This window comes from Georgenia sp. 311 (assembly GCF_006151955.1).
Lineage (GTDB): Bacteria > Actinomycetota > Actinomycetes > Actinomycetales > Actinomycetaceae > Oceanitalea > Oceanitalea wutianyii.
Window position 1 is genome coordinate 188,155 of the sequence record NZ_VDFS01000038.1, and the last position, 49,329, is coordinate 237,483.

General features: G+C 72.9%; 47 protein-coding genes. 30 read left to right on the forward strand and 17 right to left on the reverse strand.

Annotated elements, in window-relative coordinates:
* A partial coding sequence (locus FHE66_RS15465; protein WP_218013653.1) for a hypothetical protein occupies window positions 1-509 on the reverse strand: 509 nt, incomplete at its 3' end.
* A 171-nt stretch (window positions 510-680) separates the two neighbouring features.
* Between FHE66_RS15465 and FHE66_RS07785 the strand changes: the two genes are divergently transcribed.
* Window positions 681-1,202 (forward strand): dihydrofolate reductase family protein, encoded by a 522-nt coding sequence (locus tag FHE66_RS07785; protein WP_139072379.1) that lies wholly within the window; start codon window positions 681-683, stop codon window positions 1,200-1,202.
* A gap of 114 nt (window positions 1,203-1,316) precedes the next feature.
* The gene (locus FHE66_RS07790) at window positions 1,317-1,766 is read left to right on the forward strand and encodes a hypothetical protein (protein WP_139072380.1); all 450 of its coding nucleotides are present in this window, start codon (window positions 1,317-1,319) and stop codon (window positions 1,764-1,766) included.
* Here the strand turns inward: FHE66_RS07790 and FHE66_RS07795 are convergent.
* The gene (locus tag FHE66_RS07795) at window positions 1,741-2,538 is read right to left on the reverse strand and encodes an SDR family NAD(P)-dependent oxidoreductase (RefSeq protein ID WP_139072381.1); all 798 of its coding nucleotides are present in this window, start codon (window positions 2,536-2,538) and stop codon (window positions 1,741-1,743) included. The two genes, FHE66_RS07790 and FHE66_RS07795, sit on opposite strands and share 26 nt — an antisense overlap.
* A gap of 149 nt (window positions 2,539-2,687) precedes the next feature.
* On the opposite strand from FHE66_RS07795, the gene FHE66_RS07800 reads away from it, so the two are divergent.
* A complete protein-coding gene (locus FHE66_RS07800) occupies window positions 2,688-3,191 on the forward strand; it encodes a pyridoxamine 5'-phosphate oxidase family protein (protein ID WP_139072382.1) in 504 nt (167 codons plus the stop codon).
* Here FHE66_RS07800 and FHE66_RS07805 read toward each other — a convergent pair.
* Both FHE66_RS07805 and FHE66_RS07810 read right to left on the reverse strand, forming a co-directional pair.
* Window positions 3,179-4,435 (reverse strand): RNA polymerase sigma factor, encoded by a 1,257-nt coding sequence (locus FHE66_RS07805; RefSeq protein ID WP_139072383.1) that lies wholly within the window; start codon window positions 4,433-4,435, stop codon window positions 3,179-3,181. The genes FHE66_RS07800 and FHE66_RS07805 overlap by 13 nt on opposite strands.
* Entirely contained in the window at window positions 4,432-4,770 is a 339-nt protein-coding gene (locus tag FHE66_RS07810; protein WP_139072384.1) for a YciI family protein, read from the reverse strand. The genes FHE66_RS07805 and FHE66_RS07810 overlap by 4 nt, the downstream gene beginning before the upstream one ends.
* A gap of 138 nt (window positions 4,771-4,908) precedes the next feature.
* Here FHE66_RS07810 and FHE66_RS07815 point away from each other — a divergent pair, with 138 nt between their 5' ends.
* Window positions 4,909-5,217 carry a ClpP family protease gene (locus FHE66_RS07815; RefSeq protein WP_139072385.1) on the forward strand — a complete coding sequence of 103 codons (309 nt, stop codon included), beginning with the start codon at window positions 4,909-4,911 and terminating at the stop codon, window positions 5,215-5,217.
* Here the strand turns inward: FHE66_RS07815 and FHE66_RS07820 are convergent.
* A complete protein-coding gene (locus tag FHE66_RS07820; protein ID WP_176554697.1) occupies window positions 5,192-6,688 on the reverse strand; it encodes an HNH endonuclease signature motif containing protein in 1,497 nt (498 codons plus the stop codon). The two genes, FHE66_RS07815 and FHE66_RS07820, sit on opposite strands and share 26 nt — an antisense overlap.
* Window positions 6,689-6,989: 301 nt before the next feature.
* Here FHE66_RS07820 and FHE66_RS07825 point away from each other — a divergent pair, with 301 nt between their 5' ends.
* On the forward strand, window positions 6,990-7,856 hold the full coding sequence (locus FHE66_RS07825; RefSeq protein ID WP_139072387.1) for a maleylpyruvate isomerase family mycothiol-dependent enzyme: 867 nt from the start codon (window positions 6,990-6,992) through the stop codon (window positions 7,854-7,856).
* A gap of 57 nt (window positions 7,857-7,913) precedes the next feature.
* Here the strand turns inward: FHE66_RS07825 and FHE66_RS07830 are convergent, their stop codons facing one another.
* The 4 genes from FHE66_RS07830 to FHE66_RS07845 are packed head-to-tail and all read right to left on the reverse strand — an operon-like array spanning window position 7,914 to window position 11,007.
* Complete coding sequence (locus FHE66_RS07830) at window positions 7,914-8,273, reverse strand: VOC family protein (protein WP_139072388.1); 360 nt, start codon at window positions 8,271-8,273, stop codon at window positions 7,914-7,916.
* A 30-nt stretch (window positions 8,274-8,303) separates the two neighbouring features.
* Window positions 8,304-9,140: an ABC transporter permease gene (locus tag FHE66_RS07835; protein WP_139072389.1), complete on the reverse strand. Its 837-nt coding sequence runs from the start codon at window positions 9,138-9,140 to the stop codon at window positions 8,304-8,306.
* Window positions 9,140-10,180: an aliphatic sulfonate ABC transporter substrate-binding protein gene (locus FHE66_RS07840; protein WP_139072390.1), complete on the reverse strand. Its 1,041-nt coding sequence runs from the start codon at window positions 10,178-10,180 to the stop codon at window positions 9,140-9,142. The genes FHE66_RS07835 and FHE66_RS07840 overlap by 1 nt, the downstream gene beginning before the upstream one ends.
* Before the next feature lie 11 nt (window positions 10,181-10,191).
* Window positions 10,192-11,007 carry an ABC transporter ATP-binding protein gene (locus tag FHE66_RS07845; RefSeq protein WP_176554698.1) on the reverse strand — a complete coding sequence of 272 codons (816 nt, stop codon included), beginning with the start codon at window positions 11,005-11,007 and terminating at the stop codon, window positions 10,192-10,194.
* Window positions 11,008-11,202: 195 nt separating this feature from the next.
* Between FHE66_RS07845 and FHE66_RS07850 the strand changes: the two genes are divergently transcribed.
* Window positions 11,203-12,840, forward strand: coding sequence for a DHA2 family efflux MFS transporter permease subunit (locus FHE66_RS07850; protein ID WP_139072391.1), 1,638 nt, complete (start codon window positions 11,203-11,205; stop codon window positions 12,838-12,840).
* Between the two features lie 3 nt (window positions 12,841-12,843).
* Here FHE66_RS07850 and FHE66_RS07855 read toward each other — a convergent pair whose 3' ends face one another.
* A complete protein-coding gene (locus FHE66_RS07855; RefSeq protein WP_255303650.1) occupies window positions 12,844-14,250 on the reverse strand; it encodes an APC family permease in 1,407 nt (468 codons plus the stop codon).
* 220 nt (window positions 14,251-14,470) lie between these two features.
* Here FHE66_RS07855 and FHE66_RS07860 point away from each other — a divergent pair, with 220 nt between their 5' ends.
* The 7 genes from FHE66_RS07860 (at window position 14,471) to FHE66_RS07890 (ending at window position 20,065) form a co-directional block, all read left to right on the forward strand.
* Window positions 14,471-15,391, forward strand: coding sequence for an ABC transporter ATP-binding protein (locus FHE66_RS07860; protein ID WP_139072392.1), 921 nt, complete (start codon window positions 14,471-14,473; stop codon window positions 15,389-15,391).
* Complete coding sequence (locus FHE66_RS07865; protein WP_139072393.1) at window positions 15,388-16,209, forward strand: hypothetical protein; 822 nt, start codon at window positions 15,388-15,390, stop codon at window positions 16,207-16,209. Before FHE66_RS07860 ends, FHE66_RS07865 begins: the two co-directional genes overlap by 4 nt.
* Window positions 16,202-17,032, forward strand: a complete 831-nt coding sequence (locus FHE66_RS07870) for a hypothetical protein (protein ID WP_139072394.1) — start codon at window positions 16,202-16,204, stop codon at window positions 17,030-17,032. Before FHE66_RS07865 ends, FHE66_RS07870 begins: the two co-directional genes overlap by 8 nt.
* 195 nt (window positions 17,033-17,227) lie before the next feature.
* A complete protein-coding gene (locus FHE66_RS07875; RefSeq protein WP_176554699.1) occupies window positions 17,228-18,472 on the forward strand; it encodes a histidine kinase in 1,245 nt (414 codons plus the stop codon).
* Entirely contained in the window at window positions 18,469-19,131 is a 663-nt protein-coding gene (locus FHE66_RS07880) for a response regulator transcription factor (protein ID WP_139072396.1), read from the forward strand. The genes FHE66_RS07875 and FHE66_RS07880 overlap by 4 nt, the downstream gene beginning before the upstream one ends.
* Complete coding sequence (locus FHE66_RS07885) at window positions 19,128-19,721, forward strand: NUDIX hydrolase (RefSeq protein WP_139072397.1); 594 nt, start codon at window positions 19,128-19,130, stop codon at window positions 19,719-19,721. The genes FHE66_RS07880 and FHE66_RS07885 overlap by 4 nt, the downstream gene beginning before the upstream one ends.
* Before the next feature lie 134 nt (window positions 19,722-19,855).
* Window positions 19,856-20,065 (forward strand): hypothetical protein, encoded by a 210-nt coding sequence (locus FHE66_RS07890; RefSeq protein ID WP_139072398.1) that lies wholly within the window; start codon window positions 19,856-19,858, stop codon window positions 20,063-20,065.
* A 413-nt stretch (window positions 20,066-20,478) separates the two neighbouring features.
* Here the strand turns inward: FHE66_RS07890 and FHE66_RS07895 are convergent, their stop codons facing one another.
* The 4 genes from FHE66_RS07895 to FHE66_RS07910 are packed head-to-tail and all read right to left on the reverse strand — an operon-like array spanning window position 20,479 to window position 28,328.
* Entirely contained in the window at window positions 20,479-23,652 is a 3,174-nt protein-coding gene (locus tag FHE66_RS07895; RefSeq protein WP_139072399.1) for a type I restriction endonuclease subunit R, read from the reverse strand.
* Complete coding sequence (locus tag FHE66_RS07900) at window positions 23,653-24,780, reverse strand: restriction endonuclease subunit S (protein WP_139072400.1); 1,128 nt, start codon at window positions 24,778-24,780, stop codon at window positions 23,653-23,655.
* Window positions 24,777-26,345, reverse strand: a complete 1,569-nt coding sequence (locus FHE66_RS07905; RefSeq protein ID WP_139072401.1) for a class I SAM-dependent DNA methyltransferase — start codon at window positions 26,343-26,345, stop codon at window positions 24,777-24,779. Before FHE66_RS07905 ends, FHE66_RS07900 begins: the two co-directional genes overlap by 4 nt.
* A 48-nt stretch (window positions 26,346-26,393) precedes the next feature.
* Window positions 26,394-28,328, reverse strand: a complete 1,935-nt coding sequence (locus tag FHE66_RS07910) for a hypothetical protein (RefSeq protein ID WP_139072402.1) — start codon at window positions 28,326-28,328, stop codon at window positions 26,394-26,396.
* A 176-nt stretch (window positions 28,329-28,504) separates the two neighbouring features.
* Between FHE66_RS07910 and FHE66_RS07915 the strand changes: the two genes are divergently transcribed.
* From FHE66_RS07915 to FHE66_RS15470, 7 genes are all read left to right on the forward strand, one after another.
* Window positions 28,505-29,161 carry a hypothetical protein gene (locus FHE66_RS07915; RefSeq protein ID WP_139072403.1) on the forward strand — a complete coding sequence of 219 codons (657 nt, stop codon included), beginning with the start codon at window positions 28,505-28,507 and terminating at the stop codon, window positions 29,159-29,161.
* A complete protein-coding gene (locus tag FHE66_RS07920; protein ID WP_139072404.1) occupies window positions 29,158-29,712 on the forward strand; it encodes a hypothetical protein in 555 nt (184 codons plus the stop codon). The genes FHE66_RS07915 and FHE66_RS07920 overlap by 4 nt, the downstream gene beginning before the upstream one ends.
* Window positions 29,713-30,030: 318 nt before the next feature.
* On the forward strand, window positions 30,031-31,887 hold the full coding sequence (dnaK, locus tag FHE66_RS07925; RefSeq protein ID WP_139072405.1) for a molecular chaperone DnaK: 1,857 nt from the start codon (window positions 30,031-30,033) through the stop codon (window positions 31,885-31,887).
* Window positions 31,884-32,513 (forward strand): nucleotide exchange factor GrpE, encoded by a 630-nt coding sequence (locus FHE66_RS07930; RefSeq protein ID WP_139072406.1) that lies wholly within the window; start codon window positions 31,884-31,886, stop codon window positions 32,511-32,513. Before dnaK ends, FHE66_RS07930 begins: the two co-directional genes overlap by 4 nt.
* Window positions 32,514-32,591: 78 nt before the next feature.
* The gene (locus FHE66_RS07935; RefSeq protein ID WP_139072407.1) at window positions 32,592-33,584 is read left to right on the forward strand and encodes a DnaJ C-terminal domain-containing protein; all 993 of its coding nucleotides are present in this window, start codon (window positions 32,592-32,594) and stop codon (window positions 33,582-33,584) included.
* An 18-nt stretch (window positions 33,585-33,602) separates the two neighbouring features.
* A complete protein-coding gene (locus FHE66_RS07940; RefSeq protein ID WP_139072408.1) occupies window positions 33,603-34,004 on the forward strand; it encodes a heat shock protein transcriptional repressor HspR in 402 nt (133 codons plus the stop codon).
* A gap of 55 nt (window positions 34,005-34,059) precedes the next feature.
* Window positions 34,060-34,914: a hypothetical protein gene (locus FHE66_RS15470; protein WP_176554700.1), complete on the forward strand. Its 855-nt coding sequence runs from the start codon at window positions 34,060-34,062 to the stop codon at window positions 34,912-34,914.
* 3 nt (window positions 34,915-34,917) lie between these two features.
* Here the strand turns inward: FHE66_RS15470 and FHE66_RS07950 are convergent, their stop codons facing one another.
* Window positions 34,918-36,999 carry a prolyl oligopeptidase family protein gene (locus FHE66_RS07950; protein ID WP_139072409.1) on the reverse strand — a complete coding sequence of 694 codons (2,082 nt, stop codon included), beginning with the start codon at window positions 36,997-36,999 and terminating at the stop codon, window positions 34,918-34,920.
* A 60-nt stretch (window positions 37,000-37,059) separates the two neighbouring features.
* Entirely contained in the window at window positions 37,060-37,233 is a 174-nt protein-coding gene (locus FHE66_RS07955; RefSeq protein WP_139072410.1) for an antitoxin, read from the reverse strand.
* Window positions 37,234-37,374: 141 nt separating this feature from the next.
* Here FHE66_RS07955 and FHE66_RS07960 point away from each other — a divergent pair, with 141 nt between their 5' ends.
* The 6 genes from FHE66_RS07960 to FHE66_RS15475 all read left to right on the forward strand — a co-directional run bounded on the left by FHE66_RS07960 (window position 37,375) and on the right by FHE66_RS15475 (window position 45,475).
* Window positions 37,375-38,055 (forward strand): acetoacetate decarboxylase family protein, encoded by a 681-nt coding sequence (locus FHE66_RS07960; protein ID WP_139072411.1) that lies wholly within the window; start codon window positions 37,375-37,377, stop codon window positions 38,053-38,055.
* Entirely contained in the window at window positions 38,052-38,864 is an 813-nt protein-coding gene (locus FHE66_RS07965; protein ID WP_176554701.1) for an SDR family NAD(P)-dependent oxidoreductase, read from the forward strand. The genes FHE66_RS07960 and FHE66_RS07965 overlap by 4 nt, the downstream gene beginning before the upstream one ends.
* 9 nt (window positions 38,865-38,873) lie before the next feature.
* Window positions 38,874-40,301 carry an amidase gene (locus FHE66_RS07970; RefSeq protein ID WP_139072413.1) on the forward strand — a complete coding sequence of 476 codons (1,428 nt, stop codon included), beginning with the start codon at window positions 38,874-38,876 and terminating at the stop codon, window positions 40,299-40,301.
* Between the two features lie 89 nt (window positions 40,302-40,390).
* Window positions 40,391-43,021, forward strand: a complete 2,631-nt coding sequence (gene clpB, locus FHE66_RS07975) for an ATP-dependent chaperone ClpB (protein ID WP_139072414.1) — start codon at window positions 40,391-40,393, stop codon at window positions 43,019-43,021.
* Window positions 43,022-43,133: 112 nt separating this feature from the next.
* Entirely contained in the window at window positions 43,134-43,940 is an 807-nt protein-coding gene (locus tag FHE66_RS07980; protein ID WP_139072415.1) for a serine hydrolase, read from the forward strand.
* Window positions 43,941-43,966: 26 nt separating this feature from the next.
* On the forward strand, window positions 43,967-45,475 hold the full coding sequence (locus FHE66_RS15475) for a patatin-like phospholipase family protein (protein ID WP_176554702.1): 1,509 nt from the start codon (window positions 43,967-43,969) through the stop codon (window positions 45,473-45,475).
* A gap of 10 nt (window positions 45,476-45,485) precedes the next feature.
* Here FHE66_RS15475 and FHE66_RS07990 read toward each other — a convergent pair whose 3' ends face one another.
* Window positions 45,486-46,268 carry an exodeoxyribonuclease III gene (locus tag FHE66_RS07990; RefSeq protein ID WP_139072416.1) on the reverse strand — a complete coding sequence of 261 codons (783 nt, stop codon included), beginning with the start codon at window positions 46,266-46,268 and terminating at the stop codon, window positions 45,486-45,488.
* Between the two features lie 44 nt (window positions 46,269-46,312).
* On the opposite strand from FHE66_RS07990, the gene pyrE reads away from it, so the two are divergent.
* Genes pyrE through fbaA form a run of 4 tightly spaced genes read left to right on the forward strand, consistent with a single transcriptional unit; the run spans window position 46,313 to window position 49,313 of the window.
* Window positions 46,313-46,894 carry an orotate phosphoribosyltransferase gene (gene pyrE / locus FHE66_RS07995; protein ID WP_139072417.1) on the forward strand — a complete coding sequence of 194 codons (582 nt, stop codon included), beginning with the start codon at window positions 46,313-46,315 and terminating at the stop codon, window positions 46,892-46,894.
* A gap of 47 nt (window positions 46,895-46,941) precedes the next feature.
* Window positions 46,942-47,580, forward strand: a complete 639-nt coding sequence (locus FHE66_RS08000; protein ID WP_139072448.1) for a LemA family protein — start codon at window positions 46,942-46,944, stop codon at window positions 47,578-47,580.
* Window positions 47,577-48,257, forward strand: a complete 681-nt coding sequence (locus tag FHE66_RS08005) for an RNA methyltransferase (protein WP_139072418.1) — start codon at window positions 47,577-47,579, stop codon at window positions 48,255-48,257. Before FHE66_RS08000 ends, FHE66_RS08005 begins: the two co-directional genes overlap by 4 nt.
* A 33-nt stretch (window positions 48,258-48,290) precedes the next feature.
* Window positions 48,291-49,313 carry a class II fructose-bisphosphate aldolase gene (gene fbaA / locus FHE66_RS08010; RefSeq protein WP_139072419.1) on the forward strand — a complete coding sequence of 341 codons (1,023 nt, stop codon included), beginning with the start codon at window positions 48,291-48,293 and terminating at the stop codon, window positions 49,311-49,313.
* Window positions 49,314-49,329 lie beyond the last annotated feature (16 nt).

Below are 49,329 nucleotides of genomic sequence, written 5' to 3' on the forward strand. Positions count from 1 at the left end.
GTCGTCCCGGTCACGTGGTGCGAGCGGTTCGCGGACGTGATGTGCAGGTGGTCGCTGCCGCACAGCCGCAGACCTCGCGCGAGGAACCCGTTCGACGGGCACCGGTAGCCGGGCACGATGACCTGGACCCAGCGGCCGGTGGCGTCACGCACGGTGAGGTGGTCCGGCACGTGTTCCGCGGCGGGAGCCCGGAACCCCAGAGGGCCCAGGCAGAGCAGCTCCTCGACGGCGCCGAGGACGTCGTCAGGCCGGAGTCCGTCGGTCAGCCGGGTGAGGTCGAGCAGACCGGTGAGTCGCGCCGGTGTCGTCGTCACGCTCCCCACCTGTCCCGGCGGACGGCCCTTGAGCCGGTTCGCCGCACGGACGGTCGGCTCGTCGGCCCGGGTCGTCAGCGCGTAGAGGTTCGCGAACGCGTGGACGACGAAGGCGCCGGCGGCCAGCGCGGAGGCGGCGCTCTCGACGTCGGCCCTCTCGCCGATCCGCAGGTGTCCTGCCGCAGCGACGGCCATCGTGCCCTCCCCTGCCGGTCAGAACCAGTATCCGGCCGTCCGGGTGCCCCGAACAGGTCCTTGGCGTTCCTCCGCGGCGCCTCACTCCTCACGGGTGACGGACGGCGTTCGTCGTGGTGCAGGGCCCGCCCCCGGCACCGGACGCGCCCAGGCTTCGACGACAGGACCGACATGACCCGCACCCACTACTTCACCGCGAGCAGTCTCGACGGCTTCATCGCGACGGAGGACCACTCCCTCGACTGGCTGCTGTCCCAGGAGAACGATCCCGACGGCCCGATGGGTTACCGCGCCTTCGAGGCGCGCGTCGGCGCGATCGCCATGGGCGCCACCACCTACCAGTGGGTCCTCGACCACGACGACGGGTGGGCCTACGACATGCCGGCCTGGGTCTTCACCCACCGCGACTTCCCGCCGCCCCCCGGGGACGTGCGGTTCACCAGCGGCGACGTCGCCGAGGTCCACGCACAGATGGTCGCGGCCGCGGCGGGGCGCGACGTGTGGATCGTCGGGGGAGGGGAGCTCGTCGGGCAGTTCACCGACCGCGGGCTGGTCGACGAGGTGTGGGTGCAGTACGCGCCGGTGACCCTCGGGTCCGGGGCGCCGCTGCTGCCGCGCCGCCTCGACCTCGAGCTGCTCGAGACGGCGCGCAACGGCGCCTTCGTCTGCGCCCGGTACGCCGTCGTCCGCTGACCGGGGAGGACGGCCGGCGTCCCCGGGAGGAGACCGGCGTCGTCCGTCGCAGGCGACCTCGCTGCCGCCTCCCGCCCGACGCCCGGCCGGACCGGCGTTCCTAGCGTTGTCGGCATGGCATCCACCGACCGAACCGTCCTCCGTCAATGGCCCGCCCGACGCGTCGGGCTCGCCCTCGTCCTCGCGCTGCTCCCCCTCACCCTCGCCCTGCCCCGCACGCTCGGGGACGCCGGTGACCGCACCGACGGCACGGCACGTCTCGTGCTCGCCGTCGTCGTCACCGCCCTGTGGGTCTACGTCGTGGGCGGCCGTGGCCGCGAGGAGCGCCCCGTCGCCACCCTCGTCCTCACCGGGGTGTTCGCCGGCTGCTACACGTTCCTCGTCGCGGCCGTCGCGGCGCTCTCCTCCGCCGGGGCGGCCGGACTCATCGCCCTGCCGTTCCTGCTGCTGGTGATGGTCGCCGTCGGTGCGCTGTGGGGGCTGGCGGCCGGCGGGCTCGCCCGAGGGCTCCAGCTGCTGCGCGGGCGGTCGGCCCGAGTCATCCGAGCACCGCGCCGCCGCTGAGGTTGAGGGTCGTCGCGGTGAGGCCGCCGGCCCTGTCGGAGGCGAGGAACGCCGCGGCGTCCGCGACGTCCTGGATGCGCACCGGCCCGGGCAGCAGGCCGTTCGGGGCGCCGGGTGACTCGAGCAGCTCGGCGAGGGTCATCCCCGCGCGTTCGGCCATCCGTGCCCACACCCTGGCGACGTGGGAGCCGTGACGTGCTGTCTCCGGGATCCCGTCGGGGCGCAGTGCGACGACACGGACGCCCCGCGGCCCGACCTCCCCCGCGAGCTGGACGGCGAGCGCCTCGACCGCCGCGTTCGCCGGGCCGAAGCCGTCGGTCGCCATCGCGACGCGCGCGGCGGTCGTCGACAGCAGGAGGACGACCCCGCTGCCGCGCCGTCCCATGTGACGCGCCACCGTCGTCGCGGTGAGGAAGTTCGTGCGCGTGTACGTGCGGACCGGCAGCTCGAAGTCGGCGAGACGCAGCTCGGTGAGGGGCACGCCCTGGACGTGGTCGACCCCGACGGCGTTGAGACTGACGTCGATGCCTCCCGACTCCGCGATGACGGCGGCCGCGTGCCGTGCCACCGAGCCGCCGTCCAGTGCGTCGACGACGGCTGCGTGCGCCTGCCCGCCGGCGGCGCGGATCTCCCCCGCGACCTCCTCCAGGGTGGCCAGGGTGCGCCCGGCGAGGTGCACGACGGCACCCTCGGCGGCGAAGGTGCGCGCTACGGCGGAGCCGATCGCACCCGCTCCGCCGTAGACGACGGCCGTCTTGTCGGTGAGCAGCATCGTGGTTCCCCTCCCGATACGGGCTCCGCTGTCCGGAGCTCTCACCCGACCGACGAACGGCACCTGCCGGGACCGACATCGCCGGGCAGATGACTTCGAGCCGTCCCGCCGGTCTGCCCCGGTGTCGGCCCTGCACCTCGAGGAGCACCATGCGCACGCCGGACACCTCCCTCGACCCACGCTTCAGCGACCCCGATGCCGTGCCGACACCGTGGTCGACGGCCGTCGACGCCCTCGCGACGGCCCAGCTGTGCTGGCTCACGACGGTGCGGCGGGACGGACGGCCGCACGTCACCCCGCTCGTGGCCGTCGCGCTCGACGACGCGGTGCACTTCTGCTCGGGCCCTGCCGAGCAGAAGACCCTCAACCTCAGGCACGACCCGCACGTCGCGCTCCTCACCGGCTCGACGGAGTGGGACCGCGGGCTGGACGTCGTGCTCGAGGGGCGGGCGGTCCGCACGACGGAGCAGCAGGTGTTGCGCCGACTCGCCGGGGCGTGGGGCGAGAAGTGGGACGGCCAGTGGCAGTTCGACGTGAGGGACGGGGCCTTCCGGCATGCCGACGGCGGTGAGGCGCTGGTCTTCACGGTGACGCCGGACCGCGCGTTCGCCTTCGCCAAGAACCCGTTCGGACAGACTCGCTACGTGTTCTGACCCGGCCCGCCCACCTCGGCGAGCCGGGAGGCGAGGTACCCGCGCTCGGCGTCCGTGCGGGCCAGCTCGAGCGCCTTGCGGTAGGCGGCCCGCGCCTCCGGGTCGCGCCCGAGCCGGCGCAGCAGGTCGGCACGCGTCGCGGGAAGCAGGTGGTAGCCGTCGAGCGCGCCGGAGGTTCCGAGCTCCTCGACGATCCGCAGACCGGCGGAAGGCCCCTGCGCCATGGCGACGGCGACGGCGCGGTTGAGCTCGACGACCGGTGAGGGGGACAGGTCGGCGAGCATCCCGTACAGCGCGGCGACCTGCGGCCAGTCGGTGCTCTCCGCGTCGGGGGCCGAGGCGTGGCAGGCCGCGATCGCCGCCTGCACCTGGTACGTCCCGGGCCGCCCGGCCGCCAGCGCCTCCTCGAGGAGCGCCGTGCCCTCGACGACGAGGTCCCTGTCCCAGCGGGTACGGTCCTGGCGCTCGAGCGGGACCAGCGCGCCGGCGGCGTCGGTGCGCGCCGGCCGGCGCGACTCGTGGAGGAGCATGAGTGCGAGCAGGCCGCGGACCTCGGGGTCGGTCGGGAGCAACCCGAGGAGGAGCCGACCCAGGCGCACGGCCTCGGCCGTGAGGTCCTTGCGGAGGAGGCTCGTGCCCGAGCTCGCGGCGTGCCCCTCGGTGAAGAGGAGGTAGACGACGGCGAGGACCCCGGCGGTCCGCTCCGCCAGCCGCTCGGGGGGAGGGACACGGTAGGGGATGCCCGCCTGGCGGATCTTCCGCTTGGCGCGGACGAGGCGCTGGGACATCGTCGCCTCGGGGACGAGGAAGGCGCGGGCCACCTCCGCCGTCGTCAGCCCTGCCACGGCGCGCAGGGTGAGAGCGACCCGTGCGTCGAGGGCGAGCGCCGGGTGGCAGCAGGTGAAGACCAGCCGCAGCCGGTCGTCCTCCGGGCCCTCGACCGTCGGCGCGCGCTGCCCGGCGAGCCGGCCCACCTCCGCGTGCTTCGCGGCGCCGACCGCCTCGCGCCGCAGCCGGTCCACCGCCCGGTGGTACGCCGTCGTCGTCAGCCATGCGCCGGGGTTTCGCGGCACACCCTCACGTCGCCACCGGTCCACGGCGATGGTGAACGCTTCCTGGGCTGCGTCCTCCGCGAGGTCCCAGTCGCCCGTGCGGAGGATGAGCGTCGCGACCACCTGCGACCACTCGGCGTGGAACGCCTCGGTGACCGCGTCCGAGACGGCGTCGTGCCCGTCGGAGGTCATGGCTCCCACACCGGCCGGACCTCGACGGTGCCGCGGCGGGCGAACGGGTGGGCGGCGGCGATCTCGAGCGCCTCGTCGAGGTCGGCGCACTCGAGGAGGACGTAGCCGCCGACGAACTCCTTCGTCTCGGCGAACGGGCCGTCGGTGACGAGCGTGCGTCCGTCACGCACGCGGACGCTCGTCGCGGTCTCCGCCGGGCGCAGCCGGTCGCCGCCGAGGAACGCGCCGCGCCCGGTGACGTCGGCGAGCCACCGCTGGTGGTCCGGATCGGCGGCGAGCTCCTCCTGGCCGGGGTGGACCTCGGCGTCGTGGCAGATGAGCATGAGATACCGCATGTCGGCCTCCCGGGGGTGGTGCGGGCGCCTCGCCGTGGGACCACGGTAGCTGCCCGCCCTCGGCGTGTCCGCCGGGGGCGGATCCGCTCGGGGCAGCGTGAGTGCCGCGGGCGCGGGCAGCCACGATGGGATGCCGTCATGAGCACCCAGACCACGGGCCTGGTCCCGTGCGACCAGGAGATCGCCCACCGGCTCATGGCCCAGCGCATCATCGTGCTCGGCACCGAGCTCGACCAGGAGGCAGGCAACCGTCTGTGCTCCCAGCTCCTGCTGCTCTCCGCGGAGGACGGCAGGGAGGACATCAGCTTCTGGATCAGCTCGCCCGGCGGGTCGGTCCCGGCGATGCTCGCGATCCGCGACGTCATGCGGCTGGTGCCCAACGACGTCAGCCTCCTCGAGGGCGCACCTGTCCCCTCTCCGGTCAGGGGCCAGGTCCGGGAGCGGTGACTTGCCGGCCGTTGCGGTCGTGGAACCACCACCGGCCGGAGGACCGGGTGATGGTGACCTGGCGGGCGTGGACCCAGTCGTGGTGGTGCCAGCACAGGAGCACCCCGTGCTCGACGTCGGTGCGGCCCCGGTGCAGCGCCCACCACAGCGAGTGGTGGACCTCGCCGAAACCGGGCGGCTCGTCGCAGCCGGGCCACTGGCAGTGCCTGTCGCGGGCGATGATCGCCCGTACCTGGTTGGCGGGGAAGATGCGCTTGTCGCGCCCCGCGTCCAGCACCGTGGAGTCCGGCCCGAACACCACCCGCGAGAGCTGTGACTCGCACGCCAGGCGGGCCAGCAGCGCCGGTGCGACGGGGGTGCCGTCCTCGAGGGTGGCGGGAGCGAGCCCGCGCAGCGAGGCGGGGTCCAGGGCGGTGGAGATGACGTGGTCGTCCCCCGTCCGCCAGCGCTCCACCCACGAGCTCGCCTCGGGACCGACCTCCACCGGCCCACCGGCCGCGACCGACCCGGGCGCCTGGGGACGGGCGGGGTCCTGCGGACCGCCCGGCGCGCTCAGCGCGAGCTGGGCGGGCAGCCCGAGCGGGCCTGCCGACAGACCGGGACCGTGCGCGGGGACTGCGGACCCGGTGGCCGCGGCCAGCGCCCGGAGCAGCTCGAGGGACACGGTGACGGTGAGGTGCGGGCGGATGCGGGCGGCCGTCCGCTGCGCGCCGGCGTCGAGCGACTGGTGGGCCAGCGAGACGAGGGCAGCGGCGCGCCGCTGGGCGGGGGTGCGCTCGTCCTCGGCGCCCTTGCGTCCGGCGTGGGCGCCGAGCGCGGTGGAGACGACCTGGCCGGAGACGTCGTCGAGCCAGCCGCGCACCTGCCACCCGCCGGTGGTGGGGGAGAGGGTGAGCTCCTCCTTGCCGTCGGCCTCGCGCCACGCGCGGTCCGCGCCCTCCGGGTCGGCCGCGACCGCCCAGGCCTGGACGAGCGAGGTGAACGTCCCGGCGTCCATCTCCTGCGCCTGCTCGACGAGGAACCGCTCCCCGACCTCGGGGTCGGCCAGCTGGGACCGGAGCCGGGCCGTGCGGGTGGTCTCCCGCACGAGAACGGTGGTGTGCTGGGCACCGAGTCGTCCCGCACCCAGCGCCGCCCGCGTCACCGGCAGGTGGTCACGCAGCGCCCGCGCCTCGCGGACCTGGCGTGCGGCCGCCGCGGCCGTCGAGCCCGTGCGAGCACGCAGCCAGGCGGCGAACGTCCGCGAGCCGTGCAGGGCCCACAGCCCGTTCGCCTCCGCGGCGGTGAGGACGGCTGAGCGGGCCGCCTCCAGACGCCGCGCGGACTGCTCGAGGAGGTCGAGCGCGTCGTGGACGGCCTGGCCGGGCAGCCCGTGCCACTCGGTCCCCGCGAGGGTGGACAGGGTGGCAGCCACCTCGGCGAGCGCCGCGAGCGGGTCGTCCGGGCCAGGCGGGGTGGACGGTCCGGTCACGAGGGGTGCCGCCCCAGGGGACCGGTGGACCCGCCGGCTCCCCTGGCCGGGGTGGGTCGCACGGCGCGGCCCGCGGGGCGCGGCGGCGAGACCCTGGGCCTCCAGCTCGACCGGTCCTGCCACTGCGCTCACCTCCCGCGTCGTTGCTCTGACGCTATCGGCGACCACCGACATCGCTGTGGCCTGGCTCACACGCCGTCTCGGTTCGGGAGGCGCCGTCCGGCTCGCCGGCCGACCGGACCGGTAAACCCTCGACCGGCCGCGTCACGCGAGCGATGATGCCCCGAGGGAGGGTGACGACGTGGAGGGCTCGGGCAGCGGTCACTGGGGCGACGCGTTCGGCGTGCCGCTCGACGTGCGGCCCCTCTTCCCGGAGCAGCGCGCGTCCTTCCTCGACCTGCTCGAGGGTCTCACCGCCGAGGAGTGGGCCGCGCCGGCGCTGCCGGGCTGGAGCGTCCAGGACGTCGTCGCGCACGTGCTCCACGACCACGTCCGCCGGCTGGCCGCCACGCGTGACGGCCACCGGGTGGCGCTGCCGCCGGGAGGCTCGCTGCCCGAGCGGCTCGACGCCGCCAACGAGGCGTTCGTCGCCGTCGCGCGGCAGGTGAGCCCTCGCCTGCTCATCGACCTCCTCGTCCATCTCGGGCCCCAGCTCGACGCGCTGTGGGCCGGTCAGGACCTCCACGCCCGCGCCGACGCCGACGTCTCCTGGGCGAGCGCCGGAGCCTGCCCGCGCTGGCTCGACCTGGCCCGGGAGCTCACCGAGCTGTGGGTCCACGAGCAGCAGGTCCGCGACGCCGTCAGGCGCCCTGGCGGCGACCGGCCACACCTCCTGGCGCCCGTCGTCGACACCTTCGCGCGTGCCCTCCCGTTCAGCCTGCGGCAGGTCGAGCGACCGGTCGGCACCCGTGCCCGCCTCAGCATCACCGGGCCCGCCGGCGGCACCTGGGACGCCGTCCGGAAGGAGGGCCGGTGGACCTCCGGACCGGTTCAGGGTCTTCCGGACGCCGAGGTCGTCCTCGACCCCGACACCTTCTGGCGGCTGGCGGCGCGCAGGCTCGGCCCGGCCGACGCGCGGGACCGGGCCGAGGTCCGCGGCGACGGCGCCCTCACCGCCGCCATGACCTCACTCCTCGGTGTCGTGCGGGCACCCGACGAGCCCCCGTGACGCTCGCGGGGTCCGAGGTCCCCCCGCGCCCACCCGTCCGGGCGCGGGAGCCCCAGCTCAGGAGTGCCCGGACTCCTCGGCCACGCAGAAGACGTTGCCGTGCGGGTCGGCGAGGGTGACCCACCGGAAGCTCTCGTCCCCGCGGCGCTCGACGAGCGTGGCGCCGGCGTCGAGCAGGCGGTCGACCTCGGCGTCCAGGTCCTGGCACGAGAGGTCGAGGTGCACCCGGTTCTTGCCCGGCGTGGGGTCGGCGACCTTCTGGAACGCCAGCCGCACCGGCAGCGACGGGACGGCCACCATGGCGAACCAGCCATCGTTGCGCTCGACCACCTCACCGCCCGTCTGCTCCGCCCACCATTCGGCGAGACGGTTCGCGTCGGTCGTGTCGAAGGTCACCATGCCCAGGGTCATCACCATGCCGTCACGCTAGTGGCGCCGGCCGACACGTCACCAGCGTTTGGCGAGCCGTCGCTCGGCCACCCCGAGCAGCCCGTCGGTCGCCTTGCCGAGGACGGCGAGGGCGAGGATGGCGAGGAGGATCCGGTCGACCCGGCCGTTGTTCTGGGAGTCGGTGAGGAGGAAGCCCAGTCCCATCGACGAGGCGATGAGCTCGGCCGCGACGAGGAACAGCCAGCTCTGCGCGAGGGCGAGGCGCAGCCCGGCGGCGACGGCCGGGGTGACGGCCGGGAGCTGGACGCGCGCGAGCAGCCCGACCCCCCGGTACCCGTAGGCCCGGCCGACCTCGACGAGGTGCGGGTCGACGTGCCGCAGCGCGGACGCCACCGTCGTGTAGACGGGGAAGAAGGCGCCGATGGCGATGAGCGTGACCTTGGAGTCCTCGTTGATGCCGATCCACAGGATGAGCAGCGGCACCCAGGCGAGGGACGGGACTGCGCGCAGCGCCCCGACCGTCCCGGCGAGCAGGGTGTCGGCCCACCGCGACAGGCCGACGAGCGCTCCCACCGCCAGGCCCGCCGCCGCGCCGACCGCGAAGCCGAGCAGCACGCGCTGGGTGGAGATGGCCACGTGCGTCCACAGGGTGCCGTCGGCGGCGAGCTCGGTGCCGGCGGCCCACACCGCCGCCGGTGAGGGCAGCTGGTAGGGCGCGAAGGTGCCGGTGACGGCGGTGAGGAGGTGCCACAGCCCGAGCAGCGCGAGCGGGACGACGACGGCCGCCAGCCGGTGCCACCGGTGAACGCGCGTGGGGCCGGGGGCCGGCACCGCTCGCTCCTCGCCCACCGGGACGAGGACGGGGCGGGCAGCGCCCTCGACGGTCGCGGCCATCAGCCCGCGCCGCCCGCGCCGGCCGGGTCGGCCCGGCGGGCGTAGGTGTCCACGATGAGGGTGTCGAGTGCCTCGTCGATCTGCTCCTGGGAGCGGACGTCGCCGGTCTCGACGAAGATCGGCCCGACGACCTCGAGGACGGCCCGCTGCGCCTCCCCGGGCACCGCGTCGATCCCGAGGTTGGTCCGCTCGAGGACGACCTTCTCCGCGACGTCGGGCTCGATCCCGGCCACCTCGGCGAGGATCGCGACCGTCTCCTCCGGGTTGTCCGCCACCCACCCGCGCGCCCGCTCGTAGGCGTCGACGACGACCTGCGCGAGGTCCGGGGACTCCGCGAGGAAGTCCGCGCGGGCGTTGAGGAAGCCGTAGGTGTTGAAGTCGACGTTGCGGTAGACGAGCCGGGAGCCGGCGTTGAGCTCGGTGTCCGCCATGATCGGGTCCAGCCCCGCCCACGCGTCGACGGCGCCGTTCTCCAGCGCCACCCGCCCGTCGGCGTGCTGGAGGTTCTGCACCTCGACGTCCGCGAGGTCCACGCCGTGCTCCTCCAGGCTCTGCAGGAGGAAGAAGTACGGGTCGGTGCCGCGGGTCGCGGCGACCGACCGGCCGGCGAGGTCGGTGACGGAGGTGACGTCCGAGCCCTCCGGCACGACGATGGCCGACCACTCCGGCTGGTCGAAGAGCGCGATGGTGTGGATGGGCGAGCCGTTGGCCCGCGCGAGGAGCGCGGCGGAGCCGGCGGTCGAGGCGATGTCGGCCGCCCCCGAGCGGAGCAGCTCGTTGGCCTTGTTCGAGCCGGCGGACTGGACCCACTCGACCGTGACGTCCGGTCCCAGGGTCTCCTCCAGCCAGCCCTGCTCGCGGACGACCAGGCTCAGCGGGTTGTAGGTGGCGAAGTCGACGGTGAGGGTGTCGGCGCTCCAGGTGTCGCCGGCGTCGTCGTCACGGGCGACGGCGGAGCCCTCGCCGGCCACGCAGCCGCTGAGCACGAGGCCGCCGGCGGCGACGAGGAGAACCGCGGTGGTCACGGTACGGATGGTCATGGGTGGGCCCTTCAGGCGTGGTGGGTGGGGACGCCGAGGCCGTCGAGCAGCTCGGCGCGCAGGTGGGTGAGCCGGGCGCTGCCCCGGTCGCGGGGACGGGCGCCCGGCACGGTGACGACGGTGCGCACGGTGCTCGGGCCGCCGGGGACGGCGGGTCCGAGAAGGACGACGCGGTCGGCGAGGTACAGGGCCTCCTCGACGTCGTGGGTGACGAGGAGGACGGTCGTGGGCTGTGCGGCGTGAAGGTCGAGCAGCAGGTCCTGCATCCGCAGCCGGGTGAGGGCGTCGAGCGCGCCGAACGGCTCGTCGAGCAGCAGCACGCCGGGGTCGCGGGCGAGCGCGCGGGCGAGCGAGGCCCGCTGGGCCATCCCGCCGGACACCTGCCGCGGGCGGTCCTCTGCGCGGTCGGCGAGGCCGACGAGCGCGAGCAGCTCCTCCGCCCGGGCGGCCCCGGTCGCGCGGGGCGTACCCGGCGGGAGGCCGAGGGCGACGTTGCGCCGCAGGCTGCGCCACGGCAGCAGCCGCGGCTCCTGGAAGGCGACGGCGCAGCGGGGGTCGGCACCGGTCACCGGCTCCCCGTCGATGTGCAGCTCCCCGCTCGTCGGGACGTCCAGGCCGCACACCTGACGCAGCAGGGTCGACTTCCCGCAGCCGGAGGCGCCGAGCAGCGCGAGGATCTCACCGGGCTCGACCGTGAGGTCGACGCCGGTGAGCACGGTCCGCGGCCGGCCGGCGGGGGTGCGGGGGGCGAAGGTCCGCCCCACGCCACGCAGCTCGACACGGGCCGCAGCCCGGCCCGCCGTCACGGGCGGTGTCGTCGTGAGCATCGCGTCCCCCTCGGCCGGTGACGCCCTGACGACGTCGTGGACCAGACGCTAGGAACGTCGCAGGAGGCTGGACAACGGTCGGGACGGCCCGTCTCACCGTCCGGTATGTCCGGCTCGGATCGTCTCGTCCCTCGACACGAGATCCGTGCGGGTCAGGCGTAGATTGACCGCGGGCGCACACCCCGGAGGAGTCGGATGGCGAACACCGGTACGCAGGGTCCGGCACTGCCTGACCGTTTCGTGCGCTTCCGATGGTGGGGGCTGCTCGCGATCAGCTTCGGCGTCGCGCTCATCATCATGGACTCCACGATCGTCTCGGTCGCGATCCCCTCGATCGTCGCGGACCTCGGCATCTCGAGCACGGAGATCCAGTGGGTCCAGGAGATCTACACCCTGCTGTTCGCCGCCCTGCTGCTCACCTGGGGCCGCGTCGCCGACCGCTTCGGCCGGCGGCGCATCATGTTCATCGGCGTCGCGGTCTTCATCGCCTCGAGCGTGCTGTGCGTCGTCGCCTCCAGCGGCGCGCACCTCATCATCGGCCGCGCCTTCCAGGGCCTCGGCGGGTCGATGATCCTGCCGACCACACTGGCCCTCCTCAACGCGAACTTCCACGGCCGGGAGCGGGCCATCGCCTTCGCCGTGTGGGGCTCGACGATCGGCGGCATGGCCGCCTTCGGCCCGCTCGCCGGGGGCTGGCTCATCGAGTACGCGAGCTGGCGGTGGGCCTTCGGCATCAACGTCCCCATCGGCCTGTTCATCCTCGCCGGTCTGCTCCTGTTCGTCGCCGAGTCGCGGGAGACCCGGCGGGTGCCGGGGACCGACGTGATCGGCGCGCTGCTGTCCATCGTCGGCTTCGGCGCGCTCGTCTTCGGCCTCATCGAGGGGCGGAGCTACGGGTGGTGGCGGGCCGAGGAGCGTGCCTCCTTCGACATCGGCGGGATGTCGCCCGTCCCGTTCGCGTTCGGGATCGCGGTCGTCGCGCTGGTCGGTTTCGTCCTGTGGGAGCGGGCCCGGGACCGGGCCGGCAGGGGCGTCATCCTCGACCTGTCGCTCTTCCGCATCCCCTCCTTCGCCAACGGCAACGTCACCGCCCTCATCGTGAGCTTCGGGGAGTTCGGCCTCATCCTCACCCTGCCGCTGTGGTTCCAGAACGTGCTCGGGTTCCGCGCGTTCGAGGCCGGCCTCGCCCTCGTCCCCCTCGCCGTCGGCTCGTTCGTCGCGAGCGGCGGCGTGGCGGCGCTCTCGCGCATGCTCTCCCCGGTCGTCGTCGTGCGGATCGGACTCAGCCTGGAGGTCCTCGCCGTCCTCACCCTCGCCGTGCTCATCCGCCCCGACAGCACCCCGTGGCTCACCTCCCCGGTCCTGTTCGTCTACGGGATCGGCGTCGGCCTGGCGACCGCCCAGCTCACCAGCGTCGTGCTCGCCGACGTGCCCGTCGAGCGCAGCGGGCAGGGCTCGGCGACGCAGAGCACCGCCCGGCAGACCGGCTCGGCCCTCGGCATCGCCGTGCTCGGCACCGCCTTCTTCACCACGTTCCGGACGGGGACGGAGAGCCGGCTCGCCGACGCCGTCGCCGCCGACCCGAGCGTCGGGCAGCTCGTCGACGCGGTGATCGCCAGCTCGGGTGGCACGATCTCGGCGCTCGCGGCCGACCCGCGGACGGCGGACGTCGCGCAGGCAGCGCGCGACGCGATGACCGACGGCGCCTCGCGCGCGGCGTACGTGGGCGCCGCCGCCCTCCTCCTCGGGCTGCTCTCCAGCCTCCGGATCCGCCCGGGCGTGGGCGCCGACCAGCGGACGGTCGAGCCCGACGAGCCGGCCACGGCCGGCTGACGCTTACCGCACGGGGGCGTCCGCCTCGCCGGGCTCGAGCGGTGCGCGGCCGCGGCGGTAGAACACCCAGGTGAGGACCCACAGGACGAGCCCGATGGCGATGAGCCCGCCGGCGATCTGGTACTCGATGGGGTCCTGGGCCCACGGGCCGACGAGGAAGGCGCAGGTGAGCGCCCCGACGTAGGGCAGCACCGCCGGGGCCCGGAAGTGCTCCCGGTCCACCGGGTGGCGGCGCAGCACGATCGTCGCGACGTTGACGACGGCGAAGACGGCCAGGAGGAGCAGCGCGGTGGTGCCGCCGAGCGCGGTGACCGTCTCCTCCCCGGCCACCTGGGTGACCCCCCAGATGAGCCCGAAGGCGAGGAGGGTGGTGAAGAGGATCGCCACCCACGGGCAGCGGCGTCCCGGCAGCACCTTGCCGAGCAGCGGCGGCACGACCTCGTGCTTGGCCATCCCGTAGACGAGGCGGCTCGCCATCATCATGTTGATGAGGGCCGTGTTCGCCACCGCGAACATCGACAGGAACGGGTAGATCGTGTCGACGGGAGCGTCGGGCGCGCCGCGCCGGACCACCTCGAGGAGCGGGGTCTGGCTCGCCGCGAGCTCGCCGACCGGGACGACGGCGACGGCGGTGACCGACACGAGCACGTAGACCACCGCGGTGACGCTGAGCCCGGTGAGCATGACCCGCGGGAACGTGCGGACGGGGTCCTTCGTCTCCTCGGCCATGTTGACCGAGTCCTCGAAGCCGACCATCGAGAAGAAGGCGAGCGCCGTCGCGGAGGTGAGGGCGAGGAAGACGCTCTTGTCCCCGCTCGTCTCGAAGACCACCGTCCGGCCGAAGTCGACGTCGCCCTGTGACATGGCCCAGAACCCGACGGCGATGACGATGAGCAGGCCGGTGAGCTCGACCAGGGTGAGGACGACGTTGAAGACGAGCGACTCGGAGACGCCACGGAGGTTGACGAGCGCGAGCAGGAGCATGAAGCCGAGCGCGACGAGCGTGACGCCGCCCTGGCCCCACTCCAGGCCGAAGCCCTCGATGAAGTTCTCCCCGAGGAACTTGGCCGCTGTGGAGGCGGAGGTGAGCCCCGAGCTGAGCACCGCGAACGTCACGAGGAAGGTGACGACGTGGACGCCGAAGGCCTTGTGCGTGTAGAGCGCCGCCCCGGCGGCCTGGGGGTACTTCGTCACGAGCTCGAGGTAGGAGAACGCGGTCACCGTCGCGACGGCGAAGGCGAGGAGGATCGGTGCCCACCCCGCGCCGCCGACCTCGGCGGCCACCTGGCCGGTGAGGGCGTAGACGCCGGTGCCGAGGATGTCGCCGACGATGAAGAGGAGGAGCAGCTTGGGGCCCATGGCCCGCTTGAGCTCCGGCTGCGCCTGAGCAGTCTGCGGTGTCGCGCTCATCTCGTCCCCCTCCGACGGCCTGTGCGGGAAGAGTCGACCTCACCAGCCCCACCCGCAACCGGAAGCGGGTCCACCCCCGGGACCACCCGGCCCGCCCGTCTCCTTCCCGGGGAGGAGACGGCTCCCGCCCCGATCTCGTCGCCGCGGACGATCTGCTCCTCGCGCGCCGCTCCTAGCGTCGAGGTGTCGCCGGCGTCGCCGGTGGGACTGGAGGAGAGACATGATCGAGGTGACCCACCTGACGAAGCGCTACCGCGCGACGACGGCGGTGGACGACCTGACGTTCACCGCGGCGCCCGGGACCGTCACCGGCTTCCTCGGGCCGAACGGCGCCGGGAAGTCGACGACGATCCGCACCGTCGTCGGCCTGGAGCGGCCGACGTCCGGTTCCGCGCGGGTGAACGGGCAGAGCTACGCCGACCTGCGCGCCCCGCTGCAGGAGGTCGGCACGATGCTCGACGGGCGCAACGCGCACCCCGGGCGGACGGCGCTCGGCCACCTCCTGGGGCTGGCGCGCAGCCACGGCATCGCCCGGGCGCGGGTGGACCAGGTGGTCGAGCTCGCCGGCCTCGGGTCGGTCGTCCGGCGCCGGGTCGGGACGTTCTCCCTCGGCATGGGGCAGCGGCTCGGCATCGCCGCGGCCCTGCTCGGGGACCCGCCCACCCTCGTCCTGGACGAGCCGGTCAACGGGCTCGACCCGGACGGGGTGCGGTGGATCCGGCACCTGCTGCGGGCGCTGGCCGCCGAGGGGCGCACCGTGCTCCTGTCCTCCCACCTCATGAGCGAGCTGGCGGAGACCGCGAGCCGGGTCGTCGTCATCGGCCGGGGCCGGCTGCTCGCGGACGAGGACCTGCGCTCGCTCGTCGCCGCCACCGCCCGGGCGGGCGTCGTGCGGGCTCGTGCGTCCGACCCCGCCCCGCTGGCCCGCGCCCTCGAACGGGGCGGCGCGACGGTCACCATGCCCGAGGCGGACCTCATCGAGGTGACCGGCGCCGACGCCGGGTCCGTGGGGGCGCTCGCCGCCCGGCTCGGGCTCACCCTGCTCGAGCTGTCCACCGTCTCGGGCACGCTCGAGGACGCCTACCTCGGCCTCACGGCCGATGCCGTGGAGTACCGGACCGGGACGGAGGCAGCGCGATGAGCACCGGGCTCACGCTGCCCCCCGCCGTCGGCCTGCCGCCCCGCCGCGGCACCACCCTCGGCCGGGTCGTGGCCGCGGAGTGGTCCAAGGCCTGGGGGCTGCGCTCGACCCGCTGGGTGGTCGCCGTCATGGTGCTGCTCCCCGCCGCGCTCGCCTGGCTCGGGGGCAACGACCCGCTCGTCGGACCGGACGGGTACGGCAGCGTGGCCTACTACGTCACGAGCACGCTCATCGTCACCCAGTTCCCGATGCTGCTCCTCGGCGTGCTGCTCGGCAGCGGAGAGTTCTCCAGCCGCAGCGCCGGTCCGACGTTCCTCGCCGTCCCGTCGCGGACGCTCGTGCTCGTCGCCAAGGCGCTCGTGACGACGGCGGTGGCCGCCCTCACCGCGACGCTCACCCTCGGCCTCGCGGCCGGTGCGACGCTGCTGAGCGACCTCGGGCCCGGGCTGTCGACCGCCCTCACCCCAGAGACCACCCGGATGTGGGTGGGGTCGGCGGCCTACCTCGTCGCGGCGACCGTGTTCTGCTTCGGCCTGGGCATGCTCCTGCGCCGGAGCACGACCGCGGTTCTCGTCGCCTTCGTCGTCTTCGTCCTCGGCATCGCGGCGGTCGTCGTGCCGGACGCGCTCCAGCCCGTCCTCGCCGTGCTGCCCGGACACGCCGCGACCCTCGTCCCCGCGACCGACGGGTTCCTCGAGCTGCTGCGGGACCTGGGGCAGCTTCCGGTGGGCGCGTGGACGAGCGTCGCCGTCACCGGAGGGTGGGCACTGATCGTGCTCGCCGTGGCAGCGGTCAGGCTGCGGGGCCGCGATGTCTGAGCACTCGGTCGCGCCTGCCGTGCTGCCCGTCGGCCTGCCCGACCGGCCCGGGGTCACTCCCGTCCGCGTCCTGCGTGCCGAGCTGGGCAAGGCCTTGGCACTGCGGTCGACCGGGTGGGCAGCCGTCATCGCCGTCGCCGTCAACGCCGCGACAGCGACCTTCGTCGCCTACCAGGCCCGCTACGAGCTGGACTCCCAGCCGCCCAGCATGCTCGGCCTGCTCACCCTCGCGCTGGTGGCCACCCAGCTCCCCGTGCTCGTCCTCGGGGTGCTCGTCAGCGCCGCGGAGTACCCCAGCGGCGCGGCGCGCTCGACGTTCCTCGCGGTCCCGCGCCGTCTGCCCGTGCTCGCCGCCCAGGTGCTCACCGTCGCCGTCGCCGCCGTGCTCACGGCGGCCGCGGCGCTCGCCGTGACGTCCCTGGCGCTGCTGCCGTTCCGGGCCGAGCTCTCCCTCGCGCTCGACCTCTCCGACCCGCAGACCCGGCGCGTGCTCGGCGGGTTCGTCCTCTACCTCGTGGCGGTGGCGGTGCTCGGGGTCGCACTCGGCACCGTCGCACGCGGTCCGGCCGCCGGGCTGGTCGCCGGCGTGGGTCTGGTGTTCCTCCTGGAGCAGGTGGTCCCCTTCCTCGGGGCGCCGTGGCTGCTTGCCACCCTGCCCGGCTGGGCGGGGCGGCTCGCCGTGGAGTCCGACGCCGGAGCCGCGGAGCGGGCCGCTCAGGCAGGCGTCGGACTCACCCCCTGGCTCGGGCTCGGGGTGACGGCGGCATGGGTCGGCGCGCTCCTCCTCACCGCCGCGGTGAGGCTGCGGCGCAGCGGTGTCTGAGCCGTCCGCGGGAGGGGGCAGATCGTGACCTGGCACACTCGGGGGGTGAGTCCCGACCGGCCGAGGGCGTCCGCATGGCCCGCGAGCGCTCGTGGACGTCTCCGGAGCGGGATCGAGCGGGCACGGCAGACCCTCGGCGAGCGGCCCGACCTCGCGGACAGGCTCGTGTGGCGGGGCTACCTCGCGGTGGCGCTGGTGACGGCGGCGACGTACCTGCTGCCGAGTGTCATCTGGTACACCTACCCGCCGGGCTCGCGCAGCGCGCTGGGCGTCGTCGGGATCACGGCGGTCACGGGCGTGCTGGGGGCGCTGGCGCTCCGGGGCAGACGTCGTCACCCGGTCCGGACGGTCGTGGTGACCGCGGTGCTCGCGGTGCTCACCATCGCGGTCACCGGCGCGCCGGGCGCGACCGTGCTCGGCACCGCCCTGGCCGTCCATGCGCTCGCCGCCACCTGGCCGCCGGTGCGGACCTGGCCGGCCGTCCTCGGCTCGATCCTCGCGGTGGGCGCGTCGATGCTCGCCTGGCTCAGCCTGGACGTGTGGGACGTCGTCCTCGGTCTGTCCATGCTCCCCGAGGGCGCGCCGGACCACCCACCCGGCGCGAGGTCGCCGGAGGAGTGGAGCGGGCTCGGCCGAGCCCTGCTCGCGGGCATCGACTCCCGTGTCTTCGAGGCCACCTTCTCCGCCCTCCTGCTGCTCACCGCCGTCGTGGCCGGGCTGAGCGTGCGGAGCAGGCGTCAGCGCGACTTCGCCGCGCAGGCCCAGGCGCAGGCCCGGGTGCGCGAGCACCGGCAGGACCTCCTCATGGCGCGCACCGCCGAACGCACCACGGTCGCCCGCGAGGTCCACGACGTCGTCGCGCACAGCATCTCGGTCATGGTGGCGCTCGCCGACGGCGCCGCCGCCGTCGCGCCGCGGTCCCCCGAACAGGCACGGGAGGCGATGCGCGAGGTCTCGGCCACCGGCCGGAGCGCGCTGGCCGACATGAAGCGGGTACTGGCGGCGCTGCACGAGACCGCCCCCGACCCGCGCGAGGAGACGGCGGACCTCGTGGCCATGGTCGACCGGTTCCGCGCGGCCGGCCTGCCGCTCGCCGCGACCGGCCTCGACGTCGACCTCCCCGGGCCGGTCGCGCTCGCGGTGCGGCGGATCGTCGGTGAGGCCCTGACCAACGTCCTGCGGCACGCCCCGGCGGCTCGGCGGGTCGAGCTCGAGGTCGTCCGCACCCCAGACGCCGTGACGATCGAGGTGCTCGACGACGGGCCGCACGCAGGGTCGTCCGCAGCGTCCACGCACGGGAGCGGTCGGGGCCTGGTCGGGATCCGGGAGCGGGCGGCGGTCCTCGGCGGCACCTGCCACGCCGGGCCCCGGCCGGAGCGTGGCTGGCGCGTCGCCGTCGTGCTGCCGGTCGAGGGAGCACGAGGACGGGAGCCGCGATGACGACGATCCTGCTGGCCGATGACCAGGCACTGCTGCGCCGGGGATTTCGCATGGTGCTCGAGACCGAGCCGGACCTCCGGGTCGTGGGGGAGGCCGCCGACGGCCGGGTCGCCCTCCAGCAGGTCGCCTCCCTCGCCCCCGACGTCGTGCTCATGGACATCCGGATGCCGGGGGGTGACGGCATCGAGGCGACCCGGCGCATCGTCGCCGCGCACCCCGCCACCCGCGTGCTCGTGCTCACCACGTTCGACCTGGACGAGTACGCCTTCGGCGCGCTGCAGGCGGGGGCCAGCGGGTTCCTCCTCAAGAACGCCGAGCCCGCGGAGCTCATCCGGGCCGTCCGTGCCGTCGCCGCGGGCGACGCCGTCGTCGAGCCGCGGGTCACCCAGCTGCTCCTCGGGCTCGTCGCCGACCGCCTCCACGCGCGGGGCCGTGCGGAGGAGAGGGACCCGCGGCTCGCGGACCTCACGCCGCGCGAGACCGAGGTCCTCCGGCTCGTTGCCGCCGGGATGACCAACGGCGAGATCGCCGCCGAGCTCCACCTCTCCACGACGACCGTCAAGACCCACGTGGGCAACCTGCTCGCCAAGCTCGGAATGCGCGACCGGGTCCAGCTCGTCATCCTCGCTTACGAGAGCGGGCTCGTCCCGCGGCGGTGAGCGGTCAGGCGTCCACCGCCCGCAACCGGAACGGCCGAGGGCGTGGGGTCGACCGGTGCATTTCACGGATTACCACACCCGCCTCGCGGCCTACGCGGCGCTCGGCAACACGCCGAGGAGATCGTCCTGACCTGGTTCAACGGCGGTTCCGACCCGGCCAACGCCGGCTGGTCCCTCCCCGGGGCGGGGTGGAGTACGACAAGGGCGTCGACGACGCCGTCGTGCGCGAGGTCCACGAGGACACGTGGTACTCGGTGCGGGTCCGCTCGTTCCTCCTGCTCCACCACTTCGTGGGGCCGACGAGCTGGCGCGGCTCGCTGCCGTACCGCTCCCAGCGGTTAGTCTTCCGCGCGGAGATCCTCGGCGGGCAGGTTGGGACCGTCGAGGTCGGCGGGACCACGGACTTCGCCCGCTGGGTCCCGCGGGCCGACTTCCCCTGCCCGAGCCCACGGCCGACATCGCCACTGCCGCAGTCCGGCACCTGCGGAGGGACGAGGGCGCGCTGCGAACGCGTACCGCCCCTGGTGACGTGCGGGCGGATCGACCGGCATTTCAGGCTCGCCGTGCCCGGGGGCACGGCCCACTTGTAGCTGCAGTTCTCCGCCCTGCGTCGTGGGAGATGCCGTGCCTGAGTTCACCCGCGGAGCGCTCTTCCGGCTACGTCCGACCTGGGCGGGTGGCGCCGTCCTGGGTGCTGCCTCGGCTGCGTCCTGTCCTGGGGTGGATGGCCCGGCTGACGACCGCCTCGGTGCTGACGTACCTGCTCACGGTGTGGCTGGTCGACGGGCCCATCGACCTCACCGGTGCGCTCACCGCGTTGCTCGTGGACCAGGCCTCGGCGTCGACGAGCCCGCGCATGGGCATCGTCCGGGTGGGCGCGGTGCTCACCGGTGTGCTGGTCGCGGTCGTGCTCTCCTCGTGGGTGGGGCTGTGATCTGGTGGTCGCTGGGCTCCGCGATCGCACTGGCTCTGCTGCTCGCCGCGCTCCTGCGGCTGGAGGACCAGCGGGTGGAAACCGCGATCAGCGCCATGCTCATCCTCGGGACCGCCGCCCAGGGGGTCGACGGCCGAGATTCACGGCCGCGGAGGTTCCGACCGGCGCAACCGCGTCATGTCTCGTTGATACATCCCCTGCATTTCGCGAACCAATGGGTGTCCGCGCGGAAAGCGAAGCAGCGCGAGGGGCAACGACCAGCAGAACTGGTGCGAGTGGATGTGTCTCGTGGCACCACCCGAAGGTGCGGTACACGAGGGAACTCCGCGCCGCGCCACCTCGACGGCTGTGGAACACGCGGCTCGGCGAGTTGGCGTTCGAGAGGGTGCTCGACCTCAACGAGTACTAGGCAGCTACTCAGGCTCCGCGAATCTCGGAGCCATCGACTCCATCTGCTCGATGACGAGCTTGATCGCCTCCGGCTGCCTGTCGGGCGGGTACCCGTGCTTGGTCAGCAGCCGCTTGATCGAGGCCCGCAGCTTGGCCCGCACGTCGTCGCGCACGGTCCAGTCGGTGCGGACATCGCGCCGCATCACCGCGACCAGGTCCCGGGCGATCACCGCCAGGATGTCGTCGCCGAGCTCGGTCACGGCGGACTCGTTCTGCGCGACGGCGTCGTAGAACGCCAGCTCGTCGTGCGAGAGCTCCGGATCGAACCGGCTGCCTCGCCCGGCCTCGGAGGCCACCTCCTTGGCCAGCGCGATCAGCTCGGCGATCACCTCGGCCGAGGTGAGCTGGGAGTTCGTGTACTTGCGCATCAGCTCAGCGATCCGCTCCGAGAATGCGCGCGCACGGATCGTGTTGCCCGAGGTCGCCCGACGCGCCTCCTCCACGAGCACCGCGCGCAACGCCTCGATCGCCAGGTGCGGGTTCGGCGACTCGGTCGCCCGTTTCGCCAGTTCCGGTCCGAGGTCGGTGAGGCTGGGCCTCTCGAGCCCGGCGGCGGCGTAGATGTCGACCACCTCACCGCTGGCGGTGCTGGTCGCGATCAGCGACCTCAGCAGTCGCTGCACCTCCTCCGGGATCGGACGCCCGCTGCTGCGGGCGTCCTCGGCGTCGAACTTCGCCATCCACACCCGCACCTCCTCATAGAACTGGGCGGGAAGCTTGAGGTGGGTGAGGTTGTCGCCGCCGGCGCACAGCGCCCAGGCACGCGCGAGTTGGTTCGCGAGCTTGCGGAACCGCACCCTCGGTCGGTCGTGCGGGTCCTCGGCGTCGTTACCGGGCGTCTGCGGGCTGCGCAGGTGGTTGGTGAGCCCGACGGCGGCCCGCACCCAGTCCTTCGGCCCGCCCGTGAGCTTGGTTCGCCAGGGGTAACCGGCAGTCAGCGCATCCAGCTGGGCGATCAGTCCCTCGGCGAGCTCGACCGACTCCGCGATGTCACGGCCGATCGGCCTGGTGGACTGGTCGGCCGCGGTGTACTCCGCGAGCGCCTTGTCCAGATTCTCGGCCAGTGGTGCGTAGGCGACGAGCAGCCCGTCCTGCTTCCCCCGGAATGTCCGGTTCACCCGGGCGAGGGTCTGCATGAGCAGTGCGCCCTTGAGCGGACGGTCCAGGTACAGCGTGTGCAGCGGCGGGGCGTCGAAGCCGGTCAGCAGCATGTCCTTGACGATGACGATCTCGAGCTCGTCGTCGGGATCGCGCAACCGCTGCTTGACCGCCTTCTCCTGGCTCGGGCGCCGGACGTGCCGGCGGATCGGCTCCGGGTCCGACGGCGTGCCAGAGTAGACGACCTTGATCCGTCCCTCGGCGTCGTTGTCGGAGTGCCAGTCGGGCCGCAGGGCCACGATGGCGTCGTACAGATGGGCACAGATCTCCCGGGTGCCGCCGACGACCAGTGCCTTGCCGGGCACCCCGATGAAGGGGCTCATGGCGTCGCGGCGCTTCTCCCAGTGCTCCACGAGGTCCGCGGCGAGGGTCTCGATCCGCGCCGGGGCGCCGTAGATCGCGTTGACGATGGCGACCGACGCCTCGATACGCTCGCGAGCGACGTCGTCGAGCCCGAGCGTGGCCTCGTCGGCGGAGGCGTCGATCTCCTCCTCGGTGACGTCCTCGGCCCGCTCGACCGTGATCAGCCGCGGCTCGAAGACGACCGGCACGGTGGCGCCGTCGGTAACCGCGCGGGTGAGGTCGTAGATGTCGATGTAGTCGCCGAACACCTCGCGGGTGTTGCGGTCGACGAACGAGATCGGGGTGCCGGTGAACGCGATGAGGGTCGCGTGGGGGAGCGCGTCCTTGAGGTGGCGGGCGTAGCCGTCCAGGTCGTCGTAGTGGGAGCGGTGGGCCTCGTCGACGACGACGATCACGTTGCGGCGGTCGGTCAGCTCCGGGTGCTCGAGCCCGCCCTCCCGTTCGGCCTCCGTGCGGCCGAACTTCTGCAGGGTGGTGAAGTAGATGCCGCCTGTCCTGCGCGTCGTAAGCGCCGACCGGAGCTCGGCGCGGTTGAGGAACTGCACCGGCCGCTCGGGCAGCAGCAGCGAGCGACTGAAGGTGTCGAAGAGCTGGCCGTCGAGCTCGGTGCGGTCGGTGATGACCACGATGGTCGGGTTGAGCAGCTCGGGGCGGGTGTGCACGAGGTGGGCGTAGAGCTCCATCTCCATCGACTTGCCCGAGCCTTGGGTGTGCCAGACCACGCCTGCCTTGCCGTTGGTCCGAGTCGCTTCGACAGTGCTCGCGACCGCCTTGGTGACGGCGAAGTACTGGTGCGGCTTCGCTATCCGTTTGCCGAGGCCGTGCTCGCCGGAGTCGAAGGCGATGAAGTTGCGGACGAGCTGGCTGAACCGCTCCTGGTTGTAGACACCGGCGATGAGCAGGTCGAGCGCGGTCTCGTGCTCCGGGTTGGCTCCCTCGTCTGCGAGGTCGATCGGCTGGCCGTCGTCGTCGACCGTCCACGGCGAGAAGTGCTCCAGCGGCGTGAACGGGGTCCCGTAGCGGGCGAAGATGCCGTCGCTGGCGACCGTGAATGCCGCGAACCGGAACGCCATCGGCAGCTCGTGCAGATAGGTGGCGAGCTGGGCGTGAGCGCTCGCGACATCGGCCGACGCCGAGCCGGCCTGCTTGAGCTCGATGATCGACATCGGCATGCCGTTGACGTAGAGCACGACGTCGAAGCGTCGCTCGTGTTCACCGCTGACCACCCGGACCTGGTTGACGGCGAGCCACTCGTTCTCGCTGGGCTCTTCCGAGAGGAGCCGGATCGTCGGGTTCTTCTCGGTACCGTCCGGGTCGATCCACGAGACGCCGCGGTACCCCTTGGTGAGGAACTCGTGGAGGCGGTGGTTCTCGGTGATCGCGTCCGCGGACGACGGCGTGAGGATCTCCGCGAGCGCCTGCGCCAGATAGGTGGCCGGCACCAGCGGGTTGAGCCGCCGCAGCGCCGCGAGCATCCGCGAGGGAATGTGCAGGTCCGCCCACGACTCCCGCTCTCCGGTGCCCGGCGCGATGTCCGCGCCAGGGACCGGTTGCCAGCCGTACTCGGCCAGCCCGTCGAGCGCGATGTGCTCCCAGTCCGCTTCGCTGAGTGCCACTCAGACCACCTCCGAGACCGTGTTCTCTGCGTCCTTCACCGACAGGCGGCCGGACATGAGGGCGGGAAGGAGCGTGTCGCGAAGTGCCGACAAAGACCTTGACTCTTGCTCCTTCGCATCCCGCAGCGTGAACGCTGCGAGGACGCGCTCTTCGAACTCCTCACGGGCTCCGAACTCCGCTATCGGCACGGGAACTCGGTAGGCGGCGTCGCGGTTGAGGCCGGGAACCGCGCTGTCGGAGTTGCTTTCGTCCAGTCCCGTAGAACGGAGCGCGAAGTACAGGTACGGCAGCCCAGGGCCACCAGGCACTGGCGACACGAAGTATGTGGTGTCAATGGCGAAGTAGTCGCGCTGAGACCAGTAGACGGAGCCCACGGTTCCCTTGCGCCCAACGACAACTCCGGGGCCAGGGCGCAGTGGTTCGTCGTGGTACCCGCCGATTCCGCCCGAACCATACACAGGCACCGCGCCCTTCCTCCTTCGAGTCGCAGGGAGCGACTTGCCGTACTCCAACTTCGCCACATCACCGAGTGGAACTCTGTCAGATGCGGTCAGTGTCAGAGTGGCGAACTCGGCTGACATGAGTTCATGTAGCGAGCCGCATACACGGTCGTTCGCGGCGATCTTCTCGTCGAGCGACCCCAGCACCTCCGCGATCGCACTCCGCACTGGCTCAGGCGGCAGTGGTATGCGCAACTCCCTGAGGTCAGCGAGATTCAGCGTGGCCTGAACGGTCGTGTTTAGCAGAGTGCCGATCTGTTGTCTTGTCGTTGGCGACTGAAGACAGAGTTGTAGCCATCGTGGCGACACCCCGGCCGGCCGAAGCACGGCGATCGCGCGAGCGACATTCCAGCCTTCGAGCTCTGGCGGTACAAGAGCGGTCTCGCCGATACTGCCGACTATTGACAATAGCACCTCGCCCCCTTCAAGCCGGGTGCGGCCGTGGCGAGACGCCACTTCGGGTGACACCCGAAGCGGTGCCGACATGTCGATACGCCCGCCCGAAAGATCCTTTACTCGAACGATCGGTACACCGCCCGGGGCTTCGCTGCCAGGTTGGACGACTCCATACGAGACGACGCCATCAACAAGCAGATTATGGAGCCGAACCTCCTCCCAAGTCCTCACCGCACTCGCCCTAACTGCTCCCGCACAGTCTGTTCGAGGCGAGCAGACTGATCGAACTGGGCGATCAGTTCCTTGGTCAGCCGGTCGATCTTCTCCTCCAGCGGCTCGCCGTCGTCCTCGACCTCTGGGCTCCCGACGTACCGGCCCGGTGTGAGCGCGTAGTCGGCCTCCTTGATCTCGGCCAGCGACACCGACCGGCAGAAGCCGGGGACGTCCTCGTACTCGCCCGTCGCGGACTCGGTCCCCCGCCAGGCGCGGTATGTCCCGGCGATCGTCTGGATGTCCTCATCGCTCAGCGACCGCTCAGCCCGGTCGACCATGTACCCCATGTCCCGGGCGTCGATGAACAGCACCTCGCCGCGCCGGTCCACGCTCCCCTGCGCGCCAGCCGACTTGTCCTTCGCGAAGAACCACACGCACACCGGGATCCCCGTGGAGCGGAACAGCTGCGTCGGCAGCGCGAGCATGCAGGTCACCAGGTCCGCCTCGACGAGCTGTGCGCGGATCTGCCCTTCACCGCCGGAGTTGCTCGACATCGACCCGTTGGCCAGCACCACACCGGCTCGGCCGTCGTCGGTGAGCTTGCTCAGCACGAGCTGCAGCCACGCGTAGTTCGCGTTCCCGGCGGGTGGCACCCCGTAGCGCCAGCGCGGGTCGTCCTCGTTGCGTGCCCAGGCCTTGACGTTGAACGGCGGGTTGCTCAGCACGTAGTCCATCTGGACGCCGTCGTGCAGGTCGCGGGCGAACGAGTCCTGCCACCGGGACCCGAGGTTCCCGTTGAGCCCGTGCACCGCGAGGTTCATCCGGGCCAGCCGCCAGGTCCGCTCGTTCAGCTCCTGCCCGTAGATGGACAGCGCGGTCCGGTCGCGGTCGTGCGCCTCGAGGAACTTCTCGGCCTGGACGAACATGCCGCCCGACCCGCAGGCGGGGTCGTAGATCCGCCCCGACGTCGGCTCGAGGATCTCCACCAGGGTGCGCACGACCACGGGGGGCGTGAAGAACTCCCCGCCCCGCTTTCCCTCGGCAGCCGCGAACTTGCCGAGGAAGTACTCGTAGACCTCGCCGAGCAGGTCCCGGGCCCGCGTTGACCCGTTGCCCACGAACTTGAGGGCGTTGAACAGGTCGACCACCTCGCCGAGACGGCGCTGGTCCACGTTGTCGCGGTTGTACAGCCGCTGCATAGTGCCCTTGAGTTGCGGGTTCGACCCGATCAACAGGTCGATCGCGTCGTCGACGAGCTCACCGATCGTCTTCGCCGGCTGCCCGTCCATCGCCGGCTTGCCCTTGGCGTACTGAGCCAGGTAGGACCAGCGCGCGTGCTCGGGCACCCAGAAGACTCCGTGCCCGGTGTACTCGTCGATGTCGCGGGTCTGCTGCGCGATCGCGGCGTCCGACCAGCCGTCCTCACGCAGTTCGGTCTCGATCTGCGCGCGGCGCTCGTCGAACGCGTCCGACGTGTAGCGCAGGAAGACCAGCCCCAGCACCACGTCCTTGTACTGGGAGGCGTCCATCGACCCCCGGAGCCGGTCGGCCGCCTTCCACAGCGTGTCCTTGAGCTCCTTCATCGTCGACGGCGCACCATGCGTCGTCGTTCTCGCGGCACGTGCCACCGGTTACTCCTCTTCCTCAGTGGGTGAGACGACGAGCGCACCCGAAATGACGCCGTCGACCAGGTCTGCTTCCAGGTCCTTCAGTTCGGCAAGGTCACGGTGGAGCGCCCGCCGCCGGTCGCCCATCCTCCGCAGCGCGGCCTCCAGCCCGGCCGCTCCCACCTCGTCGGGAATCGGCACGGGCCATGACTCGAGGGTCGTAGCGCCGTTCGGTAGTGCGTTGACGGTCGCGGCGACGGCGTGCGGTGAGCCCGTGCTCAGTCGCACGATCCGGGCCGGGTAGGCGACCAGGTTGCCGCCGTCGAGATCCACCAGAGCCTGTGGCCGCGGGCGGGTGACGACGACGACGTCGCCCGGCTCGGTGAGACCGCTCGCGTACCTGCCGTGCGCCACGAGAGCATCGACCGTGCGGGGTACTCCCCTGTCACCGCGCACCTCGGACGTGCCGATGACGCGCACCGGTCCGTCGCCGAGGTCCGTCGGTGCCACGCGCTTACCCCTGATCACGCGGGCCTCGCCGGCGGTGACGAGTTCGCCGATGGTGCCGGTCCGGCCGCGGACCGGCACCGATGCGGTGCGCAGACCGAGGCCGAGGTCGATGCCCCGCGTGCGCAGTCGTGCTGCCCTGGTCAGGGCCGTGGCGGCAGCCTCGGACACCGGTCCGGCACGTTGCCCTGTCAGCGTGCGTGCGACGAGTGCCCCATCGGCGGCCAGCAGCCGCGCGGTAGGCACTGGGCGGCAGTGAGCGAAGGCTCGAGCCCGTATCTGCGTGAGGCCCGCGAGCGCCGCCACGAGGTCGGTGACGAGGCCGTCGACAACCTCCGCGCCGAGCACGTGGGAGGTGAGATCGCCGACGACGACCAGGCGGTCGGCCAGCGCAGCGGTCGGGTCCGCATCGCCCACGATCCAGATTCCGAGCTCGGAGCGGGGCTTGTCCACAACGAGTCCGCGGGGAAGTCGCACCACGGCGCGCACGCGGCCCGTTCGGAGCGCGTCCGCGCGGGTGAGGAGCGACTCGCGGTCGGGGAGGGCATCGCACAAGGCGGACGCGGGCCCGAGCACGATGGCGACACCGCCGTCGGGCAGCTCGAGGGTGAGATCATCGACGTGGCGCAGCATGTCTGCGATGCTCGCGCGCCTCTCCGATCTCGGCGGCACCTGCAGCACCACCACCGCCGGGGAGGAGGTGCCGGAGGTGACGCCGGCGATGAGCGCACGCCGCCGGGAGCGCCGAAGTGCGGCGGTCCCGGACGCGTCCGGCACATCAGCGGGAACGCTCCAGTCGATGGAGCGTTCGGCGTCAGCCAACGCGATCCGCAACGCGAGGTCGCTCGGCTGGGCGCTGCCGTCGGCCACGGTCAAACCCGCCGGCCGCAGACTCCGGCACAGGTCACGCAACAGCGCGATCACGCCGTCCGTGACCGTCCACGAGCGATCTGCTCCGACGCGAGTGCGCGCCGCCGCGATGGCCTCGAGCGCCGGCTCGTGGCCGAAGGCGGCCTCGATGCGGCGAGCGGCGAGTTCCCGGAGGCTGGGCCTGGTGGCGGCTTCGCGGACCTCGCCCAGCAGCGTCTCATCGTGGGGGTCGACTTCGGCCGCGGCCTCGATGAGGTCGGCGGGGGCCCCGACGACCAGGTCCACGTCGCTGAGAGCAGCCAGCGCGATGAGTGCCGCCACATGGTCGTCGTGATCGCCAGCGTCGCCGGTGACGGCGTACAGAGGTGCATCGACGGCGAACGAAGGATTGTTGCCCCGACCCGAGCGGGCTTGCCAGTCGATGACCTCGTCGAGGTCGAAGAGGTCGCCGTGGGCATCTCGCGGCGTCGGGAACGGCACGCGCACGCCATGTGACACCGGTCGCTGCTGCCACATGGACACAACCGGGCGCCGGACGTCTGCCGCAGCAGCGATGCCGGAGCGGCTGATGAGCAAGGTCATATGCGCTCCTCTCGACTGATGCGGTCGGCCGGTTCTGGCCAACGGCGTCATCGTATGGCTCTGACGGTTCGGGTAGGGGTGCGGACTGATAACAGGGATTATCAGCAATCACCTCGACGCACCAAGCGTGGATCTCGATGCTCGGCATAAACCACCCGACCGAGAGGAGAACAGCGATGCGAACGGCACGCTGGACGGCTGCAGCAGCCGCGATCATGATCGGTGCCCTCGCTGGCTGCGCGGGCGTCGACACCAGCACGAGTCCTGTCGACAGCGGCGACGACATCAAGACCGCCGAGACCACCGAACCCAGCGAGCCGGCCGACGCGGGTTCGTCATCGACGGCGCCGACCAAGCCTCCAGCTACGGCGCCGGAGCCGCCCGCGCCGGCAGCCGAGCCGGGCAGCCGCGAGAACCCGGCTGCCGTGGGCAGCGACGTGGGCACGTTCACCTCCGGCTCGGAGTCCGTCGAGGTCGTCGTTCAGGCAGCGACGTGGGACGCGAACGCGATCGTCGCCGCTGAGAACCAGTTCAACGACCCGCCCGCTGACGGCATGGTCTACGTGATCGTCCCGATCACCGTGACCTACTCCGGCCCGGAGTCGATGGTGCCGTGGCTCGACGTGGACGTGACCTACCTAGCCGAGAACGGCCGCTCCTACGAGCAGGCCCACGCCGTGATCCCGGACGACCTGTCGGACGTCGCCGACCTCTACGACGGTGGCAGCGCCACCGGCAACCTCCTCTTCGAGCTGCCGGCCGATCAGATCCCGGGGGGCTTCTGGGGCGTGTCGTACAACTGGAGCGACCCGCTGTGGTGGGCGGCTTCATGAGCTCGAGCTCGGCCGATCAGGACCAGTCGCTGGCGACGCCCGCAACCGCCGATGACGCTCCCGCCGCGGCGCTGCGGGATCAGCGTGAGACGCGCAAGGCTCGTGTCCGGTTTACCGGTTGTGCCGCCATCGCGGTTCTGGCGGTTCTGACACTCGCGCTCCTCGGGCCGTCGGGCGGCTCCGACGACGTCGCTTCCGAACGGATGGGCATCTGGCTCGAGGATGTCACGAACCAAGAGCGCACCCAGGGCGCACCACAGCAGACCGTCGTCAATGGCTGGACCGCGAACCAGCTGCTCGATCTCATATCGCAGCAGCTCGAGAGCGGCGCCGTGACCGACAACAGGCCGGCCGTGCTGCTCACACTCGGTGTCCTCCTGCTCGCGCTGTCCATGGCAACCACGCCACGGGCCGGCCGGTTCATGGAGGCGCCCGGGCTGCACGCGCCCCGAACGCTGAAGGGAGGGACGCCACCATGGCTTCGATCGCAGGAATCACGTGCCCGTACTGCCACGCCCGATTCGTCGGAAGAGTCGTCAGGCACGGCCTGATCAAGTGCGGCAAGTGCGGCAGGACGATGCGGATCTAGTCCGCACACGGTGGTGCCGGGACCTGCGGGTTTCGGCACCACCGGCGTGTGTGGCGTCACCCCCGGGAGCCTGCTGTGGCGAGTGCGAGGTGCCTCAGGCTGAGGTGCGCGACATTGACCGGGCCTCGTAGGGAATGAAACCCGAGCCGTCCGGGTTGAGCCTCATAGACTCAACTTCAGCCCGTTCGATTTGGACAACTCGCCGAGCGGGCGCAGACTTGAGTGAGGACGACTCAAGGGCGGGAGAGACCCCCGCCCACGGACTGGAGGAGTAACCCACATGGCACGAGCGGTCGGAATCGACCTGGGCACCACGAACTCGGTGGTCGCCGTTCTCGAGGGTGGCGAGCCCACCGTCATCGCGAACGCCGAGGGAGCGCGCACGACGCCCTCGGTGGTCGCCTTCAGCAAGTCCGGCGAGGTTCTCGTCGGCGAGGTCGCCAAGCGGCAGGCCGTGACCAACGTCGACCGGACCATCACGTCGGTCAAGCGTCACATGGGCACGGACTGGTCCCAGCAGATCGACGACAAGAGCTACACCGCGCAGGAGATCTCCGCGCGCGTGCTCGGCAAGCTCAAGCGTGACGCCGAGGAGTACCTCGGTGAGCAGGTCACCGACGCCGTCATCACGGTGCCGGCGTACTTCAACGACGCCGAGCGCCAGGCCACCAAGGACGCCGGCCAGATCGCCGGCCTCAACGTCCTGCGCATCGTCAACGAGCCCACCGCCGCAGCCCTCGCCTACGGCCTGGAGCGCGGCAAGGAGGACGAGCTCATCCTCGTCTTCGACCTCGGTGGCGGCACGTTCGACGTCTCCCTGCTGGAGATCGGCAAGGACGAGGACGACTTCTCCACCATCCAGGTGCGCGCCACCAACGGCGACAACCGCCTCGGCGGCGACGACTGGGACCAGCGGATCGTGGACTGGCTCGTCACCCAGGTGAAGAACAAGGACGGCGTCGACCTGTCCAAGGACAAGATCGCCCTTCAGCGTCTGCGTGAGGCCGCCGAGCAGGCCAAGAAGGAGCTGTCCTCGGCGCTCAACACCAACATCTCGCTGCAGTACCTCTCGATGAGCGAGAACGGCCCCATCCACCTCGACGAGAAGCTCTCCCGGGCGCAGTTCGAGGAGATGACCAAGGACCTCCTCGACCGGACCAAGGCGCCGTTCCAGGCCGTCATCAGCGACGCCGGGATCAAGGTCTCCGACATCGACCACGTCGTGCTCGTCGGTGGCTCCACCCGCATGCCCGCCGTCACCGAGCTGGTCAAGCAGCTCACCGGCGGCAAGGAGCCCAACAAGGGCGTCAACCCGGACGAGGTCGTCGCCGTCGGCGCCGCTCTCCAGGCCGGCGTCATCCAGGGTGACCGCAAGGACGTCCTGCTCATCGACGTCACGCCCCTGTCCCTCGGCATCGAGACCAAGGGTGGCGTCATGACCAAGCTCATCGAGCGCAACACGGCCATCCCGACCAAGCGCTCGGAGGTGTTCTCCACCGCCGAGGACAACCAGCCGAGCGTGCTCATCCAGGTGTTCCAGGGTGAGCGCGAGTTCGCCCGCGACAACAAGCCGCTGGGCACCTTCGAGCTCACCGGCATCGCGCCGGCGCCCCGCGGCATGCCGCAGATCGAGGTCACCTTCGACATCGACGCCAACGGCATCGTCCACGTCTCCGCCAAGGACCGGGGCACGGGCAAGGAGCAGTCGATGACCATCACCGGTGGCTCGGCCCTGCCGAAGGACGAGATCGACCGCATGGTCAAGGAGGCCGAGGCGCACGCCGAGGAGGACCGCAAGCGTCGCGAGGAGGCCGAGACCCGCAACACCGCCGAGCAGCTCGTCTACTCCACGGAGAAGCTGCTCACGGACAACGCGGACAAGCTCCCCGAGGACGTCTCCAGCGAGGTCCGCACCGCCGTCGACGACCTGAAGAAGGCGCTCGAGGGCGAGGACATCGCCGAGGTCAGCGCCAAGCAGCAGGCCCTCACCACCGCGGCGCAGAAGATCGGTGAGGCGCTGTACGCCAACCAGGAGCAGAGCGCGCCCCAGGGCACGCCCGGCACCGAGCAGTCGGCCGGTGGCGCCGACGACGACGTCGTCGACGCCGAGATCGTGGACGAGGACGAGAACAGGTGACGGCCGAGAACCCCGCCGGCGCCGAAGGCGCCTACGAGAAGCCCGTCGTCCGTGACCGGCGCCGCATCGACCCGGAGACCGGCAAGGTGCGCGAGGTGACCCCCGAGGAGGAGGCCGCCGAGACCGCCGCGGAGGCGGCGCCCGATGAGGGCGCCGCGCCCGTGGCCGACGGCGCCCTCGCCGCCGCGAAGGCCGAGGCCGCCGATCTCAGCGACCAGCTCGCCCGGCGCAACGCCGACCTGTACAACCTCCAGCAGGAGTACAACGGGTACGTGCGCCGCTCGAAGGCCGCGGCCGGCGAGCAGCGGACCGGTGGTCAGGTGGAGGTCGTCGAGTCGCTGCTCGGCGTGCTCGACGAGATCGACCTCGCCCGCCAGCACGGTGACCTCACCGGGCCGGTCGGCGCGATCGCCGAGAAGCTCGAGGACACGCTGACCCAGCGGTTCGCGCTCGCGCGGTTCGGTGCGCCGGGGGAGGAGTTCGACCCCGAGCTCCACGACGCCCTCATGGCCACGACCGACCCGGAGGCGACGTCGACGACGATCGCCCAGGTCATGCAGCCCGGCTACCGCATGGGCGAGAAGGTGCTGCGGGCGGCCCGCGTCGCGGTGACCAGCCCTGAGTGACGGCAGCAGGCCGGCCGCGCCCCACCGGGCGCGGTCGGCCTCCGCCGCGAGAGACGACAGGACGGAGGTGAGACGTCAGTGACCGGTCAGGACTGGCTCGAGAAGGACTTCTACAAGACCCTCGGCGTCCCGAAGGACGCCGACGACACGGCGATCAAGAAGGCGTACCGCAAGCTCGCGCGCGACCTCCACCCGGACCGCAACCCCGGCGACGACGCCGCGGAGAGCCGGTTCAAGGACGTCGGCGAGGCGTACTCCGTGCTCTCGGACCCCGAGCAGCGCAAGCAGTACGACGCGCTGCGCGCCATGGCCGGCGGCGGTGCCCGCTTCTCGGCCGGCAGCGGTGGTCCCGCCGGCGGCACGGCCGGCTTCGAGGACCTCTTCAACGGGATGTTCTCCGGCGGCGGAGGCCGCACCCGCTTCTCGACCGGGGGTGCCGGTGGGGCGGGCGGCTTCGAGGACATCCTCCAGGACATGTTCGGCGGCGCCGCCGGTGGCGGCTTCGGTTCCCGCCGTGGCACCCAGCGTGGCGGGGACATCGCCACGAGCGCCTCGCTGCCCTTCCGGAGCGCCGTCGAGGGTGCGAAGGTCCAGCTGACGACCAACGGCCGCTCGATGACCGTGCGGATCCCCCCGGGCGTCAAGGACGGGCAGAAGATCCGGCTGCGCGGCAAGGGGCAGCCCGGCCGCGGCGGTGGCGAGCCCGGCGACATGGTCGTCACCGTCCACGTCGAGCCCCACCCGGTCTTCGCCATGGACGGGCACAACCTGCGCATCACCGTGCCGGTGACGTTCGCCGAGGCCGCGCTCGGTGCGACGATCGAGGTACCGACCGTGTCCGGTGAGACCGTCAAGGTCAAGGTCCCGGCGGGGACGCCGTCGGGGCGTACGCTGCGCGTCAAGGGCCGCGGTGTGCACACCCCCAAGGACACCGGCGACCTCCTCGTCACCATCCAGGTCGCCGTCCCCAGCCACCTGCCCGCGGACGCGCGGAAGGCCGTCGAGGCCTTCGCCGCCGCGACCGAGGGCGAGGACCCGCGCGCCGACCTCAGGGCACGCGCGGCACGCTGACCGACGAGAGGAGATGAGATGCCCACCGACGACGAGCCCCTCTACGTCATCTCGGTGGCCGCCGAGCTCTCCGGCATGCACCCCCAGACCCTGCGCCAGTACGACCGCCTGGGGATCGTCACCCCGCAGCGCGCCCGCGGGCGGGGACGGCGCTACTCCCACCGCGACATCGAGGCGCTGCGCCAGGTCCAGCAGCTCTCCCAGGACGAGGGCATCAACCTCGCCGGGATCCGGCGGATCATCGAGCTCGAGCGCGAGCTCACCCGGGCCCGCGCCGAGCTGCAGCGGCTCCGCAACGTCGCCCGCGCGCGCGTCTTCGCCGCGGACGCCTCGGGGCAGGTGAGCGAGATCGCTCCCGGCCGCCGTCCCCGCCGGACCGGGGGCGCCCTGGTCCTCTGGCGCCCCGAGCACCTCAACTGACCCACTGGCATGCTGGTGGCGTGCGCCACCGCGCACCCTGCGAGGAGGAGCCGACATGAGCACGAGCGACGGTGGGGCCGAGGAGCCCCGTTACGGACGCCGACGTCCGGAGGGTGAGAACCCGGGGGAGGGCACACCGCCGGTGTACGGGCAGCCCGGCGGCTGGGAGCAGCAGGGTGGGACCGGGCAGCCCGGTCCCTACGGCCAGCCCGGCTCGTACAACCAGCCCGGTTCCTACGGCCAGCACTCCGGGGGCTACGGGCAGCAGCCCGGCGGGCCCGGTGACTACGGCCGACCGGGCGCTGCGGCGCCCTACGGCGCGCCCGCACCCTACGGCGCTCCCGGCGGCTACGGCCCGACGGGTCAGCGCCCCAGGCGCACCGGGCCGATCCTCATGATCGTCATCGCCGCCCTCGTCATGATCGCCGCGCCGATCGTCGGCTTCGTGGCAGCCCTCGGGTCCGCCGGCGACGCCATCGGCGGTCTGGACAACGCGGCGGCGATCACGAACGGCGGGTCCGCCCAGCTCCCCGCCGGCACCGAGCGCGTCGTCTACTTCCAGGACTCCGACATCGACGGCGCCGACGTCACCTGCGTGGTCACCGACCCGGGCGGCCAGGAGGTCGCGACCAGCCCGTTCACCTTCGGGGTCGAGGGCGCCGACACCGGCGGCGTCAGCTTCACCACCGGGGACGGCGGCGCCTACACGGTGGAGTGCGAGCTGCCCGCAGGCGCGGGGAACCAGCTCCTCGTCGCCCCGCCGCTGGACGTCTCCACGCTCGCGGCAGCCGGCGTCGCCTTCCTCGTCGGGCTCGCCGTCTCCTTCGTCGCGTTCGTCCTGCTCATCATCGGCATCGTGTGGCTCGTGCGGGTGAACCGGCGCGCACGCACCGGTCCCTACCCGTACTGAGCCTCAGTCCCCGAGGCGCTGCCAGAGGAACTCGTAGGCGAGCGCGCTCATGAAGGCCGCCTGCGCGTTCGTCGCCGCGCCGCCGTGCCCGCCCTCGATGTTCTCGTAGTACGTCACGTCCTTCCCGGCCCCGGCCATGAGCGCCATCATCTTGCGCGCGTGGCCGGGGTGGACGCGGTCGTCACGGGTCGAGGTCGTGAAGAGCACCGGCGGGTGCTCGTCGGCCGGGTCGAAGCGGTGGTAGGCCGAGAACGTGCGGATGAACTCCCACTGCTCGGGGTCGTCCGGGTCCCCGTACTCCGCCATCCACGACGCGCCCGCGAGCAGGTGGCTGTAGCGCTTCATGTCGAGCAGCGGCACCTGGCAGACGATCGCCCCGAACAGCTCGGGGTAGCCGGTGATCATGTTGCCCATGAGCAGGCCGCCGTTGGAGCCGCCCTGCGCACCGAGGTGCGCGACGTCGGTGACCCCACGCGCGAACAGGTCGCGCGCCACTGCCGCGAAGTCCTCGTAGGCGCGGTGGCGCTTCTCCTTGAGGGCCGCCTGGTGCCAGCGCGGCCCGTACTCCCCGCCGCCGCGGATGTTGGCGACGACGTACGCCCCGCCCCGGGCGAGCCACGCCCGGCCGATCGCCCCCGAGTAGGCGGGCAGGCGCGGGATCTCGAACCCGCCGTACCCGGACAGCAGCGTGGGCAGCGGCCGGACGTCCTCGTTGTCCGCGGCAGGCACGGGGGAGACCTGGAAGTACGGGACCCGGGTGCCGTCGTCGGACGTCGCGAAGTGCTGCTCGACGTGCAGGCCCTCGGTGTCGAAGAAGGCGGGCAGCGCCTTGAGCGGCTCGAGGCCGACGACGGCGCCGGACTCGTCGAGGTCGAGGCGCGCGAGCGTCGTCGGGGTGAGGAAGCCGCTCACCGTGAGCCACAGCGCGTCCGACTCGTCCGGGTCGATCGCGCCGGCGGAGACGGTCGCCAGCCGCGGGGCGTGCCAGCCGGTGGCCGACGTCGCGAGGTCGAGCGGGCGGCGCTCCCACGGCCCGTCGCCCGCCGGCGGGGTGAGGACCTCGAGCCGGTTCGTCACGTCGTCCAGGACGTTGAGCACGAGGTGGTGGCGCGTCCAGGTCCCGCCGATCAGCGCCGTCGTCGGCGTGGGGGCGTGGAGGACCTCGAAGTCCCGGCTGCCGGCGCGGAAGTCCGCGAGCCGGATCGCCACGAGACCGCCGCCCGGGAGGGTGCGTCCGCCGACCTCCCAGTCCTCCCGCAGCTCGACGGTGAGCCACTCCCGGTGGATCGCCGGCTCCGCGGAGCGCGGGACGTCGACCCGGGTGAGCTCGCCGTCCTCCAGGAGGTAGAGGTCGGAGTCGTAGAAGGCGCGGGCGCGCCACACGAAGTCGCGCTCGAAGCCCGGGGTGAAGTCGTGCGCGGCGCCGATCGACATGTCGGTGTGCTCGCCCGCGAAGACCTCGGGCGCCTCGGCGAGGGCGGTGCCGCGCACCCAGCGGCGCACCGTGCGGGGGTAGCCCGAGGACGTCATCGACCCCTCGCCGACGTCGGTGTAGGCGTAGACGACGTCGCCGGAGCTGTCGGCCCACTGGAGGGCGCCCTTGGACTCCTCGCGGGTGAAGCCGTCCTCGACGAACGTCTTCGTCACGAGGTCGAACTCGCGGGTGACGTCGGCGTCCGCGCCACCCCGGGACAGCGCGACGAGCGCCCGGTCCAGGGACGGGCGCAGGACGTGCGCCCCGTGCCACACCCAGCCCACGCCCTCCTCACGCGCGAGGGCGTCGACGTCGAGGAGGACCTCCCACTCCGGGTCGTCGGTGCGGTAGGACTCCCACGTCGTGCGCCGCCACAGGCCGCGCTCGTGCTCCGCGTCGGTCCAGAAGTTGTAGAGGTGCTCCCCGCGCTGGACGACCCCCGGGATCTTCTCGGTGGAGTCGAGGACCTCGAGGATCTCCTCGCGCATCTCGGTGAAGCGCGCGGTCTCCAGGGCGCTGACCGCACGCTCGTTGTGCCCGCGCACCCAGTCGAGGGCGGTGTCCCCCTCGACGTCCTCGAGCCAGGCGTGGGGGTCGGTGGAAGTCGTCATGGGGCCATCCCATCACGCGCGGGGACGGCCGGCCCGCACCCGGGCCGGCCGTCCTGCCGTTCACTCGTTGCCGAGCTTCTCGTCCCCGGTCTCGCGGGCCTGGTCGACCTTGTCCGCGTGCTTGGAGCCGGTCTTCTCCCCGGCGGCGTCGGCGGCCTTGTCCAGGCCGGTGTCGGTGGCCTGCTCCGCCTTGTCGCCGCCCATGACGTCCTTCGCCTTGTCACCGATCCCCATGTCGGTGCCCCCTCTCTCGTGCGCCCCTGTGTGCGTCGCGGGTCGCGGCGCGTCCCTCGACGGTGCGCCCGGCGCAGCCGGTGCGCAAGGGGAGGGACACCGGTCCCGGCGCCCGGGCCGGTGACCTGCGAGGATGGCGGCATGGCCGACGACGCCACCTACCCGCCCGAGCCGTGGCACCTGCGGGGCCGCCTCCTCGTCTCGGTGCTGCTCGTCCCCGCGGCGCAGGTCCCGCGGCTCGAGGACGCGTTGCCGCCGGGGCACCGGCCGGTGCTGCTCGGGGGGCGGGTCCTGCTCGGGGTGGCGCTCGCCGAGTACGGGCCGGGCGGTGAGGTCGTCTACGACGAGCTGCTCACCGCCGTGCTCACCCGGCCTCACGGCTCGCTGCGCGCCCACGGGACCATCCCGCGCATCTGGGTGAGCACCGGGCCCGCCCTCGCCGGCGGGCGGGAGCTGTGGGCCATCCCCAAGGAGCTGTGCGCCGTCGAGCGGCACGCCACGGCCTCGGCCGTCCACGCCGACGTCACCGCCGAGGGGGAGCCGGTCGCCCGGCTCACGGCGCGGCTCGGGCCCCGCCTGCTGCCCGGCCGCCTTCCCCTGCCGCTGACGACGGCCCAGCGCGGCCTCACCGGCCGTGGCGCGATCGTCTCCGCCAACCGGGTGACCGCCGAGGTCCGCACGCTGCGGGCACGGTGGCACTTCGCCCCCGGCGGTGCCCTCGCCCACCTCGCCGGGCGGCGGCCGCTGGCCTCGGTGGCGCTCACCGGCGCCGACATCGTCTTCGGCTGCCACGTGTGCCGCGAGCAGGAGGTGGCCCCGTGACCCGGCCCGTCGCCGTCGTCACCGGCGGTGCTCGCGGCATCGGGCGGGCCATCGCCGCCGAGCTGCTCGCCCGCGGCCTGCGCGTCGTCCTCGCCGACCTCGACGGCGCCGAGGCCACGGCCCGCGAGCTCGGGGCCGTGGGGCGCCACCTGGACGTCACCGACCGCCGCGCCGTCGAGGCGCTCGTCGCGGACGTCGAGGAGAGCCTCGGCCCGATCGCGGTGTGGGTGAACAACGCCGGGGTGATGCCGACGGGGGCGTTCCTCGACCAGCAGCCGGACGTCGACGACCTCGTCCTCGACGTCGACTACCGCGCCGTCGTCCACGCCACCCGCGCGGTGGTGCCGCGGATGGTCCGGCGCGGACGCGGCGCCGTCGTCCAGGTGGCGAGCGCGACCGGCGCCAAGCCGATGGCCGGGCTGGCGGTCTACTCCGGCACCAAGGCCGCGGTCGTCGCCTTCTCCGAGGCGCTGCGCCGCGAGCTGCGCGGCACCGGGGTCGACGTCCTCGTCGTCCTGCCCTACCTCGCCGCCACGCCCATGGGTGCCGGGATCCGCTCCCAGCGCGGCTTCCGCCCCGTCACCGCCGAGGAGGTCGCGGTGACGACGGTGCGCGCCCTGGAGCGCCGCCGGGCCGAGGTCTACGTGCCCCGCTGGCTCGGGCCGGCCGCCCACCTGTTCCGCGAGCTGCCCCTCGCGGTCCGGGGCGTCCTGGACGACGCGCTCGCCAGCGACCGGGTCGGGCTCGGGGGCGATCCCGACCAGCGGCGGCGCTACCTGCGCCAGGTCCGGCGCAACGCCCACCGCTAGCCTCGGGTGATGAGCGACATCCACGAGCTCGACGCCCTCGGCCTCGCCGCCGCCGTCCGCGCCGGGGACGTCAGCCCCGACGAGGTCGCCCGGCACACGCTCGAGCGGGCCGAGCGGCTCGGCCCCGCCGTCGGCGCGTTCGCCCACCTCACCCCCGACCTCGCGCTCGAGCAGGCGGCCCTGGCCGGTCGGCGGCTGCGCGAGGGCGGGGCGCTGCCGCCGTTCCTCGGCGTCCCCGTGCCGGTCAAGGACCTCACCATGGTCGCCGGTCAGCCCTTCGAGGCCGGCAGCGCCGCCCTGCGCGGCACCATCGCCCCCGCCGACGACGGCGTGACGATCCGCCTGCGTGAGGCCGGCACCCTCATGGTCGGCAAGACGACGACGCCCGAGCTCGGCCTGCCGGCGTACACCGAGCCCGACGTCGCCCCTGCCGCCCGCACGCCCTGGGACCCTCGCCGCAGCGCGGGCGGCTCCTCCGGCGGGGCGGCCGCCGCCGTCGCCGCCGGGATCGTGCCCGCCGCCCACGGCAGCGACGGCGGCGGGTCCATCCGCATACCCGCGGCCGCGTGCGGGCTCGTCGGCCTCAAGGCGACCCGCGGGCGGGTCTCGAAGGGGCCGCTGGGCGTCGACGGCGCGGGACTCACCGTCGACGGCGTGCTCACCCGCACCGTGCGCGACACCGCCGCGTTCCTCGACGTCCTCTCCCGGCCGTGGCCCGGGGACCACTACCTCCTGCCCGGTCCGCGCGAGACCTTCCTCGCCGCGTGCGACCGCGCTCCCCGGCGGCTGCGCGTCGGGGTGCTCACCCAGCCGATCAACGTCCACGACGCGACCGTCCACCCCGGCGCCCTCGCCGCCGTCGACCGTGCCGTCGGCCTGCTGGAAGGGCTGGGCCACGAGCTCACCGGGGCCGCGGTGCCGTTCAGCCCGGAGGACTGGGAGTCCTTCAACCCGCTGTGGGCGGTCGGCGCGCTGTCCGTGCCGCTGCCGCCGGAGGCCGAGGAGCTCCTCGTCCCCCTCACCCGCTGGATGCGTGAGCGGGGCCGGCGCTACTCCGGGGTCGACTACGCGCGCGCCGTCGCCGCGGTCCAGGGCCTGGCGCGCTCGGCCGCCACCGCGTGGGCCGGGCTCGACGTCGTCCTCACCCCCGCGCTGGCCACCCCGCCGCCGATCGTCGGGACGATGCGCGACGACGCCGACCCCGCCGCCGACTTCGAGGCGCAGAAGGCGTTCACCCCGTGGACGAGCCCCTGGAACATGATCGGGGCCCCGGCGATCACCGTGCCGCTGCACCGCGAGGAGGTCGACGGGCGCGTCCTGCCGTTCGGCGTCCAGCTCGGTGCGACGCGGCTCGGGCAGGAGGAGCTGCTCCTCGGTCTGGCCGCCGCCCTCGAGGAGGCCGACCCCTGGCCGACGGGTCCGGTGGCCGTCGGCTGAGGGCCTGCCGGGCTGACTTGAGTGGAATAGACTCAACTCTGCGGTGTTGCACTCGGCAGACGTTCCACACCTGAACCCGGAGGCTCTGAATGGACAAGCTGACGACCAAGTCGCAGGAGGCGATCGCCGCGGCCATCCGCGCGGCGTCGACCGCCGGAAACCCGCAGCTCGAGCCCGTCCACGTGCTCGTCGCGCTGCTCGAGCAGCCCGGCGGGGTGGCCCCTGCCCTGCTCGACGCCGTCGGCGCGAACCGGGCCGCCGCGATCGAGCGCGCGCAGGCGGCGGTCGCCGCCCTGCCCGGCGCCAGCGGCTCCTCCGTCGCCCAGCCGTCGACGTCCCGGGCGATGATGACCGTCATCACCCAGGCCGGCGAGGAGGCCGCCGCGCTCGGCGACGAGTACGTCTCCACCGAGCACCTGCTCATCGCCATCTCCAAGAGTGAGAGCACCGCGGGCCAGATCCTGCGCGACCTCGGCGCCGACCGCGACGCGCTGCTCTCCGCGCTGCCCACCGTCCGCGGCTCCGGCAAGGTCACCAGCCAGGACCCGGAGGGCACCTACAACGCCCTGGAGAAGTACGGGCAGGACCTCACCGAGGCCGCCCGCGAGGGCCGCCTGGACCCCGTCATCGGCCGCGACGCCGAGATCCGCCGCGTCGTCCAGGTGCTCTCCCGCCGGACGAAGAACAACCCCGTGCTCATCGGGGAGCCCGGCGTCGGCAAGACCGCCGTCGTCGAGGGGCTCGCCCAGCGCATCGTCGACGGCGACGTCCCGGAGTCGCTGCGCGGCAAGCGACTCATCTCCCTCGACCTCGGCTCGATGGTCGCCGGTGCCAAGTACCGCGGGGAGTTCGAGGAGCGGCTCAAGGCCGTCCTGCAGGAGATCAAGGACTCCGACGGCGAGGTCGTCACCTTCATCGACGAGCTCCACACCGTCGTCGGTGCCGGGGCCTCCGAGGGCTCCATGGACGCCGGCAACATGCTCAAGCCCATGCTCGCCCGCGGCGAGCTGCGCATGGTCGGCGCGACCACCCTCGACGAGTACCGCGAGCACATCGAGAAGGACCCGGCCCTCGAGCGCCGCTTCCAGCAGGTGTTCGTCGGCGAGCCGTCCGTCGAGGACACCATCGCGATCCTGCGCGGCATCGCGCCGAAGTACGAGGCCCACCACCAGGTGACGATCTCCGACGGCGCGCTCGTCGCCGCCGCGACGCTCTCCGACCGGTACATCAGCGGCCGCCAGCTCCCGGACAAGGCCATCGACCTCATCGACGAGTCCGCCTCCCGGCTGCGGATGGAGCTCGACTCCTCCCCGGAGGAGATCGACGTGCTCCGTCGCGCCGTCGAGCGGCTGAAGATGGAGGAGTCCTACCTCGTCGAGTCCTCCGACGCCGACGACCCCTCGGCCCAGGACCGTCTCGAGCGGCTGCGTGCCGAGCTCGCCGACCGCACCGAGGAACTCTCCGCCCTCACCGCCCGGTGGGAGGCCGAGAAGGCGAGCCACAACCGCGTCGGTGACCTCAAGGCGCGGCTCGACACGCTGCGCATCGAGGCCGACCGCGCCCAGCGCGAGGGCGACCTCGAGAGCGCCTCGCGTCTCCTGTACGGCGAGATCCCCGCCGTCGAGCGGGAGATCCGCGACGCGGAGGCCGCCGAGGCGGCCGGGTCCGGGTCCGCCGAGGCCCCGATGATCGCCGACCGCGTCTCCGCGGACGAGGTCGCCGAGGTCGTCGCGTCGTGGACCGGCATCCCCGTCGGGCGGCTGCTCGAGGGGGAGACCGACAAGCTCCTGCGCATGGAGGACGTCCTCGGGGAGCGGCTCATCGGCCAGCAGCGCGCCGTCCAGGCGGTCTCCGACGCCGTCCGGCGCTCGCGCGCCGGCCTGTCCGACCCCGACCGGCCCACCGGCTCCTTCCTCTTCCTCGGCCCCACCGGCGTGGGCAAGACCGAGCTGGCGAAGGCGCTCGCGGACTTCCTCTTCGACGACGAGCGCGCCATCGTGCGCATCGACATGAGCGAGTACTCCGAGAAGCACTCGGTCTCCCGGCTCGTCGGCGCCCCTCCCGGCTACGTCGGTTACGAGGAGGGTGGCCAGCTCACCGAGGCGGTGCGCCGCCGGCCCTACTCCGTCGTCCTGCTCGACGAGGTCGAGAAGGCCCACCCCGAGGTGTTCGACATCCTCCTCCAGGTGCTCGACGACGGCCGGCTCACCGACGGCCAGGGGCGCACGGTCGACTTCCGCAACGTCATCCTCGTCCTCACCTCCAACCTCGGCTCGCAGTTCCTCGTCGACCAGGCGATGCCGGAGGAGGAGAAGCGTGAGGCCGTTATGGCGACGGTGCGCGCCTCGTTCAAGCCGGAGTTCCTCAACCGGCTCGACGACATCGTCCTCTTCGACGCGCTCACGCTCGAGGAGCTGAGCTCGATCGTCGAGCTGCAGGTCGGGCGGCTGCGCTCGCGGCTCGCCGACCGGCGCATCGTCCTGGACGTCACACCGGCGGCCGCCGAGTGGCTCGCCTTCGAGGGCTACGACCCGGCGTACGGCGCCCGTCCGCTGCGCCGCCTCGTCCAGCGCGAGATCGGCGACCAGCTCGCCCGGCTCATGCTCAGCGGCGAGGTCACCGACGGCGCGACCGTGACGGTGGACCGGCGCGACGAGGGCGGCCTCGTCCTCCTCGCCCAGGCCGCCCCCGTCGCCCCCAGCGCCACCACCCCCGCCTGACCCCCGCCCCGTCCCCGCCCCGCCCGACCCCCTTCCCGCCGAGCGCTGGATCGTGCACCGGTGACCGGCGCTCGCGGGTGGAGGGGGCGGGGGAGGTGGCACCCTGGTGCCCATGAGTGCCTTCGAGCAGGTCGTGCTGCCCACCGTCCCCCACGCCGTCGTCGTCACCGAGGCGGACGGGACGCGCCTGGCGCGCGGGGCGCGCGCGCAGTCCTTCCCGTGGGCCTCGGTGACCAAGCTGCTCACGGCGACGGCGACCCTCGTCGCCGTCTCCCGGCACCTCGTCGACCTCGACGAGCCCGCGGGCCCCGAGGGCTCGACGGTGCGCCACCTCCTCGCCCACGCCTCGGGCGTGGGGATGGACTCCCCGGAGCCGCTGAGCGCGCCGGGCCGACGCCGGATCTACAGCAACGCCGGCTTCGAGATCCTCGCGCGGCACGTCGCCGAGGCCACCGGCACCGACTTCGCCGACTGGCTCGAGCAGACCGTGCTCGTCCCGCTCGGGCTGAGCAGCGTCGTGCTCGAGGGCTCGCCCGCCCACGGCGCGCGCGGCAACGCCGAGGACCTCGCCGCCTTCGCCCGCGAGCTGCTCGACCCGCAGGTGCTCCCGCCCGGCGTGCTCGCCGAGGCCACCACCGTCCAGTTCCCCGGGCTCACCGGTGTCCTGCCCGGGTTCGGCCGGCAGGACCCCAACGACTGGGGCCTGGGCTTCGAGATCCGCGGCGGGAAGACGCCGCACTGGACGGGCACCCGCAACAGCCCCGCCACCTTCGGCCACTTCGGCCAGTCCGGCAGCTTCCTGTGGGTGGACCCGCAGGTCCACCTCGCCGCGGTCTACCTCGGGGCCGAGCCCTTCGGGCCGTGGGCGGCCGACCTGTGGCCCCGACTGTCGGACGCCGCGCTGTCCGACCTGCGCTGAGCGCGTGCGTGGGTAGCCTCGTCCCCATGGCCGACGCACCGGTGACCGGCCTCGTCCTCAGCGGGGGCGGGGCGCGGACGAGCTTTCAGATCGGCGCGCTGCGCTACCTCTACGACGAGGTCGGCATCGCGCCGACGGTCATCACCGGCACGTCGGCGGGCGCGATCCTCGCCGCCGTCCTCTCCCAGTCCGCCGACCCTGCCGGGCAGCGCCGCTCCCTCGGCCAGCTCGAGCGGCTGCTGCGCGAGACGATGACGTCCTCGGAGATGTTCGCCGAGCAGCCCTGGTTCACCCGGCTGCGCGAGCGCGGACCGACGTGGATGGAGGCCCTCGAGCGGCGCAGGCGACGCCAGGGCGCCCTCGGGCGCTCGTTCCAGCGGGTCGCCGACCTGCGCCACGACATCTCGACCGCCGCCGAGCGCGTCGCCCGCCGCGAGGTCGACGGCGACCTCCCCGTCGAGCAGCGGGTGCCCGCGCCGGGCACCGCCGTCGCGGACGCCGCGGCCGCCACCGCGCCGTCCACCCGGCTGCAGCCCGACGACGCCGGCGAGGCGAGCCGTGCGGCGGTACGCCTGCTCGACTCCATCGAGCTCGTACGCGCCGTGGGTCAGGCGAGCGCCGACATCGAGGCGATCATCGAGGGTGCCCGGCGGGAGCGCTCGATGTACCGCCCCGGCCCGCTCGTCGACCGCATCCTCGACCCCGAGGTCTTCCGCGCCTCGGCGGTCGCGGCCTCCGGCGTCACGGTGCGCGTGGCCGTCGTGGGCCTGGAGAGCGGGGAGCTGCGCTACGTCACCGAGGACGGCGTGCTCGTCGACCGCAGCGACCAGCCGCTCCCGGACGAGGAGAGGGTCGACATCGTCCAGGCGGTGCGCGCCTCGTGCGCCATCCCCACCGTCTTCCCACCGGTGCGGCTCGGGCGGGAGAACTACGTCGACGGCGGCGTGCGCGAGTCCCTGCCGGCCGAGATCGCCCTCGGCCCGCTCGGCGTCGAGCGCTGCTACGCCGTCGTCGCCGGGCCCCCCGGCGTCACGCGCGCGGAGTCCTTCGACCACAAGGACATGCTCTCCATCGTCGTGCGGACGACCACCCAGATCATGACCGACGAGGTCCAGCGGGACGAGGTCGGCCGGGCCAGGGAGGCCGGCGCCGTCGTCGTCGAGCCGGAGTTCGACGTCCACGACACCCTGACGATCGAGCCCGGGCTCATCGCGATCGCCATCGACTACGGCTACCTGCGTGCCGCCGAGGCGCACCTGGGGGCCTCCGCCGAGGAGAGGGCCGTCACCCGCGAGGCCGTCCTCCTGCGCCGCCGCACCTGGACGGCCGAGCAGCAGCTCTTCGCCGACGAGCTCATGGGCGACGAGCAGCGGCTCCAGCACGTCGCGCACATCGCCGGCATGAAGTTCGAGCTGCGCGACCTCGTCGCGCGGATCCCCGTCGAGCGACTGCCGGAGGGGGCGCAGGACTGGTGGCGCGGCTGGGAGGGGCACGCCGGCCCCGTCGCCCTCGAGCCGACGTGGGCCCAGGGCTGAGCCGCGGCCCTCAGTCGATGTCGATGACGACGGGCGCGTGGTCGCTCGCGCCCTTGCCCTTGCGCTCGTCACGGTCGACGTGGGCACCGGTGGCGCGGGCCGCCAGCACCGGGGAGGTGAGGGCGAGGTCGATGCGCATGCCCTCGTTGCGGGGGAAGCGCAGCTGCTTGTAGTCCCAGTAGGTGTAGGCGCCGGGCGTGAAGCGCCGGGTGACCTCGGTGAGACCGGCGTCTCGCAGGGCCGCGAGCGCCTCACGCTCCGGCTGCGAGACGTGGGTGGCGCCGGCGAACGCCGCGACGTCCCACACGTCCTCGTCCAGCGGCGCGATGTTCCAGTCGCCGACGAGCGCGACTGCTCCGGCAGGGTCGGCCGCCTGCCAGCCGAGCGCCGCCGTGCGCAGCGCCGCGAGCCAGTCGAGCTTGTACCGGTAGTGCGGGTCGTCCAGCGCCCGCCCGTTGGGCACGTACAGGCTCCACACCCGCACGCCGCCGACCGTCGCCCCGATGGCCCGCGCCTCGGCCGCCGCCGGCTCACCCCACGTCGGCATCCCGTCGAAGCCCGCCTCGACGTCCTCCAGCGGCAGGCGGGAGGCGATCGCCACCCCGTTCCACTGGCTCAGCCCGTGGTGGACCACCTCGTACCCCGCGGCGTGGAACGCGAGGTGGGGGAACTGGTCGTCACGGCACTTGGTCTCCTGCATCGCCAGGACGTCGGTGCCCGAGCGCTCGAGGAAGGCGACCACCCGGTCGACGCGGGCACGGACGGAGTTGACGTTCCAGGTGGCCAGGCGCATGAACGCGAGGCTACCCGGAGCCGGGCGCCCGGTAGCCTGCAGCCGTGACCACCCCGAACGACTCCCTGCGCAGCCGCCTCGCCCAGTACGTCCGCGACCTCGCCGTCGTCCACGGCGAGGTGACGCTCGCGAGCGGGCGCACCTCCGACCACTACGTCGACATGCGGCGGGTGACCCTCCACCACGCGGCGGCGCCCCTCGTCGGGCACGTCGTGCTCGACCTCCTCGAGGAGAACGGCCTGGGCCCGGACGAGGTCGACGCCGTCGGCGGGCTCACCATGGGCGCCGACCCGGTCGCCGCCGCGGTCCTCCACGCCGCCGCCTCCCGGGGCCTGGAGGTCGACGCCTTCGTCGTGCGCAAGGAGGCCAAGGCGCACGGCTTGCAGCGGCGCGTCGAGGGCCCGGACGTGGCCGGCCGCCGCGTCGTCGCCGTCGAGGACACCTCGACGACGGGTGGCAGCCTCCTCACCGCCATCGAGGCGCTGCGCGAGGCGGGGGCCGAGGTCGTCGGCGCGGCCGTCGTCGTCGACCGGGACACCGGTGCCCGGGAGCGCATCGAGGAGGCCGGGGTGCGCTACCTCGCCGCACTCGGCGTCGCCGACCTCGGGCTCGCGCCACGCGACTGAGTCCGGCGGCCACGCTCAGCCCGGTGTGCCAGGCTTGGACGGTGGAGATGCTCGTCGCGCTCGTCGTCCTGGCCGTCCTCGTCGCCGCCCTCATCTGGGCGGTCTCGACGTACAACGACCTCGTCCGGCTGCGGAACCTCGTCCAGGAGGCGTGGCGGCAGATCGACGTCGAGCTCCACCGGCGCCACGCGCTCGTCCCCACCCTCGTCGCCGCCGTCGAGGGGCAGGACACCGGGCACGACGACGTCTTCGCCGAGGTGACCCGCGCGCGGGACGCCGCGGCGGGTGGCGGGAGGGGCCCGGCGCAGCAGGCCGAGATGGAGAGCGCCCTCAGCGGCGCGCTGAGCCGCCTTTTCACCGTCGCCCAGAGCCACCCCGAGCTGCGCGCCTCGGAGCGCTTCACCGACCTCGAGGTCGAGCTCACCACGATCGAGGACCGGATCGGCGCCGGCCGGCGGTTCTACAACGCCAACGTCCGCGAGCTCGACCGGAGGATCGACACCTTCCCCTCCGCGCTCGTCGCCCGCGTCTTCTCCTTCCGGCGCGCGGAGTACTTCGAGGCCAACGACCCCGCCGTGCGCGCCGTGCCCTCCGTGCACTTCCAGGGCGAGCCGCCCTCGGCCCCCAGCTCCGAGGAGAGCGCGTCGCTCCTCGACGAGCAGCGCGAGCCCCGCCGCGACGCGTGAGCGACGGCACCCCCAGCGGCGAGACCACCGACGTCGGGGTCGGGCCCTGGCCCGGCGGCCCGGACGCCTGGCCCGACGACCCGCGCCTGGACCCCGAGCTGCTCGCGGCCGGAGACCGGCGCAACGTCGTCGACCGCTACCGCTACTGGCGCCTCGAGGCGATCGTCGCCGACCTCGACACCCGGCGCCACCCCCTCCACGTCGCCATCGAGAACCTCGGCCACGACTTCAACATCGGCTCGGTCGTCCGCACCGCGAACGCCTTCGGGGTCGCCGCGGTCCACATCGTCGGACGGCGCCGGTGGAACCGGCGCGGGGCGATGGTCACCGACCGCTACCAGCACCTGTACCACCACCCCGACGTCGCCGACCTCCTCGCGTGGGCGCGCAGCGAGGACCTGCCGCTCATCGGCATCGACAACGTGCCCGGCTCGCGGCCCCTCGAGCACCGTCCGCTGCCCGAGCGGGCGGTCCTCCTGTTCGGCGAGGAGTCCGGTGGCCTGTCGCCCGCGGCGCGTGCCGCGTGCCAGGAGATCCTCCACATCACCCAGTACGGGTCGACCCGCTCGATGAACGTCGGCGCGGCCGCGGCGGTGGCGATGTACGCGTGGGCGCTGCAGCATGTCCCTGAGACCGGACGTCCCGCCCCTCGCGAGAACGGACGTGACACAATCTAAGGGTTCACTGCGTCGATTCTCAGGAGGCCTTCAGTGCCCATCGCAACCCCCGAGTCCTACAACGAGATGCTCGACCGGGCGAAGGCTGGCAAGTTCGCCTACCCGGCCATCAACGTCACCTCCTCGCAGACGGTGACCGCCGCGATCCGCGGCTTCGCCGAGGCGGAGAGCGACGGCATCATCCAGGTCTCCGTCGGTGGCGGTGAGTACGCCTCCGGCTCGACCATCAAGGACCGCGTCACCGGTACCCGCGCGCTGGCTGCCTACGCCTACGAGGTCGCGAAGAACTACAACGTGACGATCGCTCTCCACACCGACCACTGCGTCAAGGAGAACCTCGACTCCTGGGTGAAGCCGCTGCTCGCCATGGAGGCCGAGGAGGTCGCCGCCGGCAAGAACCCGATGTTCCAGTCCCACATGTTCGACGGCTCCACCGTCCCGCTGGAGGAGAACCTCGTCATCGCCGAGGAGCTCCTCGAGCTCTCCCAGAAGGCGCGCACCATCCTCGAGATCGAGGTCGGCGTCGTCGGCGGCGAGGAGGACGGCCACGAGGCCGAGATCAACGAGAAGCTCTACACCACCCCCGAGGACGGCCTCGCCACCGTGCGCGCCCTCGGCGCCGGGGAGAAGGGCCGGTACCTCACCGCCCTCACCTTCGGCAACGTCCACGGCGTCTACAAGCCCGGCGCCGTCAAGCTGCGTCCCGAGATCCTCGGGGAGATCCAGCAGGTCGTGGGCAAGGAGATCGGCAAGGACATGCCGTTCGACCTCGTCTTCCACGGCGGCTCCGGCTCCACCGCCGAGGAGATCGCCCTCGCGGTGGACAACGGCGTCATCAAGATGAACGTCGACACCGACACGCAGTACGCCTTCACGCGTCCCGTCGTGGACCACATGTTCAAGAACTACGACGGCGTGCTGAAGATCGACGGCGACGTCGGCAACAAGAAGGCCTACGACCCCCGCGCCTGGGGCAAGCTGGCCGAGGCCGGCATGGCCGCCCGCGTCATGGAGGCCTGCCAGCAGCTGCGCTCTGCGGGCACCCGCATGTCCTGACGCACGACGCACGACG

What these genes read in the sequence shown, in the direction of transcription:
- FHE66_RS07850 (WP_139072391.1), top strand. Translation starts at nt 11,203, where the DNA reads ATGGCGAACACCGGTACGCAGGGTCCGGCACTGCCTGACCGTTTCGTG.
- FHE66_RS07950 (WP_139072409.1), bottom strand. Translation starts at nt 36,999, where the DNA reads ATGACGACTTCCACCGACCCCCACGCCTGGCTCGAGGACGTCGAGGGG.
- FHE66_RS07905 (WP_139072401.1), bottom strand. Translation starts at nt 26,345, where the DNA reads ATGAAGGAGCTCAAGGACACGCTGTGGAAGGCGGCCGACCGGCTCCGG.
- FHE66_RS07805 (WP_139072383.1), bottom strand. Translation starts at nt 4,435, where the DNA reads ATGACCTCCGACGGGCACGACGCCGTCTCGGACGCGGTCACCGAGGCG.
- FHE66_RS08000 (WP_139072448.1), top strand. Translation starts at nt 46,942, where the DNA reads ATGCTCGTCGCGCTCGTCGTCCTGGCCGTCCTCGTCGCCGCCCTCATC.
- FHE66_RS07955 (WP_139072410.1), bottom strand. Translation starts at nt 37,233, where the DNA reads ATGGGGATCGGTGACAAGGCGAAGGACGTCATGGGCGGCGACAAGGCG.
- FHE66_RS07840 (WP_139072390.1), bottom strand. Translation starts at nt 10,180, where the DNA reads ATGACCATCCGTACCGTGACCACCGCGGTTCTCCTCGTCGCCGCCGGC.
- FHE66_RS07990 (WP_139072416.1), bottom strand. Translation starts at nt 46,268, where the DNA reads ATGCGCCTGGCCACCTGGAACGTCAACTCCGTCCGTGCCCGCGTCGAC.
- FHE66_RS07870 (WP_139072394.1), top strand. Translation starts at nt 16,202, where the DNA reads ATGTCTGAGCACTCGGTCGCGCCTGCCGTGCTGCCCGTCGGCCTGCCC.
- FHE66_RS15470 (WP_176554700.1), top strand. Translation starts at nt 34,060, where the DNA reads ATGAGCACGAGCGACGGTGGGGCCGAGGAGCCCCGTTACGGACGCCGA.
- FHE66_RS07785 (WP_139072379.1), top strand. Translation starts at nt 681, where the DNA reads ATGACCCGCACCCACTACTTCACCGCGAGCAGTCTCGACGGCTTCATC.
- clpB (WP_139072414.1), top strand. Translation starts at nt 40,391, where the DNA reads ATGGACAAGCTGACGACCAAGTCGCAGGAGGCGATCGCCGCGGCCATC.
- FHE66_RS07910 (WP_139072402.1), bottom strand. Translation starts at nt 28,328, where the DNA reads ATGACCTTGCTCATCAGCCGCTCCGGCATCGCTGCTGCGGCAGACGTC.
- FHE66_RS07865 (WP_139072393.1), top strand. Translation starts at nt 15,388, where the DNA reads ATGAGCACCGGGCTCACGCTGCCCCCCGCCGTCGGCCTGCCGCCCCGC.
- FHE66_RS07960 (WP_139072411.1), top strand. Translation starts at nt 37,375, where the DNA reads ATGGCCGACGACGCCACCTACCCGCCCGAGCCGTGGCACCTGCGGGGC.
- FHE66_RS07855 (WP_255303650.1), bottom strand. Translation starts at nt 14,250, where the DNA reads ATGAGCGCGACACCGCAGACTGCTCAGGCGCAGCCGGAGCTCAAGCGG.
- FHE66_RS07890 (WP_139072398.1), top strand. Translation starts at nt 19,856, where the DNA reads ATGGCCCGGCTGACGACCGCCTCGGTGCTGACGTACCTGCTCACGGTG.
- FHE66_RS07920 (WP_139072404.1), top strand. Translation starts at nt 29,158, where the DNA reads ATGAGCTCGAGCTCGGCCGATCAGGACCAGTCGCTGGCGACGCCCGCA.
- FHE66_RS07790 (WP_139072380.1), top strand. Translation starts at nt 1,317, where the DNA reads ATGGCATCCACCGACCGAACCGTCCTCCGTCAATGGCCCGCCCGACGC.
- FHE66_RS07795 (WP_139072381.1), bottom strand. Translation starts at nt 2,538, where the DNA reads ATGCTGCTCACCGACAAGACGGCCGTCGTCTACGGCGGAGCGGGTGCG.
- FHE66_RS07815 (WP_139072385.1), top strand. Translation starts at nt 4,909, where the DNA reads ATGAGCACCCAGACCACGGGCCTGGTCCCGTGCGACCAGGAGATCGCC.
- FHE66_RS07835 (WP_139072389.1), bottom strand. Translation starts at nt 9,140, where the DNA reads ATGGCCGCGACCGTCGAGGGCGCTGCCCGCCCCGTCCTCGTCCCGGTG.
- FHE66_RS07830 (WP_139072388.1), bottom strand. Translation starts at nt 8,273, where the DNA reads ATGGTGATGACCCTGGGCATGGTGACCTTCGACACGACCGACGCGAAC.
- FHE66_RS07970 (WP_139072413.1), top strand. Translation starts at nt 38,874, where the DNA reads ATGAGCGACATCCACGAGCTCGACGCCCTCGGCCTCGCCGCCGCCGTC.
- FHE66_RS07800 (WP_139072382.1), top strand. Translation starts at nt 2,688, where the DNA reads ATGCGCACGCCGGACACCTCCCTCGACCCACGCTTCAGCGACCCCGAT.
- FHE66_RS07845 (WP_176554698.1), bottom strand. Translation starts at nt 11,007, where the DNA reads ATGCTCACGACGACACCGCCCGTGACGGCGGGCCGGGCTGCGGCCCGT.
- FHE66_RS07980 (WP_139072415.1), top strand. Translation starts at nt 43,134, where the DNA reads ATGAGTGCCTTCGAGCAGGTCGTGCTGCCCACCGTCCCCCACGCCGTC.
- FHE66_RS07940 (WP_139072408.1), top strand. Translation starts at nt 33,603, where the DNA reads ATGCCCACCGACGACGAGCCCCTCTACGTCATCTCGGTGGCCGCCGAG.
- FHE66_RS07810 (WP_139072384.1), bottom strand. Translation starts at nt 4,770, where the DNA reads ATGCGGTATCTCATGCTCATCTGCCACGACGCCGAGGTCCACCCCGGC.
- FHE66_RS07860 (WP_139072392.1), top strand. Translation starts at nt 14,471, where the DNA reads ATGATCGAGGTGACCCACCTGACGAAGCGCTACCGCGCGACGACGGCG.
- dnaK (WP_139072405.1), top strand. Translation starts at nt 30,031, where the DNA reads ATGGCACGAGCGGTCGGAATCGACCTGGGCACCACGAACTCGGTGGTC.
- FHE66_RS15475 (WP_176554702.1), top strand. Translation starts at nt 43,967, where the DNA reads ATGGCCGACGCACCGGTGACCGGCCTCGTCCTCAGCGGGGGCGGGGCG.
- FHE66_RS07915 (WP_139072403.1), top strand. Translation starts at nt 28,505, where the DNA reads ATGCGAACGGCACGCTGGACGGCTGCAGCAGCCGCGATCATGATCGGT.
- FHE66_RS07880 (WP_139072396.1), top strand. Translation starts at nt 18,469, where the DNA reads ATGACGACGATCCTGCTGGCCGATGACCAGGCACTGCTGCGCCGGGGA.